Source organism: Paenibacillus radicibacter, assembly GCF_024721995.1.
GTDB classification, from domain to species: Bacteria; Bacillota; Bacilli; order Paenibacillales; family NBRC-103111; genus Paenibacillus_AM; species Paenibacillus_AM radicibacter.
In genome coordinates this window covers 1-57,671 of the sequence record NZ_JANQBC010000010.1, presented here as the reverse complement: position 1 = coordinate 57,671, position 57,671 = coordinate 1, and the positions used below count along the sequence as shown (strand labels likewise).

Annotated in this window: 49 protein-coding genes, 2 rRNA genes and 1 riboswitch (1 of these 52 running past the window's edge); of the genes, 11 read left to right on the top strand and 40 right to left on the bottom strand. The window is 43.8% G+C overall.

The window, feature by feature from the left end; translation table 11 throughout:
- The 3 genes from NV379_RS18150 to NV379_RS18145 all read left to right on the top strand — a co-directional run.
- On the top strand, positions 1-1,305 hold the 3' portion of the coding sequence (locus tag NV379_RS18150) for a uracil-xanthine permease family protein (protein ID WP_373426129.1). The gene continues 18 nt to the left of window position 1, outside the view; only the last 1,305 of its 1,323 coding nucleotides appear in the window; its start codon lies beyond the left edge, outside the window; its stop codon occupies positions 1,303-1,305.
- 336 nt (positions 1,306-1,641) lie between these two features.
- Positions 1,642-1,773: a hypothetical protein gene (locus NV379_RS26095; RefSeq protein WP_308860306.1), complete on the top strand. Its 132-nt coding sequence runs from the start codon at positions 1,642-1,644 to the stop codon at positions 1,771-1,773.
- Entirely contained in the window at positions 1,740-1,889 is a 150-nt protein-coding gene (locus NV379_RS18145) for a GNAT family protein (RefSeq protein WP_308860305.1), read from the top strand. The genes NV379_RS26095 and NV379_RS18145 overlap by 34 nt, the downstream gene beginning before the upstream one ends.
- 39 nt (positions 1,890-1,928) lie before the next feature.
- On the opposite strand, the gene NV379_RS18140 is transcribed toward NV379_RS18145, so the two are convergent.
- From NV379_RS18140 to NV379_RS18130, 3 genes are all read right to left on the bottom strand, one after another.
- Positions 1,929-2,495 (bottom strand): SF0329 family protein, encoded by a 567-nt coding sequence (locus tag NV379_RS18140; RefSeq protein ID WP_258208757.1) that lies wholly within the window; start codon positions 2,493-2,495, stop codon positions 1,929-1,931.
- A 120-nt stretch (positions 2,496-2,615) separates the two neighbouring features.
- Positions 2,616-3,323 carry a DNA alkylation repair protein gene (locus NV379_RS18135; RefSeq protein ID WP_258208756.1) on the bottom strand — a complete coding sequence of 236 codons (708 nt, stop codon included), beginning with the start codon at positions 3,321-3,323 and terminating at the stop codon, positions 2,616-2,618.
- Positions 3,324-3,453: 130 nt separating this feature from the next.
- Positions 3,454-4,407, bottom strand: coding sequence for a GNAT family N-acetyltransferase (locus NV379_RS18130; RefSeq protein ID WP_258208755.1), 954 nt, complete (start codon positions 4,405-4,407; stop codon positions 3,454-3,456).
- 179 nt (positions 4,408-4,586) lie between these two features.
- Between NV379_RS18130 and NV379_RS18125 the strand changes: the two genes are divergently transcribed.
- Both NV379_RS18125 and NV379_RS18120 read left to right on the top strand, forming a co-directional pair.
- Positions 4,587-5,456, top strand: a complete 870-nt coding sequence (locus tag NV379_RS18125) for an arylamine N-acetyltransferase family protein (protein WP_258208754.1) — start codon at positions 4,587-4,589, stop codon at positions 5,454-5,456.
- Positions 5,457-5,536: 80 nt separating this feature from the next.
- Positions 5,537-6,121 (top strand): GNAT family N-acetyltransferase, encoded by a 585-nt coding sequence (locus NV379_RS18120; protein WP_258208753.1) that lies wholly within the window; start codon positions 5,537-5,539, stop codon positions 6,119-6,121.
- 61 nt (positions 6,122-6,182) lie between these two features.
- On the opposite strand, the gene NV379_RS18115 is transcribed toward NV379_RS18120, so the two are convergent.
- Positions 6,183-7,892 (bottom strand): glycerophosphodiester phosphodiesterase family protein, encoded by a 1,710-nt coding sequence (locus NV379_RS18115; RefSeq protein WP_258208752.1) that lies wholly within the window; start codon positions 7,890-7,892, stop codon positions 6,183-6,185.
- A gap of 321 nt (positions 7,893-8,213) precedes the next feature.
- On the opposite strand from NV379_RS18115, the gene NV379_RS18110 reads away from it, so the two are divergent.
- From NV379_RS18110 to NV379_RS18100, 3 genes are all read left to right on the top strand, one after another.
- The gene (locus tag NV379_RS18110) at positions 8,214-10,046 is read left to right on the top strand and encodes a flagellin N-terminal helical domain-containing protein (RefSeq protein WP_258208751.1); all 1,833 of its coding nucleotides are present in this window, start codon (positions 8,214-8,216) and stop codon (positions 10,044-10,046) included.
- A gap of 165 nt (positions 10,047-10,211) precedes the next feature.
- Entirely contained in the window at positions 10,212-11,138 is a 927-nt protein-coding gene (locus NV379_RS18105) for an alpha/beta hydrolase family protein (protein WP_258208750.1), read from the top strand.
- Positions 11,139-11,233: 95 nt separating this feature from the next.
- Complete coding sequence (locus tag NV379_RS18100; RefSeq protein WP_258208749.1) at positions 11,234-11,635, top strand: VOC family protein; 402 nt, start codon at positions 11,234-11,236, stop codon at positions 11,633-11,635.
- A 75-nt stretch (positions 11,636-11,710) separates the two neighbouring features.
- Here the strand turns inward: NV379_RS18100 and NV379_RS18095 are convergent, their stop codons facing one another.
- From NV379_RS18095 to NV379_RS18040, 12 genes are all read right to left on the bottom strand, one after another.
- Entirely contained in the window at positions 11,711-11,839 is a 129-nt protein-coding gene (locus tag NV379_RS18095; RefSeq protein ID WP_258208748.1) for a hypothetical protein, read from the bottom strand.
- Positions 11,840-11,996: 157 nt separating this feature from the next.
- Positions 11,997-12,713, bottom strand: a complete 717-nt coding sequence (locus NV379_RS18090; RefSeq protein ID WP_258208747.1) for a 3-ketoacyl-ACP reductase — start codon at positions 12,711-12,713, stop codon at positions 11,997-11,999.
- Between the two features lie 29 nt (positions 12,714-12,742).
- Positions 12,743-13,495 carry an iron ABC transporter ATP-binding protein gene (locus tag NV379_RS18085; RefSeq protein ID WP_258208746.1) on the bottom strand — a complete coding sequence of 251 codons (753 nt, stop codon included), beginning with the start codon at positions 13,493-13,495 and terminating at the stop codon, positions 12,743-12,745.
- Positions 13,492-14,556, bottom strand: coding sequence for an iron chelate uptake ABC transporter family permease subunit (locus tag NV379_RS18080; protein ID WP_258208745.1), 1,065 nt, complete (start codon positions 14,554-14,556; stop codon positions 13,492-13,494). The genes NV379_RS18085 and NV379_RS18080 overlap by 4 nt, the downstream gene beginning before the upstream one ends.
- A complete protein-coding gene (locus tag NV379_RS18075) occupies positions 14,553-15,563 on the bottom strand; it encodes an ABC transporter permease (RefSeq protein WP_258208926.1) in 1,011 nt (336 codons plus the stop codon). The genes NV379_RS18080 and NV379_RS18075 overlap by 4 nt, the downstream gene beginning before the upstream one ends.
- A 34-nt stretch (positions 15,564-15,597) precedes the next feature.
- Positions 15,598-16,611: a siderophore ABC transporter substrate-binding protein gene (locus NV379_RS18070; protein ID WP_258208744.1), complete on the bottom strand. Its 1,014-nt coding sequence runs from the start codon at positions 16,609-16,611 to the stop codon at positions 15,598-15,600.
- 596 nt (positions 16,612-17,207) lie between these two features.
- Positions 17,208-17,681, bottom strand: coding sequence for a hypothetical protein (locus NV379_RS18065; protein ID WP_258208743.1), 474 nt, complete (start codon positions 17,679-17,681; stop codon positions 17,208-17,210).
- 19 nt (positions 17,682-17,700) lie between these two features.
- Entirely contained in the window at positions 17,701-18,426 is a 726-nt protein-coding gene (locus NV379_RS18060; RefSeq protein ID WP_258208742.1) for a DUF1266 domain-containing protein, read from the bottom strand.
- A 526-nt stretch (positions 18,427-18,952) separates the two neighbouring features.
- On the bottom strand, positions 18,953-20,443 hold the full coding sequence (rlmD, locus tag NV379_RS18055; RefSeq protein ID WP_258208741.1) for a 23S rRNA (uracil(1939)-C(5))-methyltransferase RlmD: 1,491 nt from the start codon (positions 20,441-20,443) through the stop codon (positions 18,953-18,955).
- On the bottom strand, positions 20,427-21,383 hold the full coding sequence (locus NV379_RS18050) for a diacylglycerol kinase (protein WP_258208740.1): 957 nt from the start codon (positions 21,381-21,383) through the stop codon (positions 20,427-20,429). Before NV379_RS18050 ends, rlmD begins: the two co-directional genes overlap by 17 nt.
- A 21-nt stretch (positions 21,384-21,404) precedes the next feature.
- Positions 21,405-22,196, bottom strand: a complete 792-nt coding sequence (locus NV379_RS18045; RefSeq protein ID WP_258208739.1) for a sirohydrochlorin chelatase — start codon at positions 22,194-22,196, stop codon at positions 21,405-21,407.
- A gap of 183 nt (positions 22,197-22,379) precedes the next feature.
- A complete protein-coding gene (locus tag NV379_RS18040; RefSeq protein WP_258208738.1) occupies positions 22,380-22,670 on the bottom strand; it encodes a YerC/YecD family TrpR-related protein in 291 nt (96 codons plus the stop codon).
- Between the two features lie 248 nt (positions 22,671-22,918).
- On the opposite strand from NV379_RS18040, the gene NV379_RS18035 reads away from it, so the two are divergent.
- Positions 22,919-23,497, top strand: a complete 579-nt coding sequence (locus NV379_RS18035; protein ID WP_258208737.1) for a hypothetical protein — start codon at positions 22,919-22,921, stop codon at positions 23,495-23,497.
- 10 nt (positions 23,498-23,507) lie between these two features.
- On the opposite strand, the gene NV379_RS18030 is transcribed toward NV379_RS18035, so the two are convergent.
- Entirely contained in the window at positions 23,508-24,647 is a 1,140-nt protein-coding gene (locus NV379_RS18030; protein ID WP_258208736.1) for a DUF3048 domain-containing protein, read from the bottom strand.
- 60 nt (positions 24,648-24,707) lie between these two features.
- Here NV379_RS18030 and NV379_RS18025 point away from each other — a divergent pair, with 60 nt between their 5' ends.
- Positions 24,708-25,142 (top strand): thiol-disulfide oxidoreductase DCC family protein, encoded by a 435-nt coding sequence (locus NV379_RS18025; protein WP_258208735.1) that lies wholly within the window; start codon positions 24,708-24,710, stop codon positions 25,140-25,142.
- 449 nt (positions 25,143-25,591) lie between these two features.
- Positions 25,592-25,756, top strand: coding sequence for a hypothetical protein (locus NV379_RS18020; protein WP_258208734.1), 165 nt, complete (start codon positions 25,592-25,594; stop codon positions 25,754-25,756).
- Between the two features lie 24 nt (positions 25,757-25,780).
- Here NV379_RS18020 and NV379_RS18015 read toward each other — a convergent pair whose 3' ends face one another.
- From NV379_RS18015 to NV379_RS17905, 23 genes are all read right to left on the bottom strand, one after another.
- Positions 25,781-25,981, bottom strand: coding sequence for a hypothetical protein (locus NV379_RS18015; protein ID WP_258208733.1), 201 nt, complete (start codon positions 25,979-25,981; stop codon positions 25,781-25,783).
- A 14-nt stretch (positions 25,982-25,995) separates the two neighbouring features.
- On the bottom strand, positions 25,996-29,031 hold the full coding sequence (locus tag NV379_RS18010) for a DEAD/DEAH box helicase (RefSeq protein ID WP_258208732.1): 3,036 nt from the start codon (positions 29,029-29,031) through the stop codon (positions 25,996-25,998).
- On the bottom strand, positions 29,028-30,794 hold the full coding sequence (locus tag NV379_RS18005) for an SWIM zinc finger family protein (RefSeq protein ID WP_258208731.1): 1,767 nt from the start codon (positions 30,792-30,794) through the stop codon (positions 29,028-29,030). The genes NV379_RS18010 and NV379_RS18005 overlap by 4 nt, the downstream gene beginning before the upstream one ends.
- 156 nt (positions 30,795-30,950) lie before the next feature.
- The gene (locus NV379_RS18000) at positions 30,951-35,219 is read right to left on the bottom strand and encodes an endo-alpha-N-acetylgalactosaminidase family protein (RefSeq protein ID WP_258208730.1); all 4,269 of its coding nucleotides are present in this window, start codon (positions 35,217-35,219) and stop codon (positions 30,951-30,953) included.
- A 307-nt stretch (positions 35,220-35,526) separates the two neighbouring features.
- A complete protein-coding gene (gene purD, locus NV379_RS17995) occupies positions 35,527-36,798 on the bottom strand; it encodes a phosphoribosylamine--glycine ligase (RefSeq protein WP_258208729.1) in 1,272 nt (423 codons plus the stop codon).
- Positions 36,799-37,515: 717 nt separating this feature from the next.
- Complete coding sequence (gene purH, locus NV379_RS17990; RefSeq protein WP_258208728.1) at positions 37,516-39,057, bottom strand: bifunctional phosphoribosylaminoimidazolecarboxamide formyltransferase/IMP cyclohydrolase; 1,542 nt, start codon at positions 39,055-39,057, stop codon at positions 37,516-37,518.
- A gap of 67 nt (positions 39,058-39,124) precedes the next feature.
- Positions 39,125-39,748 (bottom strand): phosphoribosylglycinamide formyltransferase, encoded by a 624-nt coding sequence (purN, locus tag NV379_RS17985; RefSeq protein WP_258208727.1) that lies wholly within the window; start codon positions 39,746-39,748, stop codon positions 39,125-39,127.
- A gap of 3 nt (positions 39,749-39,751) precedes the next feature.
- Positions 39,752-40,795, bottom strand: a complete 1,044-nt coding sequence (gene purM / locus NV379_RS17980) for a phosphoribosylformylglycinamidine cyclo-ligase (RefSeq protein ID WP_258208726.1) — start codon at positions 40,793-40,795, stop codon at positions 39,752-39,754.
- A 633-nt stretch (positions 40,796-41,428) separates the two neighbouring features.
- Positions 41,429-42,913: an amidophosphoribosyltransferase gene (gene purF, locus NV379_RS17975; protein ID WP_258208725.1), complete on the bottom strand. Its 1,485-nt coding sequence runs from the start codon at positions 42,911-42,913 to the stop codon at positions 41,429-41,431.
- Positions 42,898-45,141: a phosphoribosylformylglycinamidine synthase subunit PurL gene (gene purL / locus NV379_RS17970; RefSeq protein WP_258208724.1), complete on the bottom strand. Its 2,244-nt coding sequence runs from the start codon at positions 45,139-45,141 to the stop codon at positions 42,898-42,900. Before purL ends, purF begins: the two co-directional genes overlap by 16 nt.
- A complete protein-coding gene (gene purQ, locus NV379_RS17965; protein WP_258208723.1) occupies positions 45,119-45,814 on the bottom strand; it encodes a phosphoribosylformylglycinamidine synthase subunit PurQ in 696 nt (231 codons plus the stop codon). Before purQ ends, purL begins: the two co-directional genes overlap by 23 nt.
- A 74-nt stretch (positions 45,815-45,888) precedes the next feature.
- Positions 45,889-46,131, bottom strand: coding sequence for a phosphoribosylformylglycinamidine synthase subunit PurS (gene purS / locus NV379_RS17960; protein WP_258208722.1), 243 nt, complete (start codon positions 46,129-46,131; stop codon positions 45,889-45,891).
- Positions 46,132-46,196: 65 nt separating this feature from the next.
- On the bottom strand, positions 46,197-47,117 hold the full coding sequence (locus NV379_RS17955; RefSeq protein WP_258208721.1) for a phosphoribosylaminoimidazolesuccinocarboxamide synthase: 921 nt from the start codon (positions 47,115-47,117) through the stop codon (positions 46,197-46,199).
- 162 nt (positions 47,118-47,279) lie between these two features.
- Positions 47,280-48,575, bottom strand: a complete 1,296-nt coding sequence (purB, locus tag NV379_RS17950; protein ID WP_258208720.1) for an adenylosuccinate lyase — start codon at positions 48,573-48,575, stop codon at positions 47,280-47,282.
- A 207-nt stretch (positions 48,576-48,782) separates the two neighbouring features.
- The gene (gene purK, locus NV379_RS17945) at positions 48,783-49,943 is read right to left on the bottom strand and encodes a 5-(carboxyamino)imidazole ribonucleotide synthase (protein WP_258208719.1); all 1,161 of its coding nucleotides are present in this window, start codon (positions 49,941-49,943) and stop codon (positions 48,783-48,785) included.
- Entirely contained in the window at positions 49,940-50,401 is a 462-nt protein-coding gene (gene purE / locus NV379_RS17940; protein ID WP_373426128.1) for a 5-(carboxyamino)imidazole ribonucleotide mutase, read from the bottom strand. Before purE ends, purK begins: the two co-directional genes overlap by 4 nt.
- A gap of 184 nt (positions 50,402-50,585) precedes the next feature.
- A riboswitch (purine riboswitch) is annotated at positions 50,586-50,687 on the bottom strand.
- A gap of 232 nt (positions 50,688-50,919) precedes the next feature.
- Positions 50,920-51,792 (bottom strand): oligopeptide ABC transporter permease, encoded by an 873-nt coding sequence (gene opp4C, locus NV379_RS17935; protein WP_258208717.1) that lies wholly within the window; start codon positions 51,790-51,792, stop codon positions 50,920-50,922.
- A gap of 4 nt (positions 51,793-51,796) precedes the next feature.
- A complete protein-coding gene (locus NV379_RS17930; protein WP_258208716.1) occupies positions 51,797-52,768 on the bottom strand; it encodes an ABC transporter permease in 972 nt (323 codons plus the stop codon).
- 32 nt (positions 52,769-52,800) lie between these two features.
- Positions 52,801-54,450, bottom strand: coding sequence for a peptide-binding protein (locus NV379_RS17925; RefSeq protein WP_258208715.1), 1,650 nt, complete (start codon positions 54,448-54,450; stop codon positions 52,801-52,803).
- 31 nt (positions 54,451-54,481) lie between these two features.
- Positions 54,482-55,438, bottom strand: a complete 957-nt coding sequence (locus NV379_RS17920) for an ABC transporter ATP-binding protein (protein ID WP_258208714.1) — start codon at positions 55,436-55,438, stop codon at positions 54,482-54,484.
- A gap of 25 nt (positions 55,439-55,463) precedes the next feature.
- Positions 55,464-56,429, bottom strand: coding sequence for an ABC transporter ATP-binding protein (locus tag NV379_RS17915; RefSeq protein ID WP_258208713.1), 966 nt, complete (start codon positions 56,427-56,429; stop codon positions 55,464-55,466).
- A gap of 855 nt (positions 56,430-57,284) precedes the next feature.
- Positions 57,285-57,401, bottom strand: a 5S ribosomal RNA gene (gene rrf / locus NV379_RS17910).
- A gap of 83 nt (positions 57,402-57,484) precedes the next feature.
- A 23S ribosomal RNA gene (locus tag NV379_RS17905) occupies positions 57,485-57,671 on the bottom strand; the annotation flags it as partial.

The window sequence follows — 57,671 nt, the reverse complement described above, 5'->3', positions numbered from 1 at the left end:
GTTATCTCGCCAGATGCGAAAATTTCGTTCAGTCAATCGACCTTACTCGGTTTGCAGCACGTGCTCGCAATGGACGTGTATGTGGTTCCGTTCCTGATCGCCATGTTAGTCGGTTTATCGGCTGGTCAATCCAGTGCATTGATTCAATCCACATTCATCGCAGCCGGAATCGGTACACTCATTCAAACTTACTTCTGCATGAAGCTACCGATTGCGCAAGGTCCTTCTTATGTGCCGCTTGGTGCGATCGTCAGTATTTATGCCGCGAGCGGTGGTGGAGAATTAGGCTGGAGTTCGGTGCTAGGCGCAAGCTTGGTCGGTTCACTCTTAGTCATTGTTCTTGGTTACACGGGCATTTTCAATAAAATCGTGAAGTCCTTCATCCCAGCCATTGTCGGGGGAACGATCATCTTTATCGTCGGTCTCTCTTTATTACCAGTTGCGATCCAGGATAATATCTACAACGCGAAAGACGCTGCAATCGATCAGAACGTTTCCTTAGCTCTTATCTCCGGCGGCGTACTCATTCTATTCGTCATCTTAGGTTCTTTACTTGGGAAAAAAGGTTCGCTCTTCCGCGTACTTTCCGTCATGTTCGCTCTCGTTGCAGGATGTCTAGCAGCAGACTTTATGGGGATCTTGAATTTCTCAGCGATTGCAGATGCCAAATGGTTCAGCATGCCGCTGCTGCCGTTCAAAGATTTCGGATTCTCCTTCAACTTCTCCGCGATTATTACGATGATCATTATTTATCTCGTACTACTTGCTGAGACAACAGGAACATGGTTTGCAGTCAGCAATGTAATCGACAAGCCACTTACGGATAAGAACATCAACCAAGGTGTAATTGGGGAAGGATTCAGCTGCCTAGTTGCTTCTGTACTCGGATCAACGCCAGTGACTGGCTATTCGACCAATGCTGGGATTATCTCCATTACGGGGATTGCCAGCCGCCGCGTCTTCCTAGCAGTAGGTGGGTGGTTCATCATCTTCGGTTGTTCTGGTAAACTCGCTGCGTTAATCTCATCCATTCCAACAGCAGTAATCGGCGGTGTCTTCGCCATCGTCTGCGGAATCATTGCGATTAACGGTATCCAAGTCATGACCAACGAGAAGATCGGTGAGAAAGAGATGTACATCGTTGCAATTCCAATGATCCTAACACTAGCGCTTGTACTTATTCCAAAAGACTACTTGTACGCTTTACCGACATTCGTGCAATATTTGCTCGGTTCACCGATTCTAGCGGCTTCGCTAGCGGCGATCTTGCTTAATAAGCTACTTCCGACAGGGAATAAGAAATAATAAATAGGGCTGATCCAGCAGGTTACGTATGTAGTAACCTGACGGATCAGCCCTTTTCTAACTTAATCACCAAAAATCTTCAATCCCCCTCTATTGACTTAAAGTCGACTTTAAGTCTTATGATGATTTTGTATTCAACAACAAATCACCTTTTGAAAGGGGTAAAATCTACATGAAACAATCTGTCCAATTTATCCATAACGATTATATTACCACTAATGAATCCACTATAGCGTCAAGAACCGTGTCTAGTACAAGGTCCATCCCCTTTTTCTCTTGATATAAGAATCATACCTATGTTAAATTAATCGGAAATATTTTCAAGGGGATGAATACATGGACACTACGAACACGAATCCAATCTTACTAGACTTACCTGCAGTGGACTTCATCGAATCGATTGGCAGTCACGTAAATTTGAAATCAGGTACTGGGTGCGTACCTCTTATGCCAAACAAGGATACGTAGCTGAAGCCGTACATGCCATTACGAACTTTGCCATACTTGAGCTGCAACCGAGTCGTATTGAAATTCGATGTGATACGATGATATTTGCTAAGGTTCGGGGTGTTGAGTACGAATAAATACAACAAAAAGAGGGCTTATCGTCCCTCTTCTCTATATTACCTACCAAGCCGCAGTTCATAAAAGTACTGCACAATCGGATGCTTCATCTTCATAATATCGCTCATGTTTAACAGCCGCTTCTTCCCCACTCGTCTGTCCACCAAAGCTAGAATATTTAGCAGAATATCCTTACTCTCTAAACACTCCTCAATCGAAGTAGATAGGAACTTATTCGCGGTAGCGGTAAAATTGGATTTACTTAATGATGTCTGAGCTGTGAAAATCTCCTTGGCAACTTCGGATATTTTTTTACTTCTTGCAATGACATGTAAACGATCCTCCGGAACCTTGCCATTGTTACCTTTTCTGACCGCTTCAATCTCTTCTTCCGTGATCGGAATATGGATATTCGGATCATTCTTAATTTCCATCTCGGACTGATACCATTTAATTGAGATCGTATTATCATTCATATTGAGTAGATTCTTTTTATCTACAGTTATATAACAAGTCCCTGCTTTATCCGGCAAATAACGATAACTTGTTGAACCGTATTCGACCCTTCCGATTAATGCAGGACTAAGAAAGCTCTCTAGTTGTTGCTTCAATTTACTCCAGGACATGTCATCCTCCTCATTTCGATGTTGTACATACCATCATACAATATTTCTGCTTATAGTTAAAAAAGCCGATCGACAATCAGGAGGATATTCCTGACGATCGATCGACTTCGCGGTACATTATTAACATCTGACGTGTTTGCGTTTAAAACCAATTCGTCCCTTATCTACATCCTTTTGAATACGTTCGGAAGGTTGAAGCACTTTGCTCTTCTTCTTATCCAGATCGACCTCGATTGGGCCAATTTCATTTGCAATCTCTACTGCCTTATTATGAAGTGGTGCATACGATACACCAACTGTATAAACAAAATTACTCATTGAATATTTCGCTCGCTCTGGAGCATCATGAACCGTGTTCTTCACCATCTCAAGCAGATTCGCTATTTTCTCTTCGGAAAATTCACTGTCAGGACGATTGCCGAGCAGCCAACAATAACAACTCCATCCCGCGGACATTCTCAGCTCATCGCCGCTTGCAATCCATTTATCCGATACTTCCTGCGCAATGTCAGCTTCCGCCAAGGTTACTGCCACCACAAAATCTGAGAGCATGTAGAAATATGCCCCGTCCATCCAACGATCATAATCAGCTTCCGTCATCACATTCGGTTCAGCAATGATTCCGGCAAAATACATCGCATCGTAATTTCCAGTCGCATATAACTGATCAGCCAAAGGCTGGTTCAATTTAATCTTTCTAAAGAGCGGCTTCATCTCACCTGTTGTTACTCCAAAGAGAGGTTCCCGCGCACCATTAGACATATAGATTTTCTTCATTCGTTCCTTACCTAGTAGCTCGAGTTCTTGCATGACGGATTCTAAGTTCATTGTGTGATAGTCCTTCCCGAATAAAGTATGTACCCTAATTATACTCGAATTGATCTCCTTATTTGCAAAAAAACACCCGAATCCTAAATGATGGTTCAAATGTTTCGTCGTGACATGAGCTCTTCAGGTATTACTTAGCACCAAGCTTCTTGCTATATTCTTTTCGACTGGCAAATTGCGTATACCCGCATCTCAAGAACGCTTGAGCCATTGGGAAGTTGCTAACGTCGGTATCCGTACGAATTAGATTCTCTCCCGTTTGTAGCAGAGTAGCTGTCCCCTGTTTCAAGAGAATGTCGATATAACCATGCCCGCGATGCTCAGGGACAACACCTATATAACCAATCGTCGCAAAGTTAGGAGCTTTTGTTGGCATAACGAATCCCACTAACTGCTCACCCTCGTCATACGCAAGCTGCCACCAGTCTGGCGCGTACTCCATCTCCTTCAATTCTTCAAACAACAGTGTAGCATGCTCTCTAGCTCCACACGCCTCCTCACGCTCTTCATTAATTCGCTGATCCAATGTTTGAGCGGAAACCTTCTGAATCGCCTCGATAAAAGCATCATCACCAACTTCAGGTAACGTTCGAAACGTTAGCGAATGGGAGGAAGTTAAGATTGATTGGCTCTCCCCGTTCCATTCAAATCGATTCGTATTCCTGGTGGAATGAAAATCCATATGATGTAGTAAATTCATACGCTGCTCTTCATATCTCTGAAAATGAGGTGCGACAGGTGGGGAATCTAGCATATACTCCATGAGATCAGCACCATACCCTTGCGCTATTGTCATCGTTTTCTCCAAAAGAATAGTACCAACAGAAAGATAATCCTCACGTTCCCATGGCAATTCCAGCAACACCATCATGAGTGGTTTCTCTAGTGTTGGCATCGTCCAGAAGGCAATGCGTCCGATCGGATGCCCCTCTTCCTCCATGACGTAGCACCACTCAAGACGTAGGGAACCGTGAGCAAGCAGTCTTTCTATATAACTTTGTACCGCTCCTGCTTCTTCAGCAGAAACGCCAATAGATGTGAAATAAGCAATTTCATCAGCTTGAATAGGACGAATATTGAACATGTTCATACATCTCCTTTTTATAAAAGAAAACCGAACAAATCTGAGCATCTGCTATCCTGATGAAGGGAATCCCCAGTAAAAACCTACCAATTCTATGATATAACATTATTAAAGTAAGTTAAATCAATAAAGAGAGAAATAACTTCCTATTAAATCTTTCAAAAAAGGTGGACAATATCATGCTAACTCATGCTGAGATCCGTAACTATTTAGCCCGACTAGGCATTCAAGACATCTGCAAGCCTAGCCTCGAATTCCTGACCGAAATTCATAAAGCCCACGTTGAGAATTTGTCCTGGCAGACCATTGATATCGTTGCTGGAAGACCAGCTCCAATGGATATCAGATCTTCCGTCGACCTCATCTTAAACGGGAGAAGTGGCTATTGTTTTCAATTAAACAGCGCATTTGGTCAGCTCCTTCACTCCCTTGGCTATAACGTTTCTTGGCATCGAGCAGGCGTGCAGCCAACCGGTCAGAAGCCTTGCATCAATTCATTTCACCTTGGACTTACCGTTACATTGCCTAATGAACATGAAAAGCCGCAACAATGGATTGTCGACGTCGGTCTAGGTGATATGCCTTATGAGCCGCTTCCTCTAGTGCCAGGTCATTATAACCAAGGTGGATTCGAGTATACAGTTGTTCCATCGAATGTCACCGAAGGTGGCTGGCGACTCGAACACGATCCGTTAGCAGCATATGTTGGTGTTGATTATGCACCTCAGTCTCTTGAAAATCTGAATGAATTTTTACCTAAACATGAGTTTTACAGCTATTCTCCAGAGTCTCCTTGGCTCAACTTATTCCTTATCCGTCACCGCCATGCAAGTGGAAGCAACGAGTTAAGAGGCTGTATATGGTCTAAACGCGAAGGTACTTCGATTGAGAAAGAAGAAGTTGCTACTAAATCGCAATGGCTAGAAGTGCTTGGGGATGTATTTCACGAGAAACTTGTGAGCTACAGTAAGCTTGCGCAAGACGAACTTTGGAAGAAGGTTTACGGCTTCCATGAGGAGTGGAAGCGAAGTAAGCAGGTTGTGAAATAAATTATTTGGCATAGACATCTTGAAACAAGAAGCGCACATGTGTTAAATTAATCGGAAATATTTCAAGGGGATGAGCGCACATGAGCAGTAATACTACGAACCCGATACTATTAGAGATACCAGAGAGCTTCGAAAGTGAACGTTTGCAGATACGCGCACCATTATGGGGAGATGGAGCAGCTATTAACGAAGCAATTCGAGAAAGCGTTGAAGAATTACGTCCGTGGATGATATGGGCGCAGAACATTCCATCGATCGATCAATCCGAAATAGGAATGCGAAATTCTAGATTACAATTTTTAGAGCGTAAAGACCTGCAACTACTATTAATTCATAAAGAGACCGGTCAATTAATCGGTAGTAGCGGTCTTCATCGCATTGATTGGCAGGCACGTAAATTTGAGATTGGATATTGGGTGCGTACTACTTTTGCAAGACAAGGGTATGTAGCCGAAGCAGTAAATGCCATTACGAACTTTGCAATTCAAGAGTTGGATGCAAATCGTATTGAGATTCGTTGTGATTCACGTAACACAAACAGTGCACGGGTAGCGGAGCGTACAGGTTTCACTTTAGAAGGTATCCTTCGTAAGGAGAAATGTAACTTGGATGGTGGACTAAGCGATACGATGATATTCTCTAAGGTTCGCGGGATTGATTTTTAAGATAATTTTTTTATAAAAGAAAAGACAAAAAAGAGGGGTTTCCTCCCCTCTTCACTTAAATTTATGGATTCTTCAACATTGATTTTCGCAGTTCCATTGCTTGAATAGGTTTATCTGTTATGAGCCCATCAACACCCAGATTAAAAATACGCTCCATTTCCAATTCATTATTTACAGTCCATACCAGAATCTTCTTCCCTTTCTTATGAATATCATTCACAAGGGTCTGTGTGACAAAGCTAGCTTCCACACTAAAGTAGTCAACGTATTCCATGCTTCCAATCTCTCCATATGCAACGGCAGTTACAAATCCCGTTTCTATCCTAGGATAGCGCTCCTTCACGAATTGAAGTGCTTCATAGTTTAGAGACGTAATTATACTCTGGTTTTGCATGTTCGTTTCCTTTACCAGAGCAATTACTTTTTTGATAAAATCTTCGTTAAAGTTCTTTAGCTCAATGTTCAGCTTGATTTTTCCATTACACAGGTCAAGTACATCCCGCAGCGAGGGAATCATTTCGTTGTTCGTGTTAAGTAGTGGGATTGTCTGAAGCTCTGCATACGTTATATCGGACAATTTACGTTGAACTCCGCTCATTCTCTTTAAGTCAGCATCATGAAACACGACTGGAACTCCGTCCTTGGTAGGCTGAACATCAAGCTCAATAACATCAGCTTGAGTATGAATAGCAGCTTCAAATGAAGAACGGGTGTTTTCTATTGTATCTCCTGTATTGCCCCGATGGGCTGTAATTTCGGTCATCACAAGCTTGGTTTCTCCAAACCATTCTTCATTTTTTATCCAATCCACAAAGTTGTATGTCGAAAATACGAACAAAATTACCGCCATAACCGCTATTAGAATTTTCTTTCTTGGTGTCCATAATATACGGCTCATGTTAAAGGGGCGCGGCTTGATTCCATTATCCTGCTGCCAACGATAAAATAATGCACTCACAACACAAAATTGCAGCGGTACGGTGAGCACCAAAATAATCCCAATAGCAATTAGGCATACAGCAGGCAACAGCACGAACAGCAACGTCCAAGTAGAATCCGTAATCAAAAACACACCGGTAAAACCAATTAGCAATATGAGTAGGAAACTTCCAAAAAACAAAGCACTCCACCAAATAAGTAGAAGAACATTCTTAAACATGCGTTTCCAGGTCATCTTGGCACATTCGCGGAATGCATCCCTTAACGATCCGTCCGACAACGCAAAACAGTGAAATACAAACATCCAACGAATAATAAGAACAGTACCTATAAAGATCAACGCAAAAAAAATCAGATTAAAGACGAAGTTGCTCGCAATATAGTCATTAATAAACTCAGGTATTTTAACATCCGGCAGAAAGGTCGGTGTAAACAAGAAACCCAGCACAGGCACAGCGAATAACAATAGAATTAGACTTCCCCGATTCCTCGTACCAAGCAACCGAGCTGCTGTCTGTGCACCTTGAATCCAGATCTCCTTACTCGTTATTTTTCTTTGATGGTAGGAGGCATCCATCGCATGAGCTAGCGCCGCTAGTTCCAAAGTGATAAATAAAAGGGATATCACAATAACGAGTAGCAGGAACGGCAGGGTCGAAGGGAACAAGAAGTAATCTACAATATTTTTAGCTGTTATGTATCGATACCCCGAAACATTCAATGAGACATGGAACAGTTTAATTACCAAGGGATAGCAAATCGCCCATGCGATCAATTTATATACAAGTTCAAATAACAAAAGTGATTTCCAGTTAAAACGTATTAATTGCATAGATTCCCTAAAGATGCCTTTTCTTTTAGCCACTAATCGATCGACTCTCCTGTCTTCCCAATATGCTTTTACCAGTATAGTCAATATCTCATCAGTTTGCCAAAGGCTAGAAATTCTATGCGGGAGGGTTCATCCCTGTGTAGTCATGTATAAGATCCTAGGTAATTCACCTACCGGATCTTCTTAATCACCTTAATTTCACTCTAGATTTTGATAGATCGTTTGTTTCAAAAAGCATAATTAACTGGTTATTAAAGGGATGCTCTTGTATAATTGTGGTAATCTGTATTTTTAAAAATATAGCTCAAAGAGGTAGTAGATATGATCATCTCACATAATTTAACTGCATTAAATGCAAATAACATGCTACAGAAAAATTCAAAGTCCACTTCGAACAGCATAGAGAAACTTTCTTCTGGATTGCGTATCAACAAAGCAGCTGACGATGCAGCAGGATTATCGATTTCCGAGAAAATGAGAGCACAAATTAAAGGACTTAATCAAGCAGGCCGAAATGTACAGGACGCGATTTCTCTCATTCAAACAGCAGAAGGAGGCTACCAAGAGATCACGGATATGTTACAAAGAAAAAGAGAATTACTGATTCAGAGCATGAATGATACATATACACTCGATGATAGATCCAAGATTGATGAAGAAATACAGCAATTAAAGCAAGAAATTAATAGTATAACGAATCGAACAGAATTTAATACGATCAACTTGTTAGCTCGAGACGATTACCAAATACTTGCCGACCGTTCCATTCATACCGTTAAGACCACAACAACAGGACCATTTCCTCCGCAGAGGACTGATTATGAGAGTTTTACTCATTTTCTCCCGAGTGGAACTATAGAAGTACCACGCACAACTCAAACGTCTCAGACGCAGACTACAACAGATGATGTGTATACGACGACTTCTAATCGTACACCGATTACTTCTCCTGATGGTCGAGAAGGCTATAATCATTATGAGAAGAATGAGCACATCCATACAGAGACAACAACGACTGACGAATATACTTTTGAACGGTTATTACAAAGCGATCCACGCTATAAAGAGCTTGCAGTTAAAAATATCGGAAACGTAAGCAATGTGTTTTTTCAGACTTCCCTTATTCCTACGGGCATTACTGTAGGACAATATCCTGACTTCGGTGGATTTGAGGATCGATTTATATCGGTTGATGTTGATGGTGTCTCAACTTCACTTGATCAATTTACATTAGTAAGTTCCAGCATAACGGCGAATGGGATAACAGCAACTTATGAAAAAGATGGTATCCAGTTGGAGAAAGTGATTTCAACGGATGGCTCTGCATTCACAGCTAAATTTAAAATTACGAACAACTCTGGCATTGATAACAGAACTATAAATATTAGTGCTGGGTTTCAGCCTATGTATGATGGTCAATATGCCATTACATCACCAAATGGAGGAACAGATTTTGCACTTTCCAATGAACTTGTAGACTATGATTTTTCAGTTTTAAGTGGAGGGACTTATACGCAGCCAAACGCAGTGCAAATACCGGCAACTGGTAATTTAACTTCCCATAAGGTTCCTGGCTCTCAAATGAGACTTTCATGGGGAGATGCAAATAACAATAACGGGGATGTTATGGAGTTTGGCATTCAATTAAGCAATTTTAACATTAAGAAAGATGTTTACCGCGTTACCAATGAAACGACAAGCAAAGTGGATGCTGTCGTTCAAACCGTAACCACAGACATTACAGACATCGACTATATTCCTCCTGGGCTTCAAATTCAGGCAGGGGCTAATTCTGGTCAATCTTTTAGAATACCTCTATTTCAAGCCAATACGGACGGTTTAGGTATTACGAATGTAGGGGTGATGCCTCCGGCTAATCCCACTCAATCGTTAAATCAGGTTGAACAAGCCCTATCAACAGTTACCAAATACAGAAGCATTTATGGGGCACTGCAGAATCGAATGGAGCATGCGTTAAGCAACGCCGACAATACTGCCAATCAGTTAACTGCCGCAGAATCGCGAATTCGCGATGCTAACATAGCTAAAGAAATGGTGGATTTGACGAAATTGAACATTTTAACCCAAGCTGCTCAATCCATGCTAGCTCAAGCTAATCAGAAACCTCAAGCTGTATTACAGTTGCTTAAGTGAAATGATACAAACCTGCCAATTCAGGCAGGTTTTTTTATATGCTACATATTGAATTGTCTTAGGAAGACGAAACATAACTACGTCTTTTCGCGTATATTTCTTTAGATCCATATTCTAACAAAGAAAACGATAGAGAAATCGATAAGCTATCGTAGAGGTCCGTGTATGTCGATTTTGAAAAAACGAAAGTGGATAATATGGTTGTCATCTGTATTCCTTATCCTTGCAGTTTCCATTACAATTTTTCTGCAAATCATCATCCACTCTAATGTACCTGCACTTGCAGAAGGCAGTATTGAGCAACGCTATGCTACGCAAGGAAGCTATGAGGTCAAGGTAGAAGAAGTGAAAGGTACCGGCGGAGAGGCTTTATTTCGTATTTATTACCCCGCATTTCAAGGTAACGAATCCTATCCTATGATTTCTTGGGGGAATGGAACAGATGCCACACCAGATCGATATGAAGAGCTCCACACCCATCTTGCTAGCTGGGGATTCATTGTCATCGATTCCTATAGCAAGACAACAGGAACCGGCAAAGAAATTATGGCAGCTATTGAATATTTGAAAAATGAAAACCAACTCGCAACCAGCTTATTTTATCAAAAAGTCCAAATGGAACACATCGGTGTAGCCGGACATTCGCAAGGGTCTACGGGAGTGATTAATGCACATACCAACTATCCAAATGGGTCATTAATTAAGACGATTGTATCCATCGCTCTCCCCGATTTGAAATATTGCGATCCACAAGATGTGTATGATACAGCACGTATTACCGTACCTTTCCTCATTATGGGCGGCACACGAGATTTTATCATCTCTCCTGTATCCACAAATGAATTAGCCTTGCAGACTACTAATGCAAATACACCTGTTATGATGGGTATGGCGAAGGGGGCCGCTCATACCGCGATTGAAGGTAATGGTAACAATCATAGGGGTTACTTGACGGCTTGGATGAGGTATCGGTTGACGGATGATCAGGAGGCTATGAGGGCGTTTCATGGGGAAGCTGCTGAGATGATGCAGAGTAAGAATTGGGGGGATGTTAGGCAGGCGAATATGGGAAATGATAGAGCTGACAAGTAAATCGTTTAGAGTTTCTTCTTTTATAAAATGCGCTTCTATTTCCAATATTAGGGTATAGTAGGATTAGTTAATAAATATTTCAGGAGGCTACCGCCATGTCACAGGAGATTTGGATTAACTTGCCGGTCAAAGATGTTGAGAGGTCAACTGCTTTTTTCAATGAGATTGGATTCCATGCGGCGAGCGTTGGTAACGAGAGAGCCAAGCTTACCATTGGCCAAGCAACGATTCTGCTGTTCCCCGATGCGGCGTTTGAGAAATTTACAGGTTCAAAAGTCGCAGATACATCAAATAGCGCAGAAGTAATATTTTCTATCGGCGCTGGAAGCAGGGAAGAAGTAGATGCCTTTATTCAAAAAGTAGAGTTTGCTGGAGGAAGTATCTTTGGCAAACCAAGTGAAACTGACGGCTGGATGTACGGCGCAGGATTTGCCGACCTGGACGGCCACCGTTGGAACCTACTGTACATGGATGAGAGTAAAATGCCAAAAAGCTAATATGGAAACGCCGGTCACCTGTTTAAGGTCACCGGCGTTTTTTTCGCAGATCGTATGTTATTTCATTAACAACAACTACTTAATAACTTCAACCTTCTTATCTCCTGCTGTCTTCGCATAGACTGTGCCGCCTGCAAACAACATAGTTACGACTAGAGCCATGCTTAGAGCTATGGAAATCATTTTTCTATTCCGATTGAACATGTCCATACCTCCAATATGTAATTTATTTGCTAAGTGGATATAATTATCTGATAATTTAATTATAACGTACTGCCCATGGTTATTAAAGGAGTTTTTCCATAAAAAAGACGCCATCCCATATACATAGAATAGCGTCTTCATACTTCAACTATTTTTCCTAAGGATTAGTTGACCAAAGTCCAGCATGTTTTAACAACACACGTGGATGAAGCTTCAGCTGTGCAACCATCAAGTCTGCTAAATCTTCTGCTTGCATCACTTTATCGGGATTGCCGTCCGTTAAGTTGAGTTCAACCGCCATATCTGTGGCAACCGTACTTGGTGTTAACGTTGAAACACGAATGTTATGCTTACGCACTTCCAGCATTAATGACTCACTTAGTCCGATAACCGCAAATTTAGAAGCGGAATATGCACTTGTAATCGGTGCACCCTTCTGACCAGCTGTTGATGAAATATTAATGATATCGCCTGTCTTGCGCTCGATCATTTCCGTCAATACTGCACGTGTCGTGTAGTACACACCTTTTACATTGACATCGATAATATTCGTCCATTCTTCAGGTGTTAGATCCATGAAGTTACCGAATTTCGAAATGCCCGCATTGTTTACTAGAATATCAATTGCACCAAGCTCGCCGCGAATGGATTCAACTGCTGCAGTGATGGAGTCTAAATCCGCTACATTTGCCGCAGCGATTGCTACCTTCACATCATACTGTTTCAGTTCCTCTGCTACTTGTTGCAAATTTTCAAGTGTACGTCCAACAAGACCTACATGAACACCTTCTTGTGCAAAAGCTATTGCTGTCGCACGTCCAATTCCACGTCCTGCTCCTGTAATTAACGCTACTTTACCATCAATCGTTTGCATGATATCCACTCCTTGATGAAGTATTATAACTAATAAATCGCAATTGGCCCATAAGGACCATCGATAATTTCTATTTTCGTTTCAAAAATATCTGTCAAAACTTCTGGATCCATAACCTCTTCTACTGTTCCAAAAGCAGCAATTTGTCCATCTTTCATCGCACAAATTCTATCCGAATATTTGGCTGCAAAATTTATATCATGCATAACAGTCAGAATTGTTCTTCCAAATTCATTAGCAGCATGCCTCAAATGCTCCATCATTTGAACAGAACGAGCCACATCAAGATTGTTCAGAGGTTCGTCCAAAAGTACATATTCCGTCTCTTGGCACAAAACCATTGCTACGTACGCCCTTTGCCTTTGACCACCAGAGAGCTCATCTAAATATCTATTTTCTAGATCAGTCAAACCTAAAAAATCGATATATTTAGAAATAATAGCCTCATCCTGTTTCGTTAATCTTCCTTTTGAATAAGGAAAACGTCCAAATCCGACTAGTTGTCTAATCGTTAGCCTCGTTACAAAATGATTTTCTTGACGTAAAATAGTTAAAACTTTTGCTAAGTCTTTTGAATTAGATTCAGAAACATCCATATTTGCTACCTGAATTTGACCTTCATCCATATCCAATAGTCTTCCAATCATCAAAAGTGCCGTAGACTTTCCAGCACCATTTGGTCCAATTAAAGAAGTAAGACCCGCTTTTGGTATTTCGATATTTAATGGTCCTATTTTTACCTCATCCGTATACAATTTTCTAACATTATCAATCTTTATCATAGAGCCCTCTTCCTTAAAATCACAATTAAGAATATGATTCCACCAAATAATTCAATAATAACAGAAACTACACCTTGCGCATTGAATACATGATACATTAAAAAGTATGCACTCGTTATTATCAAAAACCCTATAGCAAGAGCCATTGGAAAAATATATCTATGATCATAGGTTGGCGCCGCTTGATAACTCAAAGTTGCAACTAAAAATCCATAGAAAGTAAGTGGTCCAATCAAAGCTGTTGAAATTGACATCAAAACAGAAACTAATACAAGCGTATAAATGATACTCGATTGATGTTTAACTCCAAAAGAAGTAGAGACATCCTTTCCAAGTGACAATATATTTAGATTCTTAGAATGAGCAAGAAGTAATAATGCTACAATGATTACTATAGGAATTACAATAGGAAAATAGGCAGAATCTGCATTATTAACAGAACCAAACAATCTTGTCTGTAAAATATCAAACTCAGAAGGGGAAAGAAGTCTTCTCATAAAAGCTGACACAGATCTTAGCCCCGTGCCAATAATAATTCCAACCAAAAGCATAAGCTGCATATTTCCGTACTTTCCAGAAAGCAACCACCCATAAAGGATCAAACTCATCATGACCATAACAATAACTTGAATTATAAATGGTCCAGTACCACTGAAATTTAACATTGCACCAACACCAAAGAAAAACATTGTACTCGTATGAATGGTGGAGTAAAGTGATTCAAAGCCTAAAAGTGAAGGGGTTATAATTCTATTATTCGTAATCGACTGGAAAGCAACGGTTGTCAAACTATGACAAATGGCAGCAATAAGCATTGCAACAATAGCCACTATCCTTCTCTTAACAACTGGGATAAAAGAAGGTGAATCTATCGGAACTGGATTGTTATAAACTAAAAGTCCATAGCAAGAAAGTAGCCCCAATCCAATCAATGTTATGAGCAAAATCCAATAACGTTTTTCTTCTTTCTTAGAACGAAAGGCTCTAGCTGATCTATTCCCATTATGAAGGCTAGAATTGATTACGACATTTTCTTTTTTTCTAGATTCCAATGCGATCATCTTAGCCTCCTTGGTTTTCTTTGTCTCAATAAAATAGCAATAAATACGACTGCCCCTACTGTTCCAAGTATTAAAGAAACAGGTACTTCAAATGGCATAATAATGGTTCGAGAAATGATGTCACAAAGCGTTATCGTACCCATTCCTATCACACATACCCAAGGCAAATTACTCCTAAGATCATCTCCCCTAAACATGGAAACAATATTGGGGACAATTAATCCTAAAAAAGGTAAGTTTCCGATAACAGCTGCAACAATTCCAACTGCTAAAGAAATAAGACCCGTACCAAAAAGAACGATCCGGTTGTAATTTACTCCTAGACTTGTTGCAACATCTTCCCCTAGTCCAGCTAAAGTCAGTCTATTGGCATAAATAAAAATAAGAAAAGTAACAATTACAATTATCCATAAATATTCATATCTTCCAACTTGGATTGCCGCAAAAGAACCTACAAACCAAGATTCAATATTTTGCGTCGCTTGAAAAAGGAGTCCCGTAAAAGTAGAAACTGCAGAAACAACTGCTCCAAGCATCAGTCCAATTATGGGAACAATTAAAGACGAACGGAGTTTAACTCTTCTTAGAAATAAAAAGAAAACCATTGTTCCTATAAAAGAAAAAACAATAGCACCAGTCATTCTTAGAAATAATGTTGGCGCAGGAAATACTAAGTAAACAATAAGAAGGCCCAAACCGGCCCATTCAATCGTTCCTGTTGTGGTAGGTTCAACCAAACGATTCTGTGTAATAAGCTGCATGACGAGTCCAGCCATGGCCATGGCAGCCCCAGTAAGCATTAATGCTGCTGTTCTTGGAACACGAGTAATGAAAAACATTTCCATTCCATCCTCTTGTCCACGAATATCATAAACGCCAGTAAATAGGGATATAATCCCCAAAATAAAAACAACTATAATCGCTAATATAAAAGGTTTTGTCCATAACTTGTTGTGGTTATAAAGCCGGGGTTGAGAATTTTTCTCAACCCCAGAATTTTTTTCTATTGTCTTTCTCAGCACCATGTTATGCTCCTTTAGATTACTTAGCTAAAGTTTTTGCAAGGTTGTTAAATATCTCTATAAACGTTTGGATTGATTCATTTGTATAAGTGTCATTTGGTGCATAAACAATTTGTCCTTTAGAAACAGCAGTTACTTTTTGAAGAGCAGGTGACTTATTAATAACATCTTTTGCAGGAACGGCATCCGTTGTAGAAGATACTGCAGCATCACGATCTAGTACTAAAATCCAATCAGGATTACTTTTTGCAATAGCTTCAACAGAAATCTCATCACCTTTATGACCTGAAGTAGCGTTTTTAATTTCTAAAGCTGGTTTCCAACCAAAAATTTCATACATAGGTCCCCAAGCACGTCCAAAATTTGGAGCTACAAAGCCAATATTCCCACCAGAAACTTCAACAGCCATAACTGTATCCGTCCCATTATAGGCAGCCTTAGCATCTTTGATAGATTTATCAAAATCAGCTACTAATTTTTTAGCTTCTTCATTTTTATCAAAAATTTGACCTAAAGTAATTGTAGCATTTTTAAATCCATTTATTAAGTTTTCCCCAGGTTTTTCTGCTTTCTCAGAAACATCAAAATTCAGATCAATAACTGCTGCATTTGGCACTAATTTTTTTATCGCTTCATAATGGTTAGCAAATCTTTGACCGATAATTACAACTTCAGGGTTTGCAGCTGCTATAACTTCAAGATTTGGTTCACGGTGATTTCCAATATTTTTAACCGAAGCATCCTTAACATATGTTGAATCCGCAGGCATTACATCCTTTGGAGCAGCTACTAGTTTAATTTTCCAATCAGCTAAAGTTTCAAAAGCTCTACTATCCAGAACAATTACATTTTTTGGGTTTACAGGAACCTTAACAGTTCCATGTGAATCCTTGATGTCAACCGTTGAAGCTTTATTAGAACTATTTTCTTGCCCACTAGTTTCAGTTTTACCATTTCCATTACTTGAATTTGAGCAAGCTGCCAACACCAAAACAATTATTGTTAAAAAAACAGTTAATTTTAATTTCCCCATTTTCTATACTCTCCCTTTATATAAGTTTTATAGACAAATAGATTACTGAATTGATGAATTTATTATCTATGTATGAAATGAAGTGATAATGATTATCAATTGCAATATCCTACTCAAGTATAACAATAAATATAATCGTGTCAACTATTTAATTCGATAAAATTCGCATTGACGTATTTGCGCCAAGATTTTATCAAGTTGGGCTCGATAAATTACCTTGAAAATCTGTGGCAGCAGTAGATAAAATGAATAATAAAAACACCCGATTTTAGAATCAGGTGTTTAAGATTAATCTATTGATTTATGGATTTTCTGTTTCACATTCTTATCTGATCTGTTCTACTCTCCAAACCCGCTCCACCGTAATCTCAGCTTTCTGTGCCATCCCACTCCATCAACACAACCGCCTCAATATGTGTGGGGTGCGTATATGGGACAACCTTTTGATGTGGCTGCATTCGCTGAAATAAACGACGCTTATAGCTTAAAGACTCTTTTTATGACGTTGCCGCCTTCCTCTGTAAAGCATATGTCCGTTACTCCGCCGATGTTTAGTATCGTTCTCTCGGATGCCCAATCCATATAATAAGTAGACTCTAGGCACTTAAATATTTCATGAATTTAGATAGTTCTTGTTCTTGATTGGTACCAAAACAATCTTTGTTTTGATACTTTAAAGATTTTACTACATCTCCTATATGCAATTTGATTTTCTTCTTGTCTTGTGCTACCAACTTATTCGTAATCGCTGAAAAAGGTACATAATCGATACCTTCATCCTCATATCTCTTAATTGATCGCGTAAAAGGATTCGATGTAGACGGGATGAAGAATATTCCGCTGTCGTTATAAGCAACTACCCAAATATGCTCTGGGTCTATTGTATCCTGAAGCAAATTAATGACATCCAAATTAGCACTTTGCATATTCGGAAGCTGTTCACGCACATAGTTCTTCATAACATCCTGAGCCACACCAGCAGAACGCCCTCCCTTTTTGTTCAGAAACACCATCACAATCACTCCAACAATCACCAGTACCACTGGTATAGCCAATAATTTTAAATCCATAGTAAATTTCTCCTTTTTTTTATGTATTTTGTCGTAACGGGTATTTTAGCCAAGGACTTTCATCATCCTCAATCAACTCTTTTGCAATTTCCATAATACCGTACAGCATCACATTGGATCCGCCCCACATACATCTCCCAATGATATAGCCATCAGCAAGCTCTTTCCAGTCCACATAGGTGTTCTGACATTCTCTATGGGCTTTATGAATATAATTCCAAGCTTCTTCTTCTGAGAGATATGCCATTTCATAACAGCAACGTGTAATCAAAACCAGTCGACCCATATCCCAGCCAACAATAGATTGTGTGCTCAAGTCTACCCTATTGTTGATATGCTTATTTTTTACCAGATCTTCGAGTGTGTTGTTTAGATTTTTTATGTAATTGTATGTATTCACCTTTTCGTCTTCTTCCAAAACCGTCTCGTCAACTGCTGTGGATTGACCTGAAACAAAGTGTTTGATAGCCTCAAAATAGATTCTATGCCCCCTGCCACTCAGCCATTCCAAAGTCATTAATGCAGTATCTCTATCAACAATGTCGTAGTAATCAGCAAGATTTCGTCTTATCTCATTTGTGTCAGACCCCGTATGCAAACTATCACAAAAGTACATCGTCTGTTCTGCATTGATTGCTCCGACATTCAAAGCAGCATACTGTTCTACAGTTAAAACAGAGGCATTGGGGTTTTTTCGATACTTTTTCTTGCTCAGTGCACCCACTATTTTTTTAAAAAAACCCATGTTTCATCCTCGTTTCATTCATAAAATATAAATACTCTCGCCTATTACCCGATTCCAGATCGATTGACTTACCGATACTCAAATACATGAACCTTTCAGCGTACTCATTCCCACTTATTAGTATTATATTCCAATTGTTGATTATATTCGATAAAAGGAATGATTTTCCTTTTAAGCACAAAATAATTTACCGTGTAATGTTAGTTTTTTAAGTCTGCCACTGAAACCCCAATATCCCGAGGAAAACACCGAAAAAATAACCGAGAAAAAGCGATTTAAGTTTGAACTAAGGGCAGGAGGATAGGCAGGGAATAAGAGCTTAGGATTAGATGGAAAAGATTGAGATATGAGATGAGGAAAAGCCCAAGGAAGGCTGTATTGATTGGGGAAATAATTGAAATAAAAATTGAAAAAAGAAAAACCGAGCGATTGTCAGGGGCAATGCCTGATTTTCGCTCGGCTGATTGGCAAACTTTAAGTCCTCTGTTGTAGACTTTGTGTGATAGGGGCAGACTTAAATTGTTGGCTACACTTCTCTCCTCACCAACAACACAACTGCCTCCACATGCACCGTATGGGGGAACATATCCACCGGCTGCACGACTTTCGTTACGTACCCGCCATCTTCAAGCATCCGCAGATCGCGTGCCAGTGTCGATGCCGAACACGACACATACACGACGCGCTTCGGACGCATTGCGAGGATCGACTCGATGAGCGCCTCGTCGCAACCCTTACGAGGTGGATCGACGACCACTACATCAGCCCGCACTCCCGCGTCGTACCACTTCGGGAACACATCTTCAGCCGCACCGACGTCGAAGCTCACATTCGTGATCTCGTTAAGCTCTGCATTACGAGTCGCATCCGCGATCGCTTCAGGCACGATCTCAACGCCGTACACCTTGCTTGCGTGCTGCGCAAGGAACAATGAGATCGTCCCGATACCGCAATAGGCATCGACTACAACTTCATCCCCCGACAGCGCTGCATATTCCAGTGCCTTGCGATACAGCACTTCCGTCTGGATCGGATTCACTTGATAGAACGATCTCGCGGAGATCGCGAATTTCACATCACCGATATAGTCATAGATGTGCTCTTGTCCCCAAATGACACGCGTCTCTGCACCAAAGATCACATTCGTGCGCTCTTTGTTCACGTTGTGACAAATGGACACAACTTTAGGAAGCGCCTCACGAATTTCTTCAATCCATTGCTCTTGATTCGGGATTCGTGATCCGTTAGTTATAAGGACAACCATCATCTCACCTGTGGTGAAACCAACCTTAATGACAACATGTCGTAATAGTCCCGCATGTGTTTCTTCGTTATATGCGGTAATGCCTAAGCGATTACCGATTTCCTTGATCTTCGTAATGACTTCATCGTTATCTTCATGCTGAATCAGACACTTGTCCATATCGACGATGCGATGGCTGCCTTGCGCGTAGAATCCACCCACAAGACCGCCTTGCTCTTCACCGATCGGCACTTGCGCCTTATTCCGATAGCGCCAAGGATCTTCCATCCCAAGCGTCGGATACACGACGATACCATCTTTAGACGCATCACTATCATCAGCTTCATCCTGCCCAGCCACCTTCAGCTTCCCAATCCGCTCCAGATTGTCTACGACAAACTGACGTTTCCAGCGAATTTGCGCTTCATAATCCAGATGCTGTAATTGACAGCCGCCGCACTTATCATATATTTCACATGATGCATTCACGCGCTCTGAACTTGCTTCAAGTACCTTCAGTAGCTTCCCATACCCATACTGCTTCTTCAGCTTGAGTATCTTCACCAGCACACGCTCGCCTGGAAGTGCCCCAGGAATAAAAAGGGTAAAGCCGTCTACACGGCCTACCCCTTCACCGTTATGTCCAATGCCGATAATCTCGGCTTCATACTCTTCATTCTTTGCCACAGGTAGATGAGACAGATCGACAGGTTTGTCTTCTCTTCTATTTCCTCTGCTTCCACTTCGCTTGCCTCTGCTACTCTTCGTTGTCATGCTGGAACCTCCTGCGAATCATACTTGGTTTCATGTAGGTCGATTGACCAGATGGATCAATAAAGATATCCAAGTGAGATGGTAGGTTCGTCACCACGCATGGCAATATGCCGCCAAGTTCACCGTCTAAGTTCAATTGCACATAGTCGGGAGATTCAATCTCCACATGGCTCGTTCTGAACTGTACGATATGCGGATCGTGCAGGTGTTCACCGCGCAGCACAAGCGTCGCGATACGGATAAATTCAGCCAGATTACATTTACGCAGAACCGTTACATCAAATTGTCCATCATTCAGACTTGCGTCTGGTGCTAATTTTTCAAAGCCAGCAACCGAGTTGCTGTTCGCGATCAGGAACATCATCACATCTTCGTGTAGTTCCATCTCTTCAGACTTGATATGCATGTTTATCGGTTTAAACCGCGGCAGCTTCTCAAGTCCTTTCATATAATAAGCCAGTTGACCGAGCATCGTCTTGAGCTTACTTGGCACTTCATAAGTTAGCTCCGTCATGGAACCCCCGCCGACAATATTGATAAAGTAACGATCGTTAATTTTACCAATATCGATACTGCGCGATTCGCCGCCAATAATCAGATCACAAGCAGCCTTCCAGTGCCTAGGAATGGAGAGTGCTCTTGCAAAATCGTTCGTCGTACCAAGCGGCAATATGCCAAGCTTCGGTCTGTTCTCTCTCTCGGCTATTCCGTTGACTACCTCATAGAGCGTCCCATCTCCACCAGCCGCAATAATGACATCAAATCCACGTTCTACCGCATCTTGAGCAGCAAGTGTCGCATCTCCAGCACCGATTGTGGCATGTGTCGAAGTTTCCAAACCGCCTTGCTCAAGTCGCTGCAAAATCTCAGGCAGACGCTTACGCATTTCCTCTCGACCGGAAGACGGATTATAGATTAATCTTGCTCTTTTTGTTGCCATGAACTATCACCTATTACCTTCCTATATACCTTCAGCTACACCGTTACTTTGCGTTAGCACTTGCATCATTTGCCGTTCCACCCAGCTCGCAAGCTGTGAACTTGGCAGTAAAGTCTGACCATTATATCGATAATTCAAACCTTCCAGTCGCTTCGGAATGGCTTGATTCGTGTAGTACCCTTCACTTAGGAAAATAGGCACTACGAGCACCGTCAGCTCTGGTCTATCAAGCTGCCACTTTATGACTTGCTCGCGTAATTGATCTGGCCTTAACATCGCGGCACCACATGCCGCAAATCTGCCTAGCTCTTTTACGCGCTCAGCTAACTGACGCAAACCATCGTCCCATTGTTCATAAAATCCCGGATGTGGACTCCCATGACCAACAAGCACAATGACCTCCTCAGCTGGACTTACAGAAAGCGGACGAAGCTTATCCCAGACAATACCCGCCACAGTGGGGTCATCATCAATCGGAGAAGTGTAATGAACCGTCCCCTTCACCTGATACGGCGCAAGCTCTGTTTCTACTAATGTATGCGTATGTACGCCAAGTGCACTCGCAATCTCATGCACATGCGTACTCCCTTTGGATATAAATAAAGGAATTGTAATGAAATCCGAGACACCCTGCTGCGTTAGCTCGTCGATGCCATCTTGAATGCTGCGACCCTCTACAAGCTCCAAGAAACTGACCACATGCGGTATGCCTGATGGCAGCTTCACAAGAGCAGCCATCTCATCGACAAGCTGCACCCACTCTTCACTTCGAGAGCCGTGAGCGATTATGAGCACGCCATCTTTTCGTCTCATTTACTATTCCCTCCGAATTCAGCCATTACCCTCATGCTATCCAAACGTTCCCAAGATGTCAATGTAAGGGAGTAGCGAGGTACGTACGAAGTTCTATTCTCAACACGAAAAATCCCACTTTACAGTTGTAAAATAGGATTTAGCGCGAGTTATTTCTGTGCAATTGCGTCTGATCATTAAGATTTAGCGATCTAGACGGTCCAAAGTCAAGATATAACCATCATTGCCGTAGTTCAGGCATCTTTTGACACGAGAGATCGTCGCTGTTGAAGCGCCTGTCTCTGTCTCAATTTGATTATACGTGTTGCCCTTACGCAGCATACGTGCTACCTCAAGACGTTGGGATAGAGATTGGATCTCATTAACGGTACATAGATCATCGAAGAATACGTAGCACTCCTCAACATCCTTTAATGTCAATATCGCTTCAAAAAGCTGGTCAATTGCTTTATCATTTAATTTCTTTAGTTGCATATCGTATCAACCCCTACTTAAAACTTGGTCTTTCTCTTTCTTTCATCTAGCCCTAAATCAAAGGTTACTTTAATTGGTTCTACACGGATAAAAGTTTTCCTTCCTATAATACGTGAAAACTTTATAATTGTCATGCGTTAATGAGATAAAATGTACGAAATCACTAGTACCCATGACAAACGTCTATACGAAACATTCGCCTAACACATACACTATAACAGAAAATATGAAGGAAGGATGTGAACTCCGTGAACAATTATTACCAAGACGATGGCTATCCGTATCAGCGGCAAGATGATCAACGTATCTTCGGCAACAATTTGTTCGGCGGTGGATCAGCTCCTGCCAACCCACAAGTCATCGATAGCGCTCCAACTTCCGCCGAAACATCATTCTCCCCGTATCCAGTTCCAACGGGAGGACCCGTTTCACTTAGTGAAGTTGGTGGTGGAGCTGCTGCTGCTTCCAAAGCTTCCAATTTGCTCAACCTCGGTCAAATTAAAGGATTTATCGACCGCATGGGCGGTGTTGAAGGCATCGTCGGTACGATGAATAAAGTGCAAGGGTTTATGAGCTCTTTTCAACAGATGGCACCGATGATCAAGATGGTGTTAGGTACATTTTCCAAGAAGAAAGGTAAAGATGACCTAGACGATCCACCACGTACAAGACGTCGCAGACCCAAGAGAAGAACTACCTCTAGCAAGGTGTATAACGGTAACCCTAGACCGAATAACAGTGCCAATAAGGCAGGGAAAACTAAGCGTGCACCTAACACCAAACCATCCAAACCACTTGCCAAGAAAAAACCCGCTGCCAATCGTTAATCTTTAAGAATCACTTTATATCAAGCTTTGTGCCCGGAGGTACAATCTGAACCCATGTCGTTCCTGCAAGAAGAGGGATTTCGCTGCCGTCCGCATACGCACGAATCATGCCGCCTTTACGATCCCACGTGATGGGCTGCGATTTTCCCTCTTGCATGATGACTCCACGACCTGGACCGTTCACATTCACACTGCGGCGGCCTTCCTTATCTAATATTTGGTGTTCAGCCTCAATGATAAGTAAGTTGGTTGTCGATAATTGCTCATTCGTCTCTTTATCCAGATGCGGCTTGCCTGCCATCGTTCTCATGTATTGCTTACGCCCTGCATCATACGTATATGCCACTTTATAACCCGAGATGTAAGGAATCGTGATTGTGCTGCCTGGATCTCTTAATAGATTTACACCTTGTCCCTTTGCAAAATGTAGCTCTGGCGCCTTCCACAATCCTCGGAACTTACGCTCCTGCGAACCTTGTGCCATTAAGTCGGTTGAGGTGTATAAGTTGTGAGGCATCTTGCGATCTTTCGCTCGCCAGTAGTACTTATCATCCCCATACACTTGATCGAGATGGTTCAGCTTGCGAGACTCCATGTAATTCATCGCATCCTGACTCCAACCTGCATGGACAAGCACGGCATCAAGCCCCTCACCAAGATGTGCAAAATACGGCCGCATCGAACGCACAGGTCCAATCGTCTCCACCTTCTGACTATGATAAATCGCTAGAAATCGCGTGATTTCTCCCTCAGCGAGCACCTCGAACACAATATCTGCTTTGTTCAGCCCTGATTGCGGACGCGCTTGCGGGGAATTTTCTACTGTTACAAGTCTTGGTCTATCAAAAGGTAACAGTAAGTTTGCCGGTCGCTCCACCAACTTCAATGCATACTGCGCATATGCTTCTTGACTCAGAGGAACACCCGTCAGCGGATATGTATAAGCGGATAATGCTTTTGCAGGATCAGGTGTTGGCGTACTATGAATGGATGGACTAGGGTTTAACGTCGTTTCTGGTTTAGGCGACGACTCTACCTGCGGATTACCTGTACAACCTGCTAGTAACAACAGTGTGCAACAACTAAGCATCCATCCTGTTTTCTTATTCAATCTGGTATTCAATCTCTTATTCTTACGATCTGTATCCATTGGAATCACCTCATCTTCATGCTATGCTTGGGTTAGACTTATAAAGTAGGAGCAGATCTTATGCATACAGGAACAGATCCACAATCACCATCTCATCCCAACGCCATTGTCTTGTTCGACGGTGTTTGCAACATGTGCAATAGCATTGTTAAATTTACGATTCGCCGCGATCCGACTGGAAAACTCCGCTTTGCTTCATTACAATCTGACGCTGGACAGCGGCTGCTTGAATCCTACAACTTGTCCACCCACGACTTCAACAGCTTCGTCTTAATCGAGGGTAACCGTGCGTATACCAAATCTTCAGCAGCACTGCGTTTAACTCGCAAACTTCACCTGCTATGGCCATGTCTCTACATAGGTATCGTCATTCCAAAGCCAATTCGTGACCTTATTTATCATTTTGTTGCACACAATCGTTATCGTTGGTTCGGACAAGCCGAATCCTGCATGATGCCAACCCCAGAGCTGAAACAGCGATTTTTGAATGAATAGTTTCTTATAATACGACAAAGACCGAACCCCTCTGTCTGAAGTGTTCGGTCATCGCTAGTATAACGCATCTATATTTATGTCTTTATGTCTGATTGCACTCATCTGTCTCATAACTTCTTACCTTACGATCTATCGAATTGACACGATTTGTTGTTCAAGTTCGATCTCCTCGACGTAACTACGTCCAAGGATCAATACTCCGAATGTCACCTTCACCAATTCTGCGATAAACTTTTTCATACGTACCATCCTCCTCGTTCGATTTAATCGTTGTTTACGAGACTAGTGTACGATATTTAGAAGCAGTCGCTCCATCGATCTTGATTACATTAAGCTTACAATACTGTCACGCGGAAATAAAGTCATTTTTTGGAAGTACAACCCGATTATTTAAAATGTAATAAAGGACACACTACTCTTAACTATGTCCCAATTGGAGTGTGCCCATTATGCCTGCATGGTTAACTTGGATTAAAGTCAATTGGCTCTCAGTCGTGCTAATTAGCGGTGTCATCATCGCAACGATCTGGATACTTGCCCACAAGAGCGAATACGAACTTGAAGATGAGACCGAGACCGTCGATCCCCATGAGAAAGAGAAAGCTGCCGATTAGACGACATGATCGTCTCGTTAACGCTTAATCCCCTTTTACAGCCTTATGAACCTGATAGTAGAAAGCTTTCCAAGGATCATCTGCATGTTTCAGATGTTTTGCGTCAGACTCTTCGACAAAAGCTTCGATTGCTTGTACCTCAAGCTCTTCCGGAGACAGCTTCTTCTTTCCCCGTGCACGCGTTGTCTTTACCTCTTGCGCATCCAAGTTAGACTCGTTCATCATCAGTAATCCCTCCTCTACGTATCAATCCATTTTTTCCGTAATGCAAAAAGCTCGCGAAGCTCGCCCGTCGAAAGTTCCGTAATCCAACCCTCGCCGCTACCGACAATTTGCTCGCTTAATCCTTGCTTGCGCTCAATCATCTCATCAATTCGCTCTTCAAGCGTACCTAGTGTAATGAATTTATGCACCTGCACATCGCGCCGTTGTCCAATTCGGAATGCCCGATCTGTCGCCTGGTTCTCCACCGCCGGGTTCCACCAACGATCAATATGGAATACATGGTTCGCGGCGGTTAAGTTTAGCCCCGTCCCACCTGCTTTAAGTGATAAGATGAAGATCGCAGAAGACTCCTCACCCTCCACATTTTCTTTTTGAAAATGAGCCACCATCTCGTCCCGCTTCACTTTCGGAACGCCACCATGTAAGAACTGCACCTTCTCGCCAAGCTCACGCTCGATAACCGACTGCATCAAGTGCCCCATCTTCACAAATTGTGTGAAGATCAAGCATTTTCCCCCTTCAGATCGCAATTCTCCAATCATCTCGATCAATCTCGCCAGCTTGTTAGAGCGCAAATCTTCACCAAGCTCTACGTCTTCCTGCACCAAGAGCGATGGATGGTCGCACACTTGCTTCAGCCTCGTTAGAGTTGCTAGAATCAACCCGCGACGCTCCATCGGTGTCAACTCGTCAACCTTTTCCAGCATATTTTGAATGAGGTTCTCGTACAGACTACCCTGCTCCGCGTTAAGTGATACGTAGGTTTTCATCTCATTTTTCTCAGGAAGGTCAAGTTGGATCTTCGGATCTTTCTTAATGCGACGCAGCAGGAATGGCTGAATGAGCTTCTGAATCTGCTCGATCAAGCCTTGATCCTGCTCTTTCTCGATCGGATTTACATACCGTTTGCGGAAATCGTGCAGCGTGCTAAGATACCCCGGATTTACGAAGTCAAAGATCGACCACAACTCCGTCAATCGGTTCTCAATCGGTGTACCTGTTAGCGCAATTCGATGATCGGCAGGGATTTGACGAATCGCCGCAGATTGCTTCGTATACGCGTTCTTGATCATCTGCGCTTCATCTAGACATAATGAACTCCACGTGACCGAACACATCTCAGGCTCATCCATCTGTGAGAGGGTGTATGACGTAATGACCACATCCGCCTCTTGAATGGCCTCCATGAATGCCGCCCCCTTCGCACGACTTGCGCCATAGTGCATGTGCACCTTAATCGACGGCGCGAATTTCTCAAGCTCCATCTGCCAGTTGCCAAGTACGGACGTCGGACAGATCAAGAGCGCAGGAGCTTGCACATCTTCCTTTTCCTTCATTGTTAGCAAATAGGAGATCCATTGAATGGTCTTACCAAGTCCCATATCATCTGCCAGCACACCGCCTAAGCCAAGCTGCCGTAGGAACATCAGCCATGACAGCCCTTCTTGCTGGTATTTGCGCAAACTTCCGTTCAATCCCGACGGCGCGTCATAAATCGGCATTTGCGAATGATCATGTAATTTAGCCACCATCTCACGCAGGTGATCATTCAGTTCTACTTGCATCTGGACTTGTTGCTCCTGCGCATGCACCGCATCCGGATCGAATGGATCTTCAGGTAATTCTTCCAACAAGTGCAGCTCCAGTACATCTTGGAATGATAGTCCGCGCTGTTTCTCCACTTGCTTAATAATCTCACGAATTTGCTCAATCGAAGCTGGGTCCAGATGCACCCATTTACCGCGAATTTGGATAAACCGTCGTTTGCGTTGCACCAATTCTCGGAACTCTTCTTCTGAGAGCTCCGTATCGCCAATCGCCAGCTTCCAGTTGAATTCAATCAGCTGCTTCATGCCGAAGAAAGAGTTCGTCGGTGCGCCGACAGTCTGCGCAACTTTCGCCTTTAACTTCGGTTTCAGCTTCTGCACCCGCTCCCACCAAGTCGGCAAGAACACAGAGCAGCCTGCTTCAAGCAATTGAATGCTCCCCTCATCAAGGAACTTCCAAGCATCGTCTTCGCTCAGCGTTGTTCGCACAGATCCGTCCCGATTCCGACTTTCTAGCCATGGTACAGCGGCAAGCCATTTGCGAATTTCACGCTCAGTCTTCGTTGCCGCATGCGGCTGCCAGTGTGCAGGAAGTCCTCCTTCGATAGGGTGCGCGATATAGCTGTCGCCATCTTTTTCAAGGGTGCATTCCATAATGAGATCCGCAACCTTCTTATCCTGCAAAATAACCCGCAGTCCCCAATCGTCCTCCATATCCGGTTCGATCAACTGGAGACCCATGATAAACGGTACGTCATCCTGCTTCCAACCAATGGAGACCAGCCAGTCGTGCTCATCTTCCCATAGGTGGGGGCTTGGTGAAGGCATCTGCTCCTGCGTAGATCCTATCACTAGTTCGCTTTCCACGGTTCCCAAGTTAGAATCACTTTGCTGAATCTCCCGCTCTGCTGAATCGCACTTCGACTTGGCCACACGCTCCTTCCGCAAGGCAGGGTGAGCGTCATTTAACTGCTCCCACACTCGACTTACAGCAGGAAGATTCGTGATCAGTTCCGTCACAGCTTGATTAAACCAATCTTGCAAATACGCAACACCTATATGCACAGCCTCATGCTCGATCTGCATGTAATCTCGCTTCTGTGCACCTGTAAGTAGGAGCTTCCAGCCTTTAACGCCAGTCTCCCATTGTCTGTGGTCAGGTCCGAACAACCCCTCATCTAATGCACTTCGCATAATCGCAGCTGCACGGCGCAGTAAGCTTAGTTCTTCACTCCACTCCATCTCCATCGCTTTGACCACCGCTGTTTGTGCCAAATAATCCATTGCGAGATAAGGAGGCAGTATGACGCCTTGTTTGCGATCGAGTTCTCGCACTTCAATTATCGTCCCGTAGAACGAAGCTTGATGCCACCCGAACAAGCGATGCTTCAGCAGCGTCATATTGGAGGCTTGTCCTTCATCCACCCAGATGAAGAATGTGCCATCTTCCAATCTTTTTACAGAAGCGAAAGCAATCTCACTATCGTGTTGTTTATCTCTCATGAAATGAAGCCTCCTTTCCGCAATTCTTCTTGGAAGGCACGTAAGCGTGAGTGCTGCTTCGTCAAATAATCAACGTATGGCTGAAGCTTATGCTCTTGTTTCAGCTTCTTGTGGATCGTCCGTGTTTTCTTGAGCATCCGTACAGCAAGGCGGTACGCATCTCTATTTTTCAAGCTGATACAAATCTCTACCGTTTGAAAATACATCGGCAGCAGTAGACTCGGCTCTGCTTTTTCAATGGCTTTCAGCGTGAATTTATCCGCTTGCAGTGGTGAGACACCGTGATACAGATGGACATCCACCCAATCCTGCCATCGCTCCTCATCGGTTAAATAACCTGTGTAGAACAAGAACGAGCGTGGGTGCAGCGACAGCATAATCGCCTCTAGCTTCCCTTTATCCGGCACATTTTCCACCGCTTTATGCCAATAGGAGCAGAACATCTCCCAATCCTTGCCGTAAGATCGCTCTACAAACTGTGCTACATACTCAAGCCATAACGACAACTTCTCCCACTGCTCCTGGCTAAGATGAGATTGCAAGTATGGCCATATATGCGTAAATATTTTGTCGCTATGTGTAAAAGGTTCCAGACGCTCTATCGCTTTCTCGTCTTCACCATTCATAAATTCAAAATGCGCAAGCGCAAGTCCATACTTCTCGCTTAAGGTCCGATCTGATGCATACTTGCTACGCTGCTCCTCTAGTCTTGCAATCTCTGCTTCTCCCCACGCACGTCGCAGCAGTACATTTCCCCATAAGAATCGATACAGATTCAGCCAATCGACAGGTGATCGATCAATCGTAAATGTATGCTCCGCAAGCACATCTGCAATCGGCTGGATATAATCCGAATGATTCGTAAGTGCACGCTCTATATCGAGTTCGTTGACCAAATTCACAATCGCGCGTTCCGTCTGATCCGCTGCAAGTTCATATATGTTCTGATAGTAGTACGAATTATAGGTGTGTGCATTTCGCCCTAACCGCAAGAAGCTGCGCTGAATCTCACTCTCAATAAAGAGTAGAACGTGCAGTTCATAGATGGAGCGAAGATCAGGCTGCCAGTTTGCAGCAAGTGGTAGTAGCTCTTTAGTCACCTCACTATAGAAAGACTGAACATTCCCATCCCGCTTCAAATACCCGCCGCAGCGCATCCCGTAATAAGCATGCCACTGATCAGGACGATCCGTCTCCTGCGGGACTGGTATTGCAAGATGAGCTGGTTGTAGTTCCTCTGTTTCACGATCCACTCGCGTACTTGCAGTTGACTTACTCGCTTTCTGCCCAGATCCAATGACCGTTCCACCATCTTGAAGGAAATCCTCCATGACATAATCCACTTCTTCATCCGCCTGAGCCATACGTATCTTTGCCTTATTCGGAGAAGACTCTCTAGTCGATAAACGGGACGCACCACCTGCCTGTGCTTGTTTGAAGGTCTGGACGAATTGCTCAGGACGCTTGCCTTGCAGTGCATATGCAGTAAGAAATACCGCGGCAATATGCTTGCAATATCCATCATCATAACGACATTCACAAGTGCTTTCCTCGAACTGTTCCAAATCAAGGACAACTTCATATCGATCCGTACCTCGAACAACCGCACGCAGTGCTGAACCTTTATGGATTAAGGTCATGTGCATGACCGCTTTTTTCACGTGATACTCCAAACCTCGGAGCAAAATAATCATATTATAATTGGCGCGAATCGCATCTGCTGTCTGCTCCAGCTTCTCTTCCGCAATGATTAATTGACTCATATCCGTTCCTCCTGCCTATTCCTCCAATTATACCATAAGGGGCTAGGTCCATAGGAAATATACACACATATGTTCTTCCTGTAAAAATAACCCTCCTCATACGAAAAAAAGCCCCGAACATCAAGACTCTCCTTGACGTTCAGGGCTAACAACCTTTTAATCTGAGTACACCACATCATCATAATTCGTAATCGCTGCATTCCAGCTACGTACGCCGATTTTACCAGCACCCGTAGGTAGTTGACTGATCGCACCTTGGTAAATTTGCGTGTCATCCACCCATACCGTAATATTCGAACCTGCATACTGCACCTTGATCGTTGCTGTTATGCCATTCGTAAGTGCAGGACCCGTTGATGTAATTGAGCCATAGCCTCCAGCTCCGTTGACCCAGAACCAGTTCGTTCCGGTATCATAGACAATCCCTGCCCAATCAGTGGGTGAATTGTAGCGGAATACAACTCCTGCACGATTCGCTGTGTTCTGCGGCGTCACTTTGACCTCATAAGTTCCATCTGCTTTAGAAGGGGAACTGCTATCGACAACGATCGTACTAGAGTTGTTCGCAGTTACTCGGAGTGCACCACTTTGCAAGGAAGCTGAACCCGAACCGCTAACAACATTCCAACCTCCGATTCCATTGCTAAAATCCTGCGTGTAGCTCGCTGGTGGATTCGTGCCTGGAAGCTGGAACACACTGATCTCAGCTGCAGAAGCCCAACCTCCTGTACCTGCTGTTGCTTCAAGCTTCACATATCCAGTATTCACAGGTGATGGAAGATCGGCTGTTTTCTCAGTTGTATCGTTCACCCAAGTTCCTGTTGATGCTTGTGTGAAATTCACGCCATCCGTACTCGTATATAGCTTATAGCTTGTAATATTCCCGTTCTGACCACCATCTTGGCGTGGCAAGTACTTGATCTGCTTGACAGGATAATTACCACCTAAGTTTAGTGTGATCGATTGTGGGAGTGGGTTCGACAAATCCCACTTCGTATGCCAGAACGTCTCGCTATTTCCATCGATCGCTTTCGATGCTGATGCATCTTCATTCACAGTCTCCTGACTTGTCGCTGTTGCTGTCATTTGAGTACGTGGAATTTCTTGCATATCGACCGTCATCGTTGTTCCAACCACGGCCGTACTCCATGCACTTATGCCAGCCGCATTAACCGCACGTACTTTGTACATATGAGTGGAGCCAGCAGTCAGACCCACATGCGAGTAAGGACTCGATACACCTGTTGCAATCGTTCCATCTACTTCAATATCATAGCTCGTTGCCCCAGTAGAACCCGTCCATGTCACATTGATCTGCGAACTGCTTGGTGCTGCAGCTGACAAACTGGATGGCACATCCGGAATTTGAACAGGGCCGCTTAAGTCCTCCACGAGCAGATCGTCTAGGACGAAGTCCGAGTTTGACCCATTCACATTTTTAAGTCCAACCCATCCATTGCCAGAAGCAGCCGCTGTGAAAGTTTTCGAGAATACGGTCGGTGTTGTCGCAAGTCCAATATTCGTTGAGGATACCTCAGTCGTTCCATCGCCCACGATAAACGCATAGCTGTTATTTACCGCACTTTCGTATTTGAACGATACTTTATACGTATTACCTGCAACGAGACGAAGCGTTTGTGGAATCGTCTGTAATAGCAATCCTGTAGCTTCCTTATGAGCTTTAAGCGACCAATTACCGCTGATCACATCATCAATCGCATTGCCATTCCAACCTTTTTGTGTAAAAGGAGCATGAAGCTCTGCCAAGTGTGTACGAGGATCATTCACACCACCAGCCGCACCTTTGACGAATGGGAATAAGCCTTGATCCACATGTTCAAAATCTTCTGCCAAGTAAGCCCCTGTAGGATTTGCAGCCCGAACAGTCGGTACCACACGTACCTCATCGAACGTGACAACTGCTGATCCGTTATCAGCCTTTAGGTATAAGTCAGCCGTCGACTGACCTGCAGGTACATCGAATAGGACTCGCATCTTCTGCATTTTCGTACCTTTTTTCGAATCAGCTTGAATATAGTTCGTCGCAATGGATGAATCGGTGTAATTCGTTACTTCAACCCCACCGTAGTTTTTCACCCCAATTGAAGCGCGACGTGTGCCATCGACTTGAACAGAGACAGATGCTGAATACGTCCCTGGCGATAAGCCACTAATTTGCTGACCTACAGTTGCACCACCACTGCTAATTTTGAGCTCATACTGACCATTCGTATTGCGTTGTACGGCAGCACCAGTTCCAGTTACTGTCCAGTTCGACAGCCCGCCACTCTCAAAGCTTGGATCGTTGACCCGTGTACCTTCACCCCAATTGGATATCGTGTTTGTAGGGGCTGTTGATTTGTAGATGACATAAGGCGTCTTCGCTGTCGCATTAATCGTAATCTGATTACTTGTTACTGGCAGATCGCCGACGAGCTGCTTGCCTTGATCCGTAAGTTTATACAGCTTCACTGTGCTAAGCCCGCTCCAGCTTGCAGGCAGTGTCCATGTCGAGGAGCCACCACTTAAATTCCAGTGATACAATTTCGTCTCATTAATCGGTTCCCATGGGAGCAAATACTTCGTGCCATCGAGTACCTTCACTCCATTTTTCGTAATGATACGCGTTCCTGAAGCGTTCGTTGCACTCACATTATTTTCAAAATCTACCGTATTCGAAGTCCAGCGCGTGATCGGGAAGTTCTGCAAATATTTTGCCGGAAGATCCGTATTAAATGTCATTTCAATCATGCTGTTAAAATTAACCCGACCTTGCCAGCCTTCATAATCGGCCATCTCCGCACTACCGAGAAGTGGATCACGAGCGATCCAAGCATCTTTCTGATGGTTACGAATGAATCTAGCAATTTGGCTGTTGAAGCCTTTATTGTTCGTTGTACCGCCATAAGCATAATCGACAGCCCAGTGTGTCCACGTAGAATCATATTCAAGCGTGTCTGGGAACTCGGTTTCTAGGCGGAATCCTTGCTGATTAATCTCACGTGCTACTTGGCGGCTTTCCCATCCGTCACCGTACCACACGTCTAAGTAAACAAATTTGAGACCAGGCACATCATTCTTCAATTGTTGGAATCTGCTCAATCGGTTACCCGATGTCGCATCATCCCTTGTGCGAATGTAGTAAGAAGCGTCTAGCCAATCCCACCCTGGGGATGTTTTGTTGACCAATGTTTCACTAAACGCTTTCGCCTCCGGATACGACTCGGTTGCATTCACATGAACGCCGAAGTCGGCATTATACACAGCCCCAGCATTCACCAGTGTGTTCATATCTGCCGCACCACCTTGGCGCACGCCAATGTTACCACCGTAATCGGGATGTCCACTGTCATGACCTTCAGAAGCATAGCCCTTTAGCAGCACATTCTGCCCAAGTCCATCGGTTGCTAGATATACTTTCTTCGTTTCGTCGAGCGTTTTCAAGAACGGTTGTGTCGTTTGGCTGGCAAAGTTCATCGGGATGCGCTGCACGACTAGCTGCGGAATACGATCTGCGCCTAACGGATTGTTCATAATACTACGGAAGGCAATCGCACCATCTTGCCAATTAACGGTTCCGTCTCCGTTGCGATCAGCAGCAATTGCAATTTTTGCACTAGGCAGAGGTTCAGTTTGCGTCGATCCGCTTGCACGATAGAGCCATGAGCCACTCCACAAACCAGTCCGGTAGTAACTCGTCTTATTGACTGTCTGCTTCATCACACGTGAGTTTTCTTTAGCAGTTGCACCAGATGGAGAATCATAGACACTGTTCGTCCATAAACCTGCGCTTAGCTGGTTCGTGTTCAAGAAACCATACATATAACCTTGTGGAGTGCTATCTGCTGTAGGCGTGCCTGTTACATTCAGCATCGTATCGCCAGTTCCTGTTGTTGAGACGTACATACGATTACCTGCAAAAGCCGCACCTGTTTGGTTGCTTCTAACTGACAATAAATTATGATTCGGAATCTCGAAACTGCTTACTTTCGTGCTTCCATTATCACTAATATTCGTAACATTGAATTCTACGGTGTTTTGAATAACTTTAATTTGAATTGTAATGATGACATTGATAGAGGAGATGTTGAGTATGTACGTGGCTGTGTTTGCGGTCTTAGAGAAAGTTACTGTAGGTGTGTACAACGTGCCGTTAATTTTTACCTGAGTTAAAGCGTCTTCTTGTCCGTATAGTAGCGCGTTATTGGCTTTCCACTGGTACTGGACAACTTTCGGGAATGTATCGTCCAGCGTGACCGTAAGATCAGTGGATTCAATCGTCTGCGTGGCTGCATGTGCAACTTTAGTCAGCCATTTATCTGAGATGAAGCCTCCTGCCGCAAGTGTTTGTAAGAGCAGAATCACTCCGAGGAATATTGCCATTTTGGATAATAACCCTTTGCTCGATAAACGAGACATTGCCATGAATCTACCATCCTTTCATTTTCAAAGATTTGAAAACCGAATGTGCCGATTCTGCGCAGCTTTTCAATTCAAGATTACAATTATCCCCCTTTGGACGGTGGAATACCCCCATCATAACGCTCGCTTCAAGGCTCGTCAATGAATGAAAAAAGAGGGAAATTGTCATGTTTCGACAACCCCTCTTCGACGATTTTTGCTATCCGTTCGCTCAATGTTTCTCCCTATTTCTTTATCTACTATTCTATTTTTTTCTCTAATATCACTTTATGAGATGGTTTAATAGTTACTTTGTTCAAAAGTAAACTTACTAGCGAAGTGCTTTCATCGCAATATCCGTACGATAATGTTTTCCGTCAAAATGAATGCGATCCGCAGCTGCATAGGCTCTCTCGCGAGCCTCTGCAATGTCGCGTCCGATACCCGTGATACCGAGTACTCTGCCGCCACTTGTAACGATGGAACCATCTGCTTGGCGAGCTGTCCCTGCGTGGAACACAACTGCATGTTCCATAGGTTGGTCTAAACCTGTGATTGGCAAACCTTTCGGGTACTCACTTGGATATCCCGGAGATGCAAGAATGACACATACCGCAGAATCCTCGCTCCACTCGATAGGTAGATCAGCCAAACGTTCTTCGATAGTAGCAAGTACGATTTCTAGCAAATCTGTTTTCAAGCGTGGAAGCAGAACTTGCGTTTCAGGATCGCCAAAACGAGCGTTGAACTCAATTGTCTTCGGCTTGCCTTCCGGTGTGATCATGAGTCCTGCGTACAGAATGCCTTTGAATGGGCGACCTTCCTGTACCAATGCTTGCGCACATGGCTTCACAATCGTCTCAATGGCTTCGTCTACGATGGACTGGGCAATGTGCGGAACAGGGGAGTACGTGCCCATGCCGCCTGTATTTGGACCTTTGTCACCGTCAAAGACTGGTTTGTGGTCTTGAGAAGGCACCATAACGCGAACCGTATTACCTTCAACGAATGCAAGCAGCGACATTTCTTGTCCTTGCAAGAATTCTTCGATGACCACCTGCGCCCCTGCCGATGCGCCAAATACTTGATCCTGCATGATGTCTGTAAGAGCTTGCTTTGCCTCGATCATCGTCTGTGCGACGATTACACCTTTACCGGCAGCTAGACCGTCTGCTTTGATCACGATTGGTGCAGACTGTTGCTCTAGGTAAGCAAGTGCTGCCTCGTAGTTATCGAAAGTTTCGTAAGCTGCTGTTGGAATGTTGTACTTCGCAAGTAGATCCTTCATGAACTTCTTGCTGCCTTCGATTAATGCGGCATTCGCTCGCGGTCCGTACGCGACGATGCCTTGCGCTTCTAGGTAGTCGACCATACCTGCTGCTAGTGGATCATCTGGTGCAACGAAGACGAGGTCGATCTGCTGATCTTTAGCGAACTGTGCTACTTGCTCGAACTGCATTTCGTTGATCGGCACGCACTCCGCAAGTTCAGCGATTCCGCCGTTACCCGGTGCACAGAACAGCTTCGTAACTTTCTGGCTTTGGCTGAGCTTCCAGATGATCGCGTGCTCACGCCCGCCTCTTCCTATGACTAGTATTCGCATTGTGCCTCCTGGGGGAGAGCATGTGTAAAAGTCTAACTACTTCGGTCCAAAGAAGTAACTTCCGGCCGCTGTCTCAATCGTGAAAGTTTGAATTGACTAAGTGGTAATTTCACGATTTCAAAGGCGAACGCTATCGCTCCTGCAGTTACTTCTTTTCCCCTACGTTCGACTTTTACACATGCTCGTATTTTTTTATAAAAGAATAAGTTCAAGTTCTTTAAACACTCATTCATATCTCTACTTTGTTACTATCGCTACATCTTTCCATATCTCAGTAAACCACACGCGCTCAATTTCTGACCATCTTCGATCTAATCTTTTTCATAAACATATTTCTATTAAACCTTCTGCTACATCCTATTTCTTTTAAAATCTTAGATCTAGTAACTCTTCTTGTTTCTATCTCTTTATTCTGAATCTCTTTTTCAAGATCATCTAACAATCGTGCAATCTATAAATCCCTATCTCTTAACTCGACCAAACTAATCACAAGACTCCCTAACCTGATCATGAATCACTCCAAAGTCTAAAATCGCCTAAGCGATAACATGAAATCCTAAGCGGTTAAACCTAACTCTCGTAACTCTGACCTCTTAGTCCTCAATGAAAAACTATCCTTATATAAATCCAGTAAGCATGGTGCTAATTAGGTCAAATGGCGAGCTTCGATTATTAAGAGCTACCACCTTTCCCAACAGCACCCGGCCATCCTAACTATTAGTGTCTAAAATGACGTACACCCGTCATCACCATCGCGATACCATGCTCATTCGCAACGCGGATGGATTCCTCGTCCTTGATGGAACCGCCCGGTTGAATCACGGCTTTAATACCTGCCTTAGCGGCGATCTCAAGAGTGTCGCCCATTGGGAAGAACGCGTCTGAAGCAAGAACTGCTCCATGTGCAAGGTTACCTGCTTGTTCAATAGCAATACGTGCTGCGCCAACGCGGTTCATTTGACCTGCTCCTACACCGATTGTCATGTCATCTGCCGCAAGTACGATTGCGTTGGACTTCACGTTCTTCACGACTTTCCAAGCGAATAGCAATTGCTTCATTTCCTCTTCAGTTGGCTTGCGGTCAGTCACAACATTTAGATCACTTTCCGTAAGTGCGTAGTCATCACGATCTTGGACCAACATACCGCCATCGATAGATGTAATAACAGGCTTCGCCTTGCTTGCAGATGCGTTAACGTCTAATTTAAGCAGACGGATGTTTTTCTTTTTCGTTAAGATATCTAGTGCCTCAGTCGTAAAGTCCGGTGCAATGACGATTTCTAAGAAAATTTCATGTAATAGCTGTGCTGTCGCTTCATCAATCGTACGGTTAGCGGCTACAATGCCGCCGAAGATCGATACGGAGTCTGCTTCATACGCTTTGCGATACGCATCCACAATCGTTTCTCCGATCCCAACACCGCATGGGTTCATATGTTTTACCGCTACGACAGCAGGTTCGCTGAACTCTTTTACAATCTGAACAGCTGTATTCGCATCATTGATGTTGTTATAGGACAATTCCTTGCCATGCAATTGCTCAGCAGATGTTAAGGAGCCTGCAACAGGAAGCGGATTGCGATAGAATGCCGCCTTCTGATGCGGATTTTCTCCATAGCGCAAATCTTGAACCTTCTCATAAGTGACGGAATAGCGTTCAGGGAACACTTCCCCTTGCTGCTCGCTCAAGTAATCCGAGATTAGCGCATCATAAGCGGCTGTGTGACGGAATACTTTAGCTGCTAAACGTTTACGTGTCTCCAGCGTCGTATCGCCGCCCGCACGAATTTCCTCAACTACCTTCGCATAGTCCCTATTATCCACAACAACCGTCACGAACGCATGGTTCTTCGCCGCTGAACGCAGCATTGTTGGTCCACCGATATCGATGTTCTCGATCGCATCTTCATATGTCACATCAGGCTTCACAATCGTCTCTGCAAAAGGATACAGATTGACCACGACGAGGTCGATATAGTCAATGCCAAGTTCCTTCATCGTCGCTTGATGCTCCTTCGAATCACGAATTGCAAGCAGTCCGCTGTGGACGTTCGGGTGAAGGGTCTTCACACGTCCATCTAGAATTTCAGGAAATCCTGTCACATCGGAGATGCCGACAACAGGTAAGCCCTCTTTTTCAAGTAAAGATTTCGTTCCTCCAGTAGAGATTAACTCCACACCTAAATTCACCAACTCACGTGCAAAATCGACCAAACCGGTTTTGTCAGATAAGCTGATTAACGCTCTGCGGATTGCCATTATTAATAACCTCCTGTGTTATGTGTTGCGTTATTTTTAATTTATGTCTGTGTTCATCCCCACCCCATCAAGACGGATGAGTCGTATTCAAGTGAACATGTCTACCTTCTAATCGAACTTGCCCCTTACTAAACCAATTAATCACCTTCGGATACAACTGATGCTCTGCTTCATGCACACGATGGAGTACCATCTCTTCCGTATCGCCATCGTTAATTTCAACCACTTGCTGCGCAATAACAGGGCCGCTGTCTAGCCCACCATCAACCAAATGAACAGTTACACCCGTTAATTTCACACCGTAATCCAGTGCTTGTTTCACAGCGTTCATACCAGGAAAAGCAGGGAGTAGCGAAGGATGCACATTGATGATTTTGCCGTAAAAAGGTTCAACGAGCTTGCTCGTAATGAGCCGCATATAACCAGCCAGCACGATCAGGTCAATCTGATGCTCATGAAGCTGATGCACGATCTCTTCCTCATACGCCTCGCGTGAAGCATAGTCCTTCGGTTGAAAAACAAAAACAGGCACTCCCGCCTGCTTTGCTTTGTCCACGACAGGTGCATTCGGACGATCGGAGACGAGCAGAGATAGCGATACTTCAAGCTTTCCCTGCTTAATTGCATCCTCAATCGCTGTAAAATTCGAGCCGCTACCCGAAGCAAATACCGCAATCCGATACTCGCTCATGGACTAGACCACCGCTCCTGTAAACGTCACGATGCGATCACCTGTTGTCACTTGTCCGATCTTGTAAGCCACTTCGCCCTGCTCAGCTGCAATACGAATCGCTTCGTCTGCTTCTTCAGCTGGAACGATAATGATCATCCCAATTCCCATATTGAACGTGGTGAACATGTCACGATTCGTGATATTGCCCTCACGTTGCATCAATTCGAAGATCGGTAGAATCGGCCATGAGCCATACTCGATATCCACGTTAACACCTACTGGCAGCACACGAGGGATATTTTCGATAAAACCGCCGCCTGTAATGTGTGCTAGACCTTTAACTTTAACCTTCTCTAGCATCGCCAAAACTTGCTTCACATATATACGTGTCGGCGTAAGAAGAACATCACCTAGTTTTTGGCCATCAAACTCCGCGATTTCATCGTGCAACGTATAGCCCTTATCTTCAAGCAAAAGCTTACGTACTAAGGAGAAACCGTTGGAATGAACGCCAGAAGACGCAAGTCCAAGCACAACGTCACCAGCTGCAATTGTGGAACCATCGATCATCTTGCTCTTGTCTACGATTCCAACTGTAAATCCAGCGATATCGTACTCGCCCTCTGCGTACATACCCGGCATTTCAGCCGTTTCGCCGCCGATCAGCGCACAACCGGACTGTACACAGCCGTCTGCAACACCTTTGACGATAGCTTCAATTTTCTCAGGTACAACTTTATCACATGCGAGATAGTCTAGGAAAAATAACGGCTCAGCGCCTTGCACGACGATATCGTTCACACACATCGCAACTGCATCAATACCAATGGTGTCATGCTTATCCATAGCAAAAGCAATCTTCAACTTCGTGCCTACGCCATCAGTTCCTGATACGAGAACAGGCTCTTCATATTTATCTTTATTCAGGCCGAACAATCCGCCGAATCCGCCAAGTCCACCCATCACTTCAGGACGCATCGTGGACTTCACGTGCTTTTTCATACGCTCAACTGCTTCGTTACCTGCCGCGATATCGACGCCGGCTTGTTTGTACGCATCGGACACTTCGTTCAACTCCCAAATTTGTTTTTGAAAAATAGCTGGTTCGTGCGGGGGCTGGTGAGGAGGTGGGTTGTGGCTTACTGCGAGCTGCATATATCCTTTCGTCCGCTGTTGAAATCGTGAAGTTTGAATTGGATTTATGGTATTTTCACGATTTCAAAGGCGGATCGCTTCCGCTCTCCAGGACATATGCTGCTCTTCGCCAGCCCCCCTACCTCCTCACCAGCCACACCTTCTTTGAGACAATCACTAACGATCTTTTCACTCCGTTATGCATCTATGCTCACCATCTCTGACTCGGCGAGCCAAGATTTTACATGGGAACGATTGCTTCGCTCCGTTCTTACAAGTGTTTTACTTTCTTTAATGTTGAGAATCTATCAATATTATTGAGCTACAATCCAACACATGATAAACGAGGGAGTTTCACTTCGTTTATAAAATTCTTTTCTACCCACTAGAGTGGGTTCAGAAAGTTTAACGAAGAGGAATGAGGGTGCTGGAGGAGCGTAGCGTTCGCCTTTGAAATCGTGAAAATACAATTAGATAAATTCAGAATTCACGATTGAGACAGCGACCGGAAGCACCCTCATTCCACGCAGTGATCCAACTTTTTGAAACCGCTCCTCCCACTTATCACTTCACAGCAGTTACAACAGCAACCACTTCATCATCAACTTCAGTCGGATACTCATTATCAAAGCACGCCGTGCAATAACCGTGCTTGAACTCATCCGCCGTACGACCAATGGAGTCTAGCAAGCCATCTTTGCTCAAAAAGTACAGCGAGTCTGCATTAATCTTCTTACGCATTTCTTCAATAGAGTGTGAAGATGCAATCAACTCTTTGCGACTCGGTGTATCAATCCCGTAGAAGCACGGGTTCTTGAACGGTGGTGAAGATATCCGCACATGCACCTCAGTCGCACCCGCTTCACGAAGCAGATTGACGATGCGCAAGGACGTTGTGCCACGGACGATGGAATCATCGATCATGACGACACGCTTTCCCTCAACAACACCGCGTACGGCGCTAAGCTTCATCTTTACACCTTGCTCACGCAGTTCTTGACTTGGTTCGATGAATGTACGTCCTGTGTAACGATTCTTGATTAAGCCCAGCTCATACGGAATTCCCGTCTGCTCGGCATAGCCGATTGCTGCGGAAGTCGAAGAGTCAGGCACACCAGTGATAATGTCCGCATCGACGAATGCTTCCCTTGCAAGCTGCTTACCCATACGCTTACGTGCCGTGTGCACGTTAATTTCATTCATGTCCGAATCTGGTCTTGCAAAATATATATATTCCATCGAGCAGATTGCTCGTTTTTGTCGATCTGCAAAACGATCTTCATGTAACCCATTCCGATCCAGAACAAGCAGTTCCCCCGGAAGGACGTCACGCACATAATGACCACCAACTGCTTCGAACGCACACGTTTCGGAAGCGAACAGATAGGCATCACCCAAGCGACCAATCACAAACGGACGAAGTCCATGTGGATCAAGTGCTGCAATGAGCTTATCTTTGGTCAAAATAAGAAACGCATACGCGCCTACTACTTGCGACAACGCGTCCTTAACCGCATCCTCGATCTCATCATGCTCCGATCGTGCGATCAAGTGGGCGACAACTTCCGTATCGGAAGATGTCTGGAAGATCGAGCCCATTTTCTCAAGCTTACGACGAATTTGTTTCGCATTCACTAGATTCCCGTTCGTTGCAATCGCAAGGTCACCCTCGCGATACTTGAACACAAGTGGCTGCGCATTCGCCAGTTTACTCTCACCTGCCGTTGAATAACGTACATGTGAGATCGCTGAAGTTCCAATTAAGCTTGGAAGGTTCGTATTGTTGAACACTTCCTTCACAAGTCCCATCCCACGATGGTAGTGGAAGTTGTTCGCATCTGCTGTACAGATGCCAGCACTTTCCTGACCACGATGCTGAAGAGCATGCAGTCCATAGTAGCAGAGGGAGGCAGCATCCTCGTGTCCGAAGACACCAAAGACGCCGCACTCCTCGCCAAGTTTATCTAACACACCAGCATGAGCATTCATGCCTTCGTTGTAGTAGTCACCAGACCACAATCCCTGCCCAACTTTTATTTCATTAGACATGGGATCGCATCCTTCCAAGTCTTTTCGAGCGAACGAACAGAAGCACTTACAGCTCCTTTTCCATTCACTTGAATGTTTAATTCTTCACCTTGCACCGTACCGATTACTTGATGCGGAACTCCTTGGGAAACAATCCATTCCACCAAAGCATCTACTTTAACAGCTGTTGTCGAGAGTAAGATACGGGATTGGCTTTCACTGAATAACGCATGATCAGGACGTAATTCGCTCGCAAAATTCACTTCTGCACCAATACCTGATGACATACAGGACTCTGCTAATGCTACTGCAAGACCGCCCTCCGACAAGTCATGTGCAGAAGCAACAAGACCTTGCTGAATTGCACCTAGTACTGTCTTATGCAACCGTTTTTCTGTTTCCAAGTCAAGCACAGGCGGACGACCTTCTGTAACGTTGTGAACGATATATTGGAATTCAGAGCCACCAAGCTCTGCTTTTGTTTCACCAAGTAAGATGATCACATCGCCAGCTTGTTTAAACGCTTGTGTTGTAATGTGGTCCGTATCATGCACCAAACCTACCATTCCCACAACAGGGGTTGGATAAATCGCGCCTTTTGCATTCTCGTTATACAAGGACACGTTACCACCGATAACAGGTGTATCCAGTACACGACAAGCTTCCGCCATACCATCAACAGCTTGCTCCATCTGCCAGAAAATTTCTGGCTTCTCAGGCGAACCGAAGTTCAAGTTGTCTGTAATCGCAAGTGGTTCAGCACCGGAACATACAATGTTACGTGCTGCTTCACTCACTGCAATACGTCCACCAACCGCTGGATCTAAGTACACATAACGTCCGTTACAATCCGTCGTCATTGCAAGCCCTTTACGTGTTCCACGAATGGATACAACAGCTGCATCTGAACCCGGACGAACAACCGTAGACGTACGAACCATGTGATCGTATTGATTGTAAACCCACTCTTTGCTCGCAACAGTTGGGGATGCTAACACTTTAGCAAGCGCATCATTTAGGTCTGTCACTTCGGCATAACGAGTCGTATCGATATCTGCATTTGCTTCATAATAAGCTGGCATTTTCGATGGCTTATCATATACTGGACACTCATCCACAAGTGCTGTAACCGGCATATCACCAACTACCTCACCGTTATGAATCAACTTCAAGCGACCATCGTCGGTTACCTTACCAACCTTCGCACAGATCAATCCCCAACGAGTGAAAATTTCCGTCGCTTGCGCTTCATGCTTCGGCTCCACAACGAACAACATACGCTCTTGGGATTCCGACAACATCATCTCATAAGCCGTCATACCTTCTTCACGCTGTGGAACTTCATCTAAGTACAGCTCCATGCCGTTGCCAGCCTTGGATGCCATCTCTGCGGAAGAACAAGTAAGTCCTGCTGCACCCATATCTTGAATACCAAGAACGATACCTGTATCGATCAATTCAAGACAAGCTTCAAGCACTAATTTTTCCATAAAAGGATCCCCGACCTGAACCGCAGGACGCTTCGCTTCTGACTCTTCAGTTAGCTCCTCCGAGGCAAATGTCGCTCCGTGAATCCCGTCACGACCTGTTGCAGGACCCACATAGAACACCGGATTGCCTACACCCTTCGCTACACCACGCTGAATTTGGTCGTGGTTGATCAAACCGACGCACATCGCGTTCACGAGTGGATTTCCTTCATAACTTTCATCGAACATCACTTCGCCGCCAACAGTTGGAATCCCGATACAGTTTCCATAACCCGCAATACCGGATACGACGTGCTCGAACAAATATTTAACACGATCATTCTTAAGGTTCCCGAAGCGAAGTGAGTTCATTAATGCAACGGGACGTGCACCCATAGAAAAGATGTCACGAATGATGCCGCCCACACCTGTCGCTGCGCCTTGATAAGGCTCAATCGCCGAAGGGTGGTTGTGACTTTCAATTTTGAAAACAACTGCTTGGTTATCACCAATATCTACGATACCCGCTCCTTCACCCGGACCCATCAGAACGCGAGGTCCAGTTACAGGGAATTTGCGAAGTAAAGGCTTTGAATTTTTATAGGAACAGTGCTCCGACCACATGACCGAGAACACGCCGATTTCAACGTAATTAGGCTTACGCCCAAGGAACCCGCAAATTTTTGCGTACTCATCATCCGTTACACCCATCTGCTTATACACTTTTTGTTCCGCAATTTGTTCTGCGGTTGGTTCCTTAACGGACAACTGCTGCGTCATGTTGTTTCCTCCATGTGTTCAGAATCGATGTAAACATTCGCTTACCATCACTTGATCCGAGAAGATCGCTTACAGCACGCTCTGGATGCGGCATCATCCCTACAACATTACCTGCCTTATTGCATACCCCTGCGATATCATCGATTGCGCCATTTGGGTTCGTACCTTGCTGATAACGGAACACGATTTGATTATTCGCTTGTAGTTCTGACAGAGTCACTTCATCCACATAGTAATTGCCTTCGCCATGTGCGATCGGAATCGTAATGATTTCACCTTCTTGATAATCACTTGTAAAAGGTGTGTTTGCATTCACAACTTCCAAATTCGTAGGGTGACAGAGGAATTTCATGCTCTTGTTACGTAGTAGCGCACCAGGCAATAATCCTGCTTCCGTCACGATTTGGAATCCATTACAGATACCCAGAATGTACTTGCCTTGCTCAGCTGCTTCAATTAACGCCTGCATTACAGGTGCAAAACGGGCAATCGCACCGCAGCGTAAGTAATCACCGTAGGAGAAACCTCCTGGGATTAGAATACAATCATAGCTTGATAGATCAGTAGCAGTATGCCATACATAATCGACTTGCTGGCCAACCGTATCCTCCACCGCTTTATAGCAATCGATATCACAATTCGATCCCGGAAATACGAGAACCGCAAATTTCATCAGGGTACCTCCTCAAGTTTGTAAGTCGAATGATCTCATTTCTGAATGTTGGGAAACTTCAGTATACGAGACTTCTATGCGCTCAGTTCAAAGCGATAGTCTTCAATCACTGTGTTCGCTAGCAATTTCTCGCACATCGCCGTAACACGCGCTTCAGCTTCTGCACGATCTGCCGTATCCAGTTCAAATTCCATGTACTTGCCAATTCGAACCTTACCCACTTCCTCAAAACCCATCGCATGTAAAGCGCCTTGAACGGCGCTTCCCTGCGGGTCTAGAACATTTTGCTTAATCGTAACGTAGACAGTTGCTTTCATTAGGGTGAATCCTCCTCTATGAATGACGAAATCTATGATATTAGCAATTCTAGAAAACTAGTAATCTATTCAGCTTGCTGCAATTGCGCAAGAAGAAGACCCAAGATTTGACGATAACGAATCGATGTTGCTTCCACCACTTCATCAGGCAGCGGTGCAGGCTGTGAATTTTTATCCCAACCGGAATTAGCTAGGTATGTGCGAACAGGCTCTTTATCCAAGGAATCCATCTCAACATCCAGCTCATATTGGCTCTCTGCCCAGAAACGGGAAGAATCCGGCGTGAACATCTCATCAATTAGAATGATTTCATCCCCGATAAAACCAAATTCAAACTTTGTATCTGCTAGTAAAATACCGCGCTGCTCACAATATGAATGTGCAAGCACGTAAAGCATAATACTTTTCTGTAGCAGCTGTGTCGTTAGACGTTCGCCTAACCACTCACGCATTTGCTCGATCGTAATGTCCTCATCGTGACCGACATCATTTTTCTTCGCAGGTGTGAAGATTGGGCTTTGCAGACGTTGGTTCTTGCGCATGCCTTCAGGAAGCTCATGACCGTTCACTTTACCTGTCTCCAGGTATTGACGCCAGCCGCCGCCCGTTAAGTAACCGCGAACCACACACTCTACTGGAATACGAGTTGCTTTACGCGTCACCATAATGCGGTAGCGAAGTGCTTCTTTGTCAGTAACCAAGTCATCAATTTGGTCAATGTCTGTATGAACCACATGGTTCGGCATAATCTCAGAAGTCATATCGAACCAGAAACCTGTAAGTAAGTTCAATACGTCTCCTTTAAAAGGAATCGCAGGCTCCAGCACATGATCGAATGCCGAAATACGGTCCGTAACAACGATTAGCAAGTGTTCCCCAAGATCATACAATTCGCGAACTTTGCCTTTATATAGCAGCGGTGCTTTTACCAAGTGCACCGCTGTTGTTAATGTTTGTGACAAAAGATTCAACCTCCCATTTTTCATATGCGTGTACAAAAGTCTGTTCACTACGGATAAAAGAAGCACTTCCGGTCGCTGTTGAAATTGTGAATTTTGAATTGATATTATTGTAGTTTCACAATTTCAAAGGCGAACGTTTCACTCCTTCAGTTGCTTCTTTTCTCCTACGTTCGACTTTTGACCACACTATTTCAATCCTAAACGATCGAAGATCGTATCCACATGCTTCAAGTGCCAGCTTGGGTTAAACGCATCTTCAATTTCCTCTGCACTTAATACATCTGTAATTTCAGGCGTATTCATCACGATGTCACGGAAAGAACGTTGTTGTTCCCATGCTTCCATCGCGCGCGGTTGCACCGTATCATACGCTTTTTCACGAGCATAACCTTTATCGATCAGCTTCGTCATAATGCGGCCAGAGAATGGCACATCATACGTTGCTTTCATGTTTCTCTTCATATTCTCAGGGAATACCGTTAAGTTCTTCACGATGTTTCCAAAGCGATTCAGCATGTAGTTCAGCAAGATTGTTGCATCTGGTAAAATGATACGTTCCACAGAAGAGTGGGAAATATCGCGTTCATGCCACAACGTCACGTTCTCATAAGCGGATACCATGTGTCCACGAATGACACGGGAAAGACCGGAGATGCTCTCACAGCCAATTGGATTACGCTTATGCGGCATTGCGGAAGAACCCTTCTGACCCTTTGCAAAACCTTCTTCAACCTCACGAACTTCACTCTTCTGCAAAGCACGAATTTCAGTTGCGAACTTATCCATCGAAGTCGCGATCAGTGCAAGTGTAGCCATGTAATCCGCATGACGGTCACGCTGCAACGTTTGTGTCGAGATCGGAGCTGCTTTCGTTCCCAACTTTTCACATACATAGCTCTCTACAAAAGGATCAATATTGGCGTACGTGCCTACTGCGCCAGACATTTTACCGTACTGTACGCCATCCGCTGCAAGGCGGAAACGCTCCAAGTTACGCTTCATTTCTTCGTGCCACAGTGCCATCTTAAGGCCAAACGTAGTAGGCTCTGCATGCACACCATGCGTTCTGCCCATCATCGCAGTATGTTTATAAGCAATCGCTTTTTCACGTAGAATCTCAATGAAATTGATTAGATCTTTTTCGATAATATCGTTCGCTTGACGAAGCAAATACCCAAGAGCTGTATCTACAACGTCTGTTGAAGTTAGACCGTAATGCACCCATTTGCGCTCATCGCCTAGTGTCTCGGACACCGCACGTGTAAAGGCAATTACGTCATGGCGTGTTTCTTGCTCAATTTCATAAATGCGATCAATGTTAAAGCTAGCATTCTCACGAAGAACTTTCACATCTTCCTTCGGAATCGCACCAAGCTCCGCCCATGCCTCGCATGCTAGAATTTCAACTTCAAGCCAAGCCTTAAATTTATTTTCTTCCGTCCAAATTCGCGCCATTTCTGGGCGGCTGTAACGTTCAATCATGTTCCATCCTCCTAATCTCGACTTCCGCTGTTCTCTACTGTAGAGTTTTCCTCAAAAGTTAGGCCGCTGCGAATCAAGGGAATACTTCCGGCCGCTGTCTCAATCGTGAAATTTGAACTTATTTAATGGTATTTTCACGATTTCAAAGGCGATCACTTCGTTCCTCCAGTACACCCTTTATTCTTCGCTTGACTTTTTCGTCACACTCTACATATTTTTCCAAATAGCCGAGTCTTCTATCCATTTAAGTGCTTTTTCTACATCATTCGTCAAAAGATTGACATGACCCATCTTCCGTTTCACTTTCGCGTCACTTTTACCGTACAAATGAATCTTCGCCGTCACATCAGTTGGCAGATCATTTTGTTGCTCCGACCATTGCATCAGCGGCTCGACATGCTCGCCAAGTAAGTTCACCATTACAACAGGTGTAAGCAGCTCCGTACTGCCTAACGGCAAGTTGCAGATCGCTCTCACATGCTGCTCGAACTGACTTGTATGACAAGCTTCCATAGTATAATGCCCGGAATTGTGCGGTCTTGGGGCAAGCTCATTCACGTAAATCTCACCGCTTGATGTCACGAACATCTCTACGGCAATAAGTCCAATTACACCAAGTCCTTCGGCGATCCGAATCGCAAGTTGCTCAGCTTTGCGCTGCAATTCATCTGACACACGTGCAGGAACGATCGATACGTGCAAGATATTATCCACATGCACATTCTCAGCCACTGGGAATGCTTTCACTTCACCGCGTGGACTTCTTGCTGCAATCACCGATATTTCCTTGTCAAAATGAATAAACTTCTCCAGTACAAGCTCTGTTTTAGCTTGACTAAGCGTAGCGTAAGCATCCGTTACTTCATCTAATGTACGGATTACCCACTGCCCTTTGCCATCGTAACCACCAGTCGCTGTTTTGAGCACACAAGGAGTTCCGAATGCAAGTACACCTTCACGCAACTTGTCCTCACTGTCGATTTCTAGGTAAGGTGCAACACTTACACCCGCTGCTTCAATCGCACGTTTCTCACGGAGTCGATGCTGCGTTGTATAGAGCAATTGACTGCCTTGCGGAACATAAGATTGCTTCATTAGAAGTTCCGTTACCCTTGCATCCACATTCTCGAATTCATAGGTGATCACATCCGATTGCTCAGCCAATTGCCGCGCTGCTTCCAAATCGTCATAAGCTGCTACAATTTGCGCATCTGCCACCTGCCCACATGGAGCATCTTTCATCGGATCTAGCGTCACGAAGCGATATCCCATTGCTCGACCCGCAAGCGACACCATTCGACCAAGCTGCCCTCCACCTAGTATACCAATTGTACTGCCTGGTAGAATAACATTGGACACTTCTATCATAACAGTTCACTGCTTTCCAGCACAGCTTGCTTCGTCTTCTCGCGACGTTCACGTACCTTTTCTTGCAACTCCTTGTCGAATGCACCTAGCATTTGTGCGGCGAGTAGTCCTGCATTCGCAGCTCCTGCTGCTCCGATCGCTACAGTTGCAACAGGAATTCCTGCTGGCATCTGCACAATCGATAGAAGGGAATCTAGACCGTTCAGTGAGCGGGACTGCACCGGTACACCAATGACGGGAAGTTCAGTCTTCGCTGCTACCATACCCGGTAAATGTGCGGCACCGCCTGCACCTGCAATAATCACCTTGAGACCACGTTTAACCGCTGTTTCCGCATACTCGAACATCAAGTCCGGTGTGCGATGCGCAGATACGACCTTTTTCTCATAAGGTATAGCCAATTCGTCCAGAATGTCACAAGCTTTCTTCATCGTTTCCCAATCGGATTGACTTCCCATGATGACCCCTACATGCACTGACACGTTTCATCCACTTCCATTCTTCTATTATTCATTCTTCCAAATTAGCATCTTAACCAAAAAAACAAAAAATCCAGAAATTTACCGAGTAACTCGATTTTCTGGACTTTGGGATGCTAAATAAGCATGTTGATCCCACGCCATCTTTTTAATAGAAGGAGTTAACCAACAAGCACATCCTCGTAGTCCAAAAATTTGTGGTTCTCGGGTAGAGACTTTCAGGCCATATCCCTGAATTTATACGAGTAACTTACCTATTCAATTCATTTTGCCAAAACGCCTTGTTGCTAATAGCTTTTTAGCTCCTTTAGTGTAACAGCAGCTACCTTAAGATGTCAATTTCAAAAAACGAACATTTTTCAAATTTATTGTTAATAACATTCGTGTTTTACTTCATTAAAGGATAGAAGACATGTCATGTATCCATCTTAAATCCTCAATTTGTTTAAAAAAAGAGACCCCTGACTTGCGTCAGGAATCCCTCTTATATGTTGTTATTATCTAGAATCGAATGCGCTGCGCAAGCCATCCCCGATAAAGTTAAAGCACATGATTGTAAGGAAGATCATTACACCTGGAGCAATAGGAACCCATGGTGCTTCAAGCATGATTTTCAAGCTTGTTGCACCTTGTAGGATGTTACCCCAACTTGCATCCGGTGGTTGAATACCTAGACCTAAGAAACTTAGGGAGGATTCAGTTAAGATCATACTGCCCATTTGCAAAGAAGCAGAAACGATAATCGGTGCTAAGGAGTTTGGCAAGATATGACGGAAAATGATACGGAAATCCGACATTCCGATCGTACGTGCCGCATCCACAAACTCGCGATTTTTCACAGACAAGATCTGTCCGCGTAATAGTCTCGCTTTACTCATCCAACCAAAGGCTACTAACACTATAATAATATTGGTTAAACTCGGTTTAAGCAAAGTTACAACCGTAATTAGCATAAACATCATTGGGAAAGCAAGCATAACGTCAACAAAACGCATCAAGACTGCATCAATCTTACCTCCGTAGAAACCCGCTATGGAGCCTACAACGATACCAATGATTACGTTAAATACTACTGCGAAGATACCTACTGCGAGTGAAACACGTCCTCCATACAATACTCTTGAGAGTACGTCACGTCCTAAATCATCTGTTCCCAGCCAGTGTGCACTACTAGGTGCTTTAAGACGAGCCAACAAATCTTGTGCTGCCGGATCGTACGGTGCAATGAATGGAGTTATTAATGCTAAGACTACAAGAGTGACAAGAAGAATGAGACTGACTAGCGCCATCTTGTTGCTTTTGAATCTTTCCCAAGCACGGTTCTTTGGCTTAACTAGAACTGGCTGTTGGTTGGAAATCGCTACGTTCATCTTCTCACCCCTTCACTTCTTGTTTACTTAGACTTACACGTGGATCAAGGAACGCATAGGAAATGTCGGCAAAGATATTACCAGCAACAGTAAGCACTGCACCAAGCGTCGTTATAGCGAAGATAACCGGATAATCCCGTTGGAATGCCGCATCTCTAAACAATGCTCCCATTCCTGGAATGGAGAAAATGTTTTCGAGAATAAGGGAACCTGCAACGAAACCCGGTACTGCTAGCCCAAGTAGTGTAGCAAGAGGAACTAGCGCATTGCGCATACCGTGAATCCCTAGAATACGACCAGGCAATAAACCTTTGGACTTTGCAGTCCTCATGTAGTCTTGATGAATAACTTCAAGCATGCTGGAACGAATGTAGCGTAACCAGATCGCTACCTCAGCGAATACCATTACGGAAATCGGCATAATCATATGATGTACTCGATCCCAAAAGCCAGTTGATCCACTAATAGATTGCAAGCCACCAGTTGGCAGCCAACCAAGCTTAACACCGAACACCATCAATAGGATTAGTGCAAGCCAGAATCCTGGAACCGATATCCCTGTAAAACTAATCCCTGAGACAATACGGTCAAACTTAGAGTTCTCCTTCAAGGCACAGATAATCCCGAGCGGTATTGCAATCAACATGGATATGATAAAGCTCGTAACAGTCAAGAGTAACGTTGTAGGCAATCGATCTATAACGATCTTAAGAACAGGTTCGTTCTTCATGTAAGAAATACCAAAGTCCCCTTGCAGCATGCCGGTGAGCCATTCCCAATATTGAGTAGGAAGCGGCTTATCCAAGCCGTACGCTTTGATCATATTTTCTTTGTCTAAGGCCGTAATGGTCGGATCCTCAATGTATTGCGACAGAGGTGAACCCGGAGCCAAGTGGATAATGGCGAATGATATGATCGTGATGCCGAGAAGAATAGGAATGGCGTTTAGAATACGTCGTAGTGCATATTTGACCACCGGATGTCACTTCTTTCTTTTAAGACTTTGTATTACTTCGTGAAGTACCACTTCTCGATTTCTTTCAAACCGTCACGTTGTGGGTTATAACCAGCAAGATTGCTTGGGTAAGCATTTGTTGAGAAACCAGAGTACAAGAATGTGTAAGCTTGATCTTCAGCTACTAGAGCATCCACTTTATTTAGCAACTCTTTACGTTTGTTTTTATCAAATGTATTCAAATCTTCGTCGATCAACTTGTCTACTTCAGGGTTGCTGTAACCAGTGATGTTCATACCAGTTTCAACTTCGCTGGAGTGCCATGTACCACGTGGGTTCGGATCTCCAGAAATGCTCCATGCACCGAATACAGACTCAAACTTCTTATCTGTAATTACTGCTTTGGAATATGCAGAAGATTCAAGCATACGAATGTTCATGATAATACCGGCTTTTTTCAATTGCTGTTGAACAACCGTCATTGCTTTCTCACGAACTTTGTTACCTTGAACACCAGTCATTTCGAATTCAAACTTCTTGCCGTCTTTATCTAGAACACCATCGCTATCGGAATCTTTCCAACCAGCGTCAGCTAACATTTTCTTCGCTTTATCAACATCGTAGTTAAACTTCGGAACGTTGTCCGTGAATGTCCAGTAAGTTGGAGGTGTTTGAGCGTGCATAATTGTACCTTGGCCCTCGATAACACCGTCAATAATACCTTGACGATCCATTAGCATTGTCAAAGCTTGACGTACAGCCTTATCTTGGAACAATGGATTTTTCAAGTTCCAACCAATGTAGCTATAGCTGCTTGTTTTAACGCCTTTTTCAAGCTTGATCTTACCGGATTGTTTCGCATAGTTTTCAATAACAGACAAGTTATCAACAGGTACAGTAACTTGATTAATTTCACCCGTTTGCAATTGAGCCATCATTGTGTTTGCATCACCAAGGATCTTGATGTTAATTTTGTCAATGGACGGCTTGCCACCATAGTAGCTATCTACACGGCTGAATTTCAAGAATTGACCTTTTTTCCACTCATCCAATTTGTATGGACCAGAACCGATTGGATTTTTCATGAAATCGGACTTATCCATATCTTTAACTGGCACATCTTTCAAAATGTGTTGTGGCAAGATGTTGTAAGGCATCATATCGATGTAGCCTGCATTTGGCTCTTTAAGTATAAATTTAACTGTTGTATCATCAACTTTTTCAACCTTCGCAACGGATGTAAATGTACCTTTGCGTGGTCCTTTGTAATCAGGGTTAAGTGCAACGTTGTATGTGAATACAACGTCATCAGCAGTTACTGGTTTACCATCTGAGAACTTCACATCGTTACGGATTTTAATTGTCATTTGCAATTTGTCATCGGAGAAAGTCGGTTGACCTACTGCCAAATCTGGAACGATTTCTTGCTTCTCGTTAAATTTGTACAAGGAGCTGAATACTAGCTCGATTACTTCAGAAGAAGTTGTACTTGTAGCCCAGAAACGAATAAAGCCTTGAGGATCTCCAAGGTAAGCCGTTGTGATTTCGCCACCGTCTACCTTTTCTTTTGCTGCTGCAGCAGGAGAAGCTGCAGGTGTTTCTGTTGCGCCTGACTTGTCACCGCAAGCGGATAGGAACAAGCTAGTTGACATTAATGTTGCAAGAGCAACTGTTCCGTACTTACCAAAAGATTTTGTTGTCATGATGTGAACCCCTCTCTAATTTACAATTTTTTTATATGAAATGGCAGGATGCAAAGTGCCCCGGCTCCACTTCTGCAAATATTGGTCTTTCAATACGGCAACGCTCCACTGCATGTGGGCACCTTGGGTGGAACGGACAACCTGATGGTGGGTTTGCCGCATTCGGCACTTCACCACTAAGTACAATACGCTCACGTTTTGCACCAATCTCAGGTTCAGGTACTGCAGATAGTAATGCTTGTGTGTATGGGTGCTTCGGATTGTCGAACAATTGGTCACGAGTACCACTTTCAACAATTCGACCTAAGTACATTACCGCTACACGATCGGAAATGTGTCGAACAATGCTGAGGTTATGAGAGATGAATAGGTAAGAAACTTTGGTTTGTTTTTGCAAATCGCCTAGTAAATTCACAATCTGAGCTTGAACGGAAACGTCTAGAGCAGATACAGGCTCGTCCCCGATAATAAGCTTCGGATTCAGTGAAATCGCACGAGCAATCGCAATACGTTGTCTTTGACCGCCTGAGAACTCGTGAGGATATAATCCTGAAGTATGGGGTCTTAAACCAACCATTCCTAATAGTTCCTCAGCGCGTTTCATCGCATCTTGTTGACTTAGACCACCTTGGATCACCATCGGCTCAGCAATTGCTTTACCAATTGAAATACGTGGGTTCAAGGATGCGAAAGGATCTTGGAAGACACATTGCATATCTTTACGAAGTGGACGAAGTTGCTTCTGGCTCATTTTGCTAATATCTGCTCCGTCAAAACGGATTTGACCAGAGGTTGGATCAAGCAAACGAAGAATCAATCGGCCTACTGTCGATTTACCACAACCGGATTCACCAACAATACCGAGTGTTTCTCCTTCATATACATTAAATTCCACACCATCTACAGCCTTGACAGTACCTTTTTTTGCACTACCGCCAATTAAAAAATGCTTTTTAAGGTCTTTGACCTCAAGAAGTGGAGTATTCACTTTCTTTATCCCCCTTTTGCGTATGCTAGACCAAGATGCAACGAACTTTATGTCCCGAGTTAATTTCGCGCAATTCAGGCATTTTATCTCGGCAAGTGGCAGTTGCTACTGGGCAACGCTCTGCAAAGCGACAACCTTCAGGGAATGCTCCAGCTGGAGGTACTGTACCAGGAATTGGCTGCAATTTCTCGATTGCGCCAGACATACGAGGAGTGGATTGTAACAATCCTTTCGTATACGGATGCTGTGCTGACGTAAAGATCGTGCGAACATCAGCCGTCTCCACGATTTGTCCTGCATACATAACAATGACTCGGTTTGCCATCTCAGCTACTACGCCAAGGTCGTGAGTAATGAACAACACGGACATATCAGTTTCATCTAATAAGTTGCGAATAAGGTCCAATACTTGCGCTTGGATTGTTACATCCAGTGCAGTTGTCGGCTCATCAGCAATCAGTAAATCTGGTTTACAGGACATTGCCATGGCAAGCATGACACGCTGTCTCATACCGCCAGATAAGCGATGTGGATATTCTTTACGAATTCGTGTAGGTTCTGGGAACCCAACGCGTCTTAACCAATCTTCAGCAATTTTCACTGCTTCTACTTTGGAGACTTTCAAATGCTTCGTAATCGATTCTGTTAATTGGAAGCCAATCGTTAGAACCGGATTTAGGGAAGTCATGGGCTCTTGGAAAATCATCGAGAGTTTACCACCACGAACTTCTGCCATTTCTTTTTTATTAAGTCCAACAAGGTTCTTTCCACGGTACCGGACTTCGCCACTTGCAATCTCTCCAGATTGAGGAAGAAGTTGCATAAGTGATAGGGATGTCATACTCTTGCCACAGCCGGATTCACCAACTAATGCGACTACTTCATTCGTCCCAATTTCAAAATCAATGCCGTCGACAATAACCTTTTCATTCTTCTTTTTGTCTTTGAACACCGTCTTCAGTGCTTTAACTTCTAAAATAGCTTTCTGCATGCTGCTCACCTTCATTTCAGTCCGGTTAAATAGGTGCAAATAGTGCACTTGTCTCATTTTAAGGTTTATTGACCACGTTGTCACTAACTTTTTTAAAAATTCTTTATACATTTTTATTTGAAAATTATTGAAATAATGAAATCGGATGTAGTATACTAGAATAGTTTTCTTGAATATACTTTTATTACCAGTGGTTAATAATCTATGAGAATACTCACAAACCGCATTCCACCAGCGTTTTATAATGTTTTTTGTCATATAAACGTAACAATATTTTACAAAGATTTAGTTTCCATATATTGAAAAGTCATATTACAATTATTTAATCATATTTTTGCATAAATATAATAAATACCACCGTATTAAACGCCCTTTTCCTAACATTCAAACACTTTTAACAATAAAAAAAGACCCTCCTAACCCTCAGCTAGAAAGATCTATACCCATTTGCTATTCCCTATACCAACATCCCTATTTAGCCTATGATAGCTTTGAAACCTACAGCCCCACCTTATAACTAAATGCCTACATTAAGCTGATCTATTTATTATTTGTGATAATAGACCCATTCCAATAACAAAAGTATGTAATCGCCTCATATGGACTCCCAGCAGCCCAAATTGGAGTTATCCCATGGATGTGCACAGAATGTGCGTAAGACAACAAAGAACCTCAAGATTTGAATCCGAAGGTTCTTAAATTCGCACAATTCTGTGGACAAGTCAAAATTAATCACGAACTTATCCAGATATCCTAGCTTTCAATTAACATATGCACAGCCAACATGCAATTTACGAATTAGTTATTCACAAAATAAAAAAGCTGCCCCTGATTAGGCTGCAGCTTTTTCTGTTTGCTCGGCAACGTCCTACTCTCCCAGGACCCTGCGGTCCAAGTACCATCGGCGCTGAAAGGCTTAACGGTCGTGTTCGAGATGGGTACGTGTGGTTCCCTTTCGCCATCGTCACCAAACAAGTTAATTGTGCAAGGCTTATGCCTTGAAAACTAGATGCGAATTGAAGAATAAAGCGGTTTTACGAATTAAATTCGTTATTTTAGATAAGCCCTCGACCTATTAGTATTGGTCAGCTCCACACGTTACCGCGCTTCCACCCCCAACCTATCAACCTCGTCGTCTACAAGGGGTCTTACTAATTGGGAAATCTCATCTTGAGGGGGGCTTCGCGCTTAGATGCTTTCAGCGCTTATCCCCTCCGTACATAGCTACCCAGCGGTGCTCCT

Coding starts and splice junctions, on each gene's coding strand:
- NV379_RS26095 (WP_308860306.1), top strand. CDS start 1,642: ATGGACACTACGAACACGAATCCAATCTTACTAGACTTACCTGCAGTG.
- NV379_RS18140 (WP_258208757.1), bottom strand. CDS start 2,495: ATGTCCTGGAGTAAATTGAAGCAACAACTAGAGAGCTTTCTTAGTCCT.
- NV379_RS18135 (WP_258208756.1), bottom strand. CDS start 3,323: ATGAACTTAGAATCCGTCATGCAAGAACTCGAGCTACTAGGTAAGGAA.
- NV379_RS18130 (WP_258208755.1), bottom strand. CDS start 4,407: ATGTTCAATATTCGTCCTATTCAAGCTGATGAAATTGCTTATTTCACA.
- NV379_RS18125 (WP_258208754.1), top strand. CDS start 4,587: ATGCTAACTCATGCTGAGATCCGTAACTATTTAGCCCGACTAGGCATT.
- NV379_RS18120 (WP_258208753.1), top strand. CDS start 5,537: ATGAGCAGTAATACTACGAACCCGATACTATTAGAGATACCAGAGAGC.
- NV379_RS18115 (WP_258208752.1), bottom strand. CDS start 7,892: ATGCAATTAATACGTTTTAACTGGAAATCACTTTTGTTATTTGAACTT.
- NV379_RS18110 (WP_258208751.1), top strand. CDS start 8,214: ATGATCATCTCACATAATTTAACTGCATTAAATGCAAATAACATGCTA.
- NV379_RS18105 (WP_258208750.1), top strand. CDS start 10,212: ATGTCGATTTTGAAAAAACGAAAGTGGATAATATGGTTGTCATCTGTA.
- NV379_RS18100 (WP_258208749.1), top strand. CDS start 11,234: ATGTCACAGGAGATTTGGATTAACTTGCCGGTCAAAGATGTTGAGAGG.
- NV379_RS18095 (WP_258208748.1), bottom strand. CDS start 11,839: ATGTTCAATCGGAATAGAAAAATGATTTCCATAGCTCTAAGCATGGCT.
- NV379_RS18090 (WP_258208747.1), bottom strand. CDS start 12,713: ATGCAAACGATTGATGGTAAAGTAGCGTTAATTACAGGAGCAGGACGT.
- NV379_RS18085 (WP_258208746.1), bottom strand. CDS start 13,495: ATGATAAAGATTGATAATGTTAGAAAATTGTATACGGATGAGGTAAAA.
- NV379_RS18080 (WP_258208745.1), bottom strand. CDS start 14,556: ATGATCGCATTGGAATCTAGAAAAAAAGAAAATGTCGTAATCAATTCT.
- NV379_RS18070 (WP_258208744.1), bottom strand. CDS start 16,611: ATGGGGAAATTAAAATTAACTGTTTTTTTAACAATAATTGTTTTGGTG.
- NV379_RS18065 (WP_258208743.1), bottom strand. CDS start 17,681: ATGGATTTAAAATTATTGGCTATACCAGTGGTACTGGTGATTGTTGGA.
- NV379_RS18060 (WP_258208742.1), bottom strand. CDS start 18,426: ATGGGTTTTTTTAAAAAAATAGTGGGTGCACTGAGCAAGAAAAAGTAT.
- rlmD (WP_258208741.1), bottom strand. CDS start 20,443: ATGACAACGAAGAGTAGCAGAGGCAAGCGAAGTGGAAGCAGAGGAAAT.
- NV379_RS18050 (WP_258208740.1), bottom strand. CDS start 21,383: ATGGCAACAAAAAGAGCAAGATTAATCTATAATCCGTCTTCCGGTCGA.
- NV379_RS18045 (WP_258208739.1), bottom strand. CDS start 22,196: ATGAGACGAAAAGATGGCGTGCTCATAATCGCTCACGGCTCTCGAAGT.
- NV379_RS18040 (WP_258208738.1), bottom strand. CDS start 22,670: ATGCAACTAAAGAAATTAAATGATAAAGCAATTGACCAGCTTTTTGAA.
- NV379_RS18030 (WP_258208736.1), bottom strand. CDS start 24,647: ATGGATACAGATCGTAAGAATAAGAGATTGAATACCAGATTGAATAAG.
- NV379_RS18025 (WP_258208735.1), top strand. CDS start 24,708: ATGCATACAGGAACAGATCCACAATCACCATCTCATCCCAACGCCATT.
- NV379_RS18020 (WP_258208734.1), top strand. CDS start 25,592: ATGCCTGCATGGTTAACTTGGATTAAAGTCAATTGGCTCTCAGTCGTG.
- NV379_RS18015 (WP_258208733.1), bottom strand. CDS start 25,981: ATGATGAACGAGTCTAACTTGGATGCGCAAGAGGTAAAGACAACGCGT.
- NV379_RS18010 (WP_258208732.1), bottom strand. CDS start 29,031: ATGAGAGATAAACAACACGATAGTGAGATTGCTTTCGCTTCTGTAAAA.
- NV379_RS18005 (WP_258208731.1), bottom strand. CDS start 30,794: ATGAGTCAATTAATCATTGCGGAAGAGAAGCTGGAGCAGACAGCAGAT.
- NV379_RS18000 (WP_258208730.1), bottom strand. CDS start 35,219: ATGGCAATGTCTCGTTTATCGAGCAAAGGGTTATTATCCAAAATGGCA.
- purD (WP_258208729.1), bottom strand. CDS start 36,798: ATGCGAATACTAGTCATAGGAAGAGGCGGGCGTGAGCACGCGATCATC.
- purH (WP_258208728.1), bottom strand. CDS start 39,057: ATGGCAATCCGCAGAGCGTTAATCAGCTTATCTGACAAAACCGGTTTG.
- purN (WP_258208727.1), bottom strand. CDS start 39,748: ATGAGCGAGTATCGGATTGCGGTATTTGCTTCGGGTAGCGGCTCGAAT.
- purF (WP_258208725.1), bottom strand. CDS start 42,913: ATGTCTAATGAAATAAAAGTTGGGCAGGGATTGTGGTCTGGTGACTAC.
- purL (WP_258208724.1), bottom strand. CDS start 45,141: ATGACGCAGCAGTTGTCCGTTAAGGAACCAACCGCAGAACAAATTGCG.
- purQ (WP_258208723.1), bottom strand. CDS start 45,814: ATGAAATTTGCGGTTCTCGTATTTCCGGGATCGAATTGTGATATCGAT.
- purS (WP_258208722.1), bottom strand. CDS start 46,131: ATGAAAGCAACTGTCTACGTTACGATTAAGCAAAATGTTCTAGACCCG.
- NV379_RS17955 (WP_258208721.1), bottom strand. CDS start 47,117: ATGAAAAATGGGAGGTTGAATCTTTTGTCACAAACATTAACAACAGCG.
- purB (WP_258208720.1), bottom strand. CDS start 48,575: ATGATTGAACGTTACAGCCGCCCAGAAATGGCGCGAATTTGGACGGAA.
- purK (WP_258208719.1), bottom strand. CDS start 49,943: ATGATAGAAGTGTCCAATGTTATTCTACCAGGCAGTACAATTGGTATA.
- purE (WP_373426128.1), bottom strand. CDS start 50,401: ATGGGAAGTCAATCCGATTGGGAAACGATGAAGAAAGCTTGTGACATT.
- opp4C (WP_258208717.1), bottom strand. CDS start 51,792: ATGAACGTAGCGATTTCCAACCAACAGCCAGTTCTAGTTAAGCCAAAG.
- NV379_RS17925 (WP_258208715.1), bottom strand. CDS start 54,450: ATGACAACAAAATCTTTTGGTAAGTACGGAACAGTTGCTCTTGCAACA.
- NV379_RS17915 (WP_258208713.1), bottom strand. CDS start 56,429: ATGCAGAAAGCTATTTTAGAAGTTAAAGCACTGAAGACGGTGTTCAAA.